The 57,671-nt window shown below is 41.9% G+C and carries 58 protein-coding genes, 3 tRNA genes, 3 rRNA genes, 1 other RNA gene and 1 other annotated feature (1 of these 66 running past the window's edge); of the genes, 58 read left to right on the plus strand and 7 right to left on the minus strand.

Annotation, left to right across the window (positions count from 1 at the left end; translation table 11 throughout):
- Positions 1–498: the 5' portion of a YaaC family protein gene (locus MHI41_RS00065; protein ID WP_342494432.1), read on the minus strand. It extends 471 nt beyond the left edge of the window; the window shows 498 of its 969 coding nt (coding positions 1–498); the start codon lies at positions 496–498; its stop codon lies beyond the left edge, outside the window.
- A 121-nt stretch (positions 499–619) separates the two neighbouring features.
- Here MHI41_RS00065 and guaB point away from each other — a divergent pair, with 121 nt between their 5' ends.
- Positions 620–2,086: an IMP dehydrogenase gene (gene guaB / locus MHI41_RS00070; RefSeq protein ID WP_008342039.1), complete on the plus strand. Its 1,467-nt coding sequence runs from the start codon at positions 620–622 to the stop codon at positions 2,084–2,086.
- A gap of 160 nt (positions 2,087–2,246) precedes the next feature.
- Positions 2,247–3,572 (plus strand): D-alanyl-D-alanine carboxypeptidase family protein, encoded by a 1,326-nt coding sequence (locus tag MHI41_RS00075; RefSeq protein WP_342494433.1) that lies wholly within the window; start codon positions 2,247–2,249, stop codon positions 3,570–3,572.
- Between the two features lie 42 nt (positions 3,573–3,614).
- Here the strand turns inward: MHI41_RS00075 and MHI41_RS00080 are convergent, their stop codons facing one another.
- On the minus strand, positions 3,615–5,093 hold the full coding sequence (locus MHI41_RS00080; protein ID WP_272512068.1) for a PLP-dependent aminotransferase family protein: 1,479 nt from the start codon (positions 5,091–5,093) through the stop codon (positions 3,615–3,617).
- A gap of 246 nt (positions 5,094–5,339) precedes the next feature.
- On the opposite strand from MHI41_RS00080, the gene pdxS reads away from it, so the two are divergent.
- From pdxS to MHI41_RS00105, 5 genes are all read left to right on the plus strand, one after another.
- Positions 5,340–6,224 (plus strand): pyridoxal 5'-phosphate synthase lyase subunit PdxS, encoded by an 885-nt coding sequence (gene pdxS / locus MHI41_RS00085; protein ID WP_025206589.1) that lies wholly within the window; start codon positions 5,340–5,342, stop codon positions 6,222–6,224.
- A 20-nt stretch (positions 6,225–6,244) separates the two neighbouring features.
- Complete coding sequence (gene pdxT, locus MHI41_RS00090) at positions 6,245–6,835, plus strand: pyridoxal 5'-phosphate synthase glutaminase subunit PdxT (protein ID WP_342494434.1); 591 nt, start codon at positions 6,245–6,247, stop codon at positions 6,833–6,835.
- A gap of 53 nt (positions 6,836–6,888) precedes the next feature.
- Positions 6,889–7,104, plus strand: a binding site (T-box leader).
- A gap of 48 nt (positions 7,105–7,152) precedes the next feature.
- Positions 7,153–8,427, plus strand: a complete 1,275-nt coding sequence (gene serS / locus MHI41_RS00095) for a serine--tRNA ligase (RefSeq protein ID WP_342494435.1) — start codon at positions 7,153–7,155, stop codon at positions 8,425–8,427.
- 101 nt (positions 8,428–8,528) lie between these two features.
- Positions 8,529–9,356, plus strand: a complete 828-nt coding sequence (locus tag MHI41_RS00100; protein WP_113747068.1) for a methyl-accepting chemotaxis protein — start codon at positions 8,529–8,531, stop codon at positions 9,354–9,356.
- 132 nt (positions 9,357–9,488) lie between these two features.
- Positions 9,489–9,581, plus strand: a tRNA-Ser gene (locus tag MHI41_RS00105).
- Between the two features lie 84 nt (positions 9,582–9,665).
- Here the strand turns inward: MHI41_RS00105 and MHI41_RS00110 are convergent.
- The 4 genes from MHI41_RS00110 to MHI41_RS00125 form a co-directional block, all read right to left on the minus strand.
- The gene (locus MHI41_RS00110; protein ID WP_024719578.1) at positions 9,666–10,325 is read right to left on the minus strand and encodes a deoxynucleoside kinase; all 660 of its coding nucleotides are present in this window, start codon (positions 10,323–10,325) and stop codon (positions 9,666–9,668) included.
- The gene (locus tag MHI41_RS00115) at positions 10,322–10,945 is read right to left on the minus strand and encodes a deoxynucleoside kinase (protein WP_017366700.1); all 624 of its coding nucleotides are present in this window, start codon (positions 10,943–10,945) and stop codon (positions 10,322–10,324) included. Before MHI41_RS00115 ends, MHI41_RS00110 begins: the two co-directional genes overlap by 4 nt.
- Positions 10,946–11,024: 79 nt before the next feature.
- Positions 11,025–12,326 (minus strand): glycoside hydrolase family 18 protein, encoded by a 1,302-nt coding sequence (locus MHI41_RS00120; protein WP_060780816.1) that lies wholly within the window; start codon positions 12,324–12,326, stop codon positions 11,025–11,027.
- Positions 12,327–12,371: 45 nt separating this feature from the next.
- Entirely contained in the window at positions 12,372–12,926 is a 555-nt protein-coding gene (locus MHI41_RS00125) for an isochorismatase family cysteine hydrolase (protein ID WP_113747071.1), read from the minus strand.
- A 79-nt stretch (positions 12,927–13,005) separates the two neighbouring features.
- Between MHI41_RS00125 and tadA the strand changes: the two genes are divergently transcribed.
- The 25 genes from tadA to rsmI all read left to right on the plus strand — a co-directional run bounded on the left by tadA (position 13,006) and on the right by rsmI (position 32,006).
- Positions 13,006–13,482 (plus strand): tRNA adenosine(34) deaminase TadA, encoded by a 477-nt coding sequence (gene tadA, locus MHI41_RS00130; RefSeq protein ID WP_008342015.1) that lies wholly within the window; start codon positions 13,006–13,008, stop codon positions 13,480–13,482.
- A gap of 76 nt (positions 13,483–13,558) precedes the next feature.
- Positions 13,559–13,823, plus strand: an RNA gene (gene ffs / locus MHI41_RS00135) — signal recognition particle sRNA large type.
- Positions 13,824–14,155: 332 nt separating this feature from the next.
- A complete protein-coding gene (gene dnaX / locus MHI41_RS00140; protein ID WP_342494436.1) occupies positions 14,156–15,868 on the plus strand; it encodes a DNA polymerase III subunit gamma/tau in 1,713 nt (570 codons plus the stop codon).
- Positions 15,869–15,893: 25 nt separating this feature from the next.
- Positions 15,894–16,217, plus strand: a complete 324-nt coding sequence (locus MHI41_RS00145; protein WP_008342011.1) for a YbaB/EbfC family nucleoid-associated protein — start codon at positions 15,894–15,896, stop codon at positions 16,215–16,217.
- A 15-nt stretch (positions 16,218–16,232) separates the two neighbouring features.
- Complete coding sequence (gene recR, locus MHI41_RS00150; RefSeq protein ID WP_003218094.1) at positions 16,233–16,829, plus strand: recombination protein RecR; 597 nt, start codon at positions 16,233–16,235, stop codon at positions 16,827–16,829.
- An 18-nt stretch (positions 16,830–16,847) separates the two neighbouring features.
- Positions 16,848–17,072 carry a YaaL family protein gene (locus tag MHI41_RS00155; RefSeq protein ID WP_008342008.1) on the plus strand — a complete coding sequence of 75 codons (225 nt, stop codon included), beginning with the start codon at positions 16,848–16,850 and terminating at the stop codon, positions 17,070–17,072.
- Between the two features lie 66 nt (positions 17,073–17,138).
- Positions 17,139–17,402: a pro-sigmaK processing inhibitor BofA family protein gene (locus MHI41_RS00160; RefSeq protein ID WP_008342006.1), complete on the plus strand. Its 264-nt coding sequence runs from the start codon at positions 17,139–17,141 to the stop codon at positions 17,400–17,402.
- A 274-nt stretch (positions 17,403–17,676) separates the two neighbouring features.
- Positions 17,677–19,225, plus strand: a 16S ribosomal RNA gene (locus tag MHI41_RS00165).
- Positions 19,226–19,321: 96 nt separating this feature from the next.
- Positions 19,322–19,398, plus strand: a tRNA-Ile gene (locus MHI41_RS00170).
- A 14-nt stretch (positions 19,399–19,412) separates the two neighbouring features.
- Positions 19,413–19,488: transfer RNA gene (locus MHI41_RS00175), tRNA-Ala, on the plus strand.
- Positions 19,489–19,586: 98 nt separating this feature from the next.
- Positions 19,587–22,517, plus strand: a 23S ribosomal RNA gene (locus MHI41_RS00180).
- A 61-nt stretch (positions 22,518–22,578) separates the two neighbouring features.
- Positions 22,579–22,694, plus strand: a 5S ribosomal RNA gene (gene rrf / locus MHI41_RS00185).
- Together the 16S, 23S and 5S rRNA genes with 2 tRNA genes alongside form the textbook arrangement of a ribosomal RNA operon.
- A 170-nt stretch (positions 22,695–22,864) precedes the next feature.
- Positions 22,865–23,056 carry a sigma factor G inhibitor Gin gene (locus tag MHI41_RS00190; protein WP_017359334.1) on the plus strand — a complete coding sequence of 64 codons (192 nt, stop codon included), beginning with the start codon at positions 22,865–22,867 and terminating at the stop codon, positions 23,054–23,056.
- 128 nt (positions 23,057–23,184) lie between these two features.
- Positions 23,185–23,799 (plus strand): 5-bromo-4-chloroindolyl phosphate hydrolysis family protein, encoded by a 615-nt coding sequence (locus tag MHI41_RS00195; RefSeq protein ID WP_046342403.1) that lies wholly within the window; start codon positions 23,185–23,187, stop codon positions 23,797–23,799.
- Positions 23,800–23,820: 21 nt separating this feature from the next.
- Positions 23,821–24,885 carry a toxic anion resistance protein gene (locus MHI41_RS00200; RefSeq protein ID WP_270110101.1) on the plus strand — a complete coding sequence of 355 codons (1,065 nt, stop codon included), beginning with the start codon at positions 23,821–23,823 and terminating at the stop codon, positions 24,883–24,885.
- Between the two features lie 77 nt (positions 24,886–24,962).
- The gene (locus MHI41_RS00205) at positions 24,963–26,369 is read left to right on the plus strand and encodes an aminotransferase class I/II-fold pyridoxal phosphate-dependent enzyme (protein WP_035704076.1); all 1,407 of its coding nucleotides are present in this window, start codon (positions 24,963–24,965) and stop codon (positions 26,367–26,369) included.
- Positions 26,366–27,004: a dTMP kinase gene (gene tmk / locus MHI41_RS00210; protein WP_041091583.1), complete on the plus strand. Its 639-nt coding sequence runs from the start codon at positions 26,366–26,368 to the stop codon at positions 27,002–27,004. Before MHI41_RS00205 ends, tmk begins: the two co-directional genes overlap by 4 nt.
- 79 nt (positions 27,005–27,083) lie before the next feature.
- A complete protein-coding gene (locus tag MHI41_RS00215) occupies positions 27,084–27,413 on the plus strand; it encodes a cyclic-di-AMP receptor (RefSeq protein WP_012008640.1) in 330 nt (109 codons plus the stop codon).
- Positions 27,414–27,425: 12 nt separating this feature from the next.
- A complete protein-coding gene (locus tag MHI41_RS00220) occupies positions 27,426–27,866 on the plus strand; it encodes a YaaR family protein (RefSeq protein WP_008341898.1) in 441 nt (146 codons plus the stop codon).
- Between the two features lie 11 nt (positions 27,867–27,877).
- The gene (gene holB / locus MHI41_RS00225) at positions 27,878–28,867 is read left to right on the plus strand and encodes a DNA polymerase III subunit delta' (RefSeq protein WP_017359329.1); all 990 of its coding nucleotides are present in this window, start codon (positions 27,878–27,880) and stop codon (positions 28,865–28,867) included.
- A 2-nt stretch (positions 28,868–28,869) separates the two neighbouring features.
- A complete protein-coding gene (locus MHI41_RS00230) occupies positions 28,870–29,697 on the plus strand; it encodes a stage 0 sporulation family protein (protein WP_007496230.1) in 828 nt (275 codons plus the stop codon).
- 14 nt (positions 29,698–29,711) lie between these two features.
- Positions 29,712–30,065 (plus strand): DNA replication initiation control protein YabA, encoded by a 354-nt coding sequence (gene yabA / locus MHI41_RS00235; protein ID WP_007496228.1) that lies wholly within the window; start codon positions 29,712–29,714, stop codon positions 30,063–30,065.
- 55 nt (positions 30,066–30,120) lie between these two features.
- Positions 30,121–30,864 carry a tRNA1(Val) (adenine(37)-N6)-methyltransferase gene (locus tag MHI41_RS00240; protein ID WP_017359328.1) on the plus strand — a complete coding sequence of 248 codons (744 nt, stop codon included), beginning with the start codon at positions 30,121–30,123 and terminating at the stop codon, positions 30,862–30,864.
- Positions 30,851–31,150: a GIY-YIG nuclease family protein gene (locus MHI41_RS00245; RefSeq protein ID WP_019744059.1), complete on the plus strand. Its 300-nt coding sequence runs from the start codon at positions 30,851–30,853 to the stop codon at positions 31,148–31,150. The genes MHI41_RS00240 and MHI41_RS00245 overlap by 14 nt, the downstream gene beginning before the upstream one ends.
- On the plus strand, positions 31,125–32,006 hold the full coding sequence (gene rsmI, locus MHI41_RS00250) for a 16S rRNA (cytidine(1402)-2'-O)-methyltransferase (protein WP_008341890.1): 882 nt from the start codon (positions 31,125–31,127) through the stop codon (positions 32,004–32,006). The genes MHI41_RS00245 and rsmI overlap by 26 nt, the downstream gene beginning before the upstream one ends.
- 44 nt (positions 32,007–32,050) lie before the next feature.
- Here the strand turns inward: rsmI and MHI41_RS00255 are convergent, their stop codons facing one another.
- Positions 32,051–32,341 (minus strand): AbrB/MazE/SpoVT family DNA-binding domain-containing protein, encoded by a 291-nt coding sequence (locus MHI41_RS00255; RefSeq protein WP_087975202.1) that lies wholly within the window; start codon positions 32,339–32,341, stop codon positions 32,051–32,053.
- Positions 32,342–32,860: 519 nt separating this feature from the next.
- Here MHI41_RS00255 and metG point away from each other — a divergent pair.
- The 26 genes from metG (at position 32,861) to MHI41_RS00385 (ending at position 57,596) form a co-directional block, all read left to right on the plus strand.
- On the plus strand, positions 32,861–34,861 hold the full coding sequence (gene metG, locus MHI41_RS00260) for a methionine--tRNA ligase (protein ID WP_272755666.1): 2,001 nt from the start codon (positions 32,861–32,863) through the stop codon (positions 34,859–34,861).
- A gap of 81 nt (positions 34,862–34,942) precedes the next feature.
- Entirely contained in the window at positions 34,943–35,710 is a 768-nt protein-coding gene (locus tag MHI41_RS00265; protein ID WP_008341882.1) for a TatD family hydrolase, read from the plus strand.
- 244 nt (positions 35,711–35,954) lie between these two features.
- A complete protein-coding gene (locus MHI41_RS00270; protein WP_136945076.1) occupies positions 35,955–37,157 on the plus strand; it encodes a G5 and 3D domain-containing protein in 1,203 nt (400 codons plus the stop codon).
- A gap of 160 nt (positions 37,158–37,317) precedes the next feature.
- Positions 37,318–37,878 carry a ribonuclease M5 gene (rnmV, locus tag MHI41_RS00275; protein ID WP_008341876.1) on the plus strand — a complete coding sequence of 187 codons (561 nt, stop codon included), beginning with the start codon at positions 37,318–37,320 and terminating at the stop codon, positions 37,876–37,878.
- Complete coding sequence (rsmA, locus tag MHI41_RS00280) at positions 37,871–38,749, plus strand: 16S rRNA (adenine(1518)-N(6)/adenine(1519)-N(6))-dimethyltransferase RsmA (protein ID WP_008341873.1); 879 nt, start codon at positions 37,871–37,873, stop codon at positions 38,747–38,749. The genes rnmV and rsmA overlap by 8 nt, the downstream gene beginning before the upstream one ends.
- A gap of 287 nt (positions 38,750–39,036) precedes the next feature.
- Positions 39,037–39,921, plus strand: a complete 885-nt coding sequence (yabG, locus tag MHI41_RS00285; RefSeq protein WP_007496216.1) for a sporulation peptidase YabG — start codon at positions 39,037–39,039, stop codon at positions 39,919–39,921.
- 213 nt (positions 39,922–40,134) lie between these two features.
- Positions 40,135–40,392: a Veg family protein gene (locus MHI41_RS00290; protein WP_003217979.1), complete on the plus strand. Its 258-nt coding sequence runs from the start codon at positions 40,135–40,137 to the stop codon at positions 40,390–40,392.
- Between the two features lie 161 nt (positions 40,393–40,553).
- Positions 40,554–40,739, plus strand: coding sequence for a small, acid-soluble spore protein, alpha/beta type (locus tag MHI41_RS00295; protein ID WP_017366434.1), 186 nt, complete (start codon positions 40,554–40,556; stop codon positions 40,737–40,739).
- A gap of 147 nt (positions 40,740–40,886) precedes the next feature.
- Complete coding sequence (ispE, locus tag MHI41_RS00300; protein WP_019743558.1) at positions 40,887–41,756, plus strand: 4-(cytidine 5'-diphospho)-2-C-methyl-D-erythritol kinase; 870 nt, start codon at positions 40,887–40,889, stop codon at positions 41,754–41,756.
- Positions 41,757–41,811: 55 nt separating this feature from the next.
- The gene (gene purR, locus MHI41_RS00305) at positions 41,812–42,645 is read left to right on the plus strand and encodes a pur operon repressor (protein ID WP_342494437.1); all 834 of its coding nucleotides are present in this window, start codon (positions 41,812–41,814) and stop codon (positions 42,643–42,645) included.
- Positions 42,646–42,683: 38 nt separating this feature from the next.
- The gene (gene ridA, locus MHI41_RS00310) at positions 42,684–43,061 is read left to right on the plus strand and encodes a 2-iminobutanoate/2-iminopropanoate deaminase (protein ID WP_008341860.1); all 378 of its coding nucleotides are present in this window, start codon (positions 42,684–42,686) and stop codon (positions 43,059–43,061) included.
- Between the two features lie 224 nt (positions 43,062–43,285).
- A complete protein-coding gene (gene spoVG / locus MHI41_RS00315; protein ID WP_008357439.1) occupies positions 43,286–43,582 on the plus strand; it encodes a septation regulator SpoVG in 297 nt (98 codons plus the stop codon).
- A gap of 199 nt (positions 43,583–43,781) precedes the next feature.
- Complete coding sequence (gene glmU, locus MHI41_RS00320) at positions 43,782–45,152, plus strand: bifunctional UDP-N-acetylglucosamine diphosphorylase/glucosamine-1-phosphate N-acetyltransferase GlmU (protein ID WP_017366436.1); 1,371 nt, start codon at positions 43,782–43,784, stop codon at positions 45,150–45,152.
- Between the two features lie 22 nt (positions 45,153–45,174).
- Positions 45,175–46,128 carry a ribose-phosphate diphosphokinase gene (locus MHI41_RS00325; RefSeq protein WP_003217907.1) on the plus strand — a complete coding sequence of 318 codons (954 nt, stop codon included), beginning with the start codon at positions 45,175–45,177 and terminating at the stop codon, positions 46,126–46,128.
- Positions 46,129–46,266: 138 nt separating this feature from the next.
- Positions 46,267–46,893: a 50S ribosomal protein L25/general stress protein Ctc gene (locus MHI41_RS00330; protein ID WP_008341853.1), complete on the plus strand. Its 627-nt coding sequence runs from the start codon at positions 46,267–46,269 to the stop codon at positions 46,891–46,893.
- 140 nt (positions 46,894–47,033) lie between these two features.
- A complete protein-coding gene (gene pth / locus MHI41_RS00335) occupies positions 47,034–47,600 on the plus strand; it encodes an aminoacyl-tRNA hydrolase (protein WP_008341851.1) in 567 nt (188 codons plus the stop codon).
- 55 nt (positions 47,601–47,655) lie between these two features.
- On the plus strand, positions 47,656–47,886 hold the full coding sequence (locus MHI41_RS00340) for an anti-sigma-F factor Fin family protein (RefSeq protein ID WP_003217967.1): 231 nt from the start codon (positions 47,656–47,658) through the stop codon (positions 47,884–47,886).
- Between the two features lie 68 nt (positions 47,887–47,954).
- Positions 47,955–51,488, plus strand: coding sequence for a transcription-repair coupling factor (gene mfd / locus MHI41_RS00345; RefSeq protein WP_019743557.1), 3,534 nt, complete (start codon positions 47,955–47,957; stop codon positions 51,486–51,488).
- A 139-nt stretch (positions 51,489–51,627) separates the two neighbouring features.
- A complete protein-coding gene (gene spoVT / locus MHI41_RS00350) occupies positions 51,628–52,164 on the plus strand; it encodes a stage V sporulation protein T (protein WP_007496196.1) in 537 nt (178 codons plus the stop codon).
- A 204-nt stretch (positions 52,165–52,368) separates the two neighbouring features.
- A complete protein-coding gene (locus MHI41_RS00355; RefSeq protein ID WP_243824777.1) occupies positions 52,369–53,973 on the plus strand; it encodes a polysaccharide biosynthesis protein in 1,605 nt (534 codons plus the stop codon).
- Positions 53,963–55,447, plus strand: coding sequence for a nucleoside triphosphate pyrophosphohydrolase (mazG, locus tag MHI41_RS00360; protein ID WP_342494438.1), 1,485 nt, complete (start codon positions 53,963–53,965; stop codon positions 55,445–55,447). Before MHI41_RS00355 ends, mazG begins: the two co-directional genes overlap by 11 nt.
- Entirely contained in the window at positions 55,444–55,704 is a 261-nt protein-coding gene (locus MHI41_RS00365) for an RNA-binding S4 domain-containing protein (RefSeq protein WP_008341839.1), read from the plus strand. The genes mazG and MHI41_RS00365 overlap by 4 nt, the downstream gene beginning before the upstream one ends.
- Positions 55,705–55,778: 74 nt before the next feature.
- The gene (gene yabP / locus MHI41_RS00370; protein ID WP_007496190.1) at positions 55,779–56,087 is read left to right on the plus strand and encodes a sporulation protein YabP; all 309 of its coding nucleotides are present in this window, start codon (positions 55,779–55,781) and stop codon (positions 56,085–56,087) included.
- The gene (gene yabQ, locus MHI41_RS00375) at positions 56,084–56,722 is read left to right on the plus strand and encodes a spore cortex biosynthesis protein YabQ (RefSeq protein WP_007496188.1); all 639 of its coding nucleotides are present in this window, start codon (positions 56,084–56,086) and stop codon (positions 56,720–56,722) included. The genes yabP and yabQ overlap by 4 nt, the downstream gene beginning before the upstream one ends.
- 18 nt (positions 56,723–56,740) lie before the next feature.
- Positions 56,741–57,115 carry a septum formation initiator family protein gene (locus MHI41_RS00380; protein WP_007496186.1) on the plus strand — a complete coding sequence of 125 codons (375 nt, stop codon included), beginning with the start codon at positions 56,741–56,743 and terminating at the stop codon, positions 57,113–57,115.
- 82 nt (positions 57,116–57,197) lie between these two features.
- A complete protein-coding gene (locus tag MHI41_RS00385) occupies positions 57,198–57,596 on the plus strand; it encodes a S1 domain-containing RNA-binding protein (RefSeq protein WP_003217901.1) in 399 nt (132 codons plus the stop codon).
- Positions 57,597–57,671 lie beyond the last annotated feature (75 nt).

A 57,671-nucleotide genomic window follows, 5' to 3' on the forward strand; every position in this document is an offset into this window, starting at 1 on the left:
GGGCTGTTTTTGAAACTCAAGAATATGACCCATTTCAGGTATTTTTGAAAGGAGATTGATCATCGTAAATCGTTCATCTTCAAGACCATTTAAATGAAATAAGTGCTTTAATACATGCATACATAATCCGTTTCGCTGAATCTTGACTTCATCCTCACTAAAACGATAATGTTGCTTCTTTCTTTTTCTTGAGGTGACGCCGTGAGCTAAGACAGAGGTTTGAGACGGATAGTCGGGATCTACTGTCAGTAAACATGCCTTTAACAGCTGTGCCATTCCATAAAATAATAAAATCGGTTTTAGTTCAAGTGGAGCTGATGCGGCTTGGTCATAAAATGTATGGCCATGCTTTAAAAAGTAAATAAATCGTTCACAGTTTTTATAGGCTTGTTGATTTGCATCCTGAATGTTCCGTTTCTCGTACTGTTGAAATAGAAACTTTTGGGAAGTTTCTAGTGAGTAAAAACGTTTTAAATCCTTCCATCCTGAACTTTTCATCTTCTTCCTCAACTCTCTTTATATTTTCTAAAAATTGCAACTGTTTGTTGCTTCCTTGACATGCTGTTTCCTAGTTGATAATCTACATATAATATTTTGCCGAAAAGAGGGGGATTTACTAATGTGGGAAAGTAAATTTTCAAAAGAAGGTTTGACGTTTGACGACGTGTTGCTTGTTCCAGCAAAGTCTGAGGTGCTTCCGCGTGATGTCAATTTATCAGTTGAGTTAACAAGCACTTTAAAGTTGAACATTCCAATTATTAGTGCAGGAATGGATACTGTGACGGAATCACAAATGGCGATTGCAATGGCACGTCAAGGTGGTCTTGGAATCATCCATAAGAACATGTCTATTGAGCAGCAAGCTGAACAAGTGGACAAAGTAAAACGTTCAGAGCGTGGTGTTATTACAAATCCATTTTTCTTAACACCGGATCATCAAGTATTCGATGCAGAACATTTAATGGGTAAATATCGTATTTCTGGTGTACCAATTGTCAATAACGAACAAGATCAAAAGCTTGTTGGGATTATTACGAACCGTGACCTTCGTTTTATTTCGGATTATTCAATGAAGATTAGCGACGTGATGACAAAAGAGGAACTTGTGACAGCTTCTGTTGGAACAACATTAGAAGAAGCTGAAAAAATCCTTCAGCAATATAAAATTGAAAAATTACCTCTTTTAGATGACGAAGGAACATTAAAAGGTCTCATCACCATCAAAGATATTGAAAAAGTGATTGAATTCCCTAACTCCTCTAAAGATGCACATGGCCGTTTAATTGTTGGTGCCGCTGTAGGTGTCACTGGCGATACAATGACTCGTGTGAAAAAATTAGTAGAAGCCAATGTTGATGTGATCGTCATTGATACAGCACACGGTCATTCTCAAGGTGTTCTAGACACTGTATCGAAAATCCGTGAAACGTATCCTTCTCTTAACATCATTGCTGGTAACGTTGCAACAGCTGAAGCAACAAAAGCATTGTTTGAAGCTGGAGCAGATATTGTAAAAGTGGGTATTGGACCAGGATCGATTTGTACAACACGTGTTGTTGCAGGGGTCGGTGTACCACAAATCACAGCGATTTATGACTGTGCAACAGAAGCAAGAAAACATGGTAAATCTATTATTGCAGATGGTGGAATTAAATATTCAGGTGATATCGTGAAAGCATTAGCTTCTGGTGGACATGCTGTTATGCTGGGAAGTCTTCTTGCTGGTACATCTGAAAGCCCAGGAGAAACAGAAATTTTCCAAGGTAGACGTTTCAAAGTATATCGTGGTATGGGTTCTGTTGCTGCAATGGAAAAAGGAAGTAAAGATCGTTACTTCCAAGAAGATAATAAAAAATTCGTTCCAGAAGGTATCGAAGGACGTACACCATATAAAGGACCAGTTGTTGATACTGTTTACCAACTCGTTGGCGGTATTCGCTCTGGTATGGGCTACTGTGGAACACAGGACTTACGTACTCTTAGAGAAGAAGCACAATTCATTCGCATGACAGGTGCAGGTCTTCGTGAGAGTCATCCACATGATGTACAAATTACAAAAGAATCACCAAACTACACAATTTCTTGATAAATTGTGACAATCAAATTACATTTGACAGGGTCTATGACTCTGTCTATTTTTTTTGTCTTTATTGTGATAAAATTTATACTGTTGTGTCGAAATAAGCCCTTGTGGATTAAATATATATGAAAAACGTCGAAAAAAGATGAATACGGAGGTATGACGATTGAACAGCAAGATGTTGAAACAGCTTATGGTCTCTATCCTTGCATTGGCATTGATTGTTACTGCATTTACCCCAATGTCCAAAGCAAAAGCGGCTGAAGATCCATTCAATGTGAATGCAAAAGCAGCCATCCTTATTGAAGCTTCTACAGGTAAAATTCTTTATAGTAAAAATGCAGAACAAAGACTGCCTATTGCAAGTATGGCAAAGATGATGACAGAGTATCTATTACTAGAGGCGATTGCTGAAGGCAAAGTGAAATGGGATCAAACATATACGCCAGATGATTATGTGTACGAAATTTCCCAAGACCGCAGTTTATCCAATGTTCCATTGAGAAAAGATGGTTCGTATACTGTCAAAGAACTTTATCAAGCAACGGCTATTTATTCAGCAAATGCAGCAGCAATTGGTCTAGCAGAGGTAATCGCTGGATCAGAATCGAAGTTTGTTGAAAAAATGAACGCAAAAGCAAAAGAACTTGGCTTAACCAATTACAAATTCGTGAATGCAACTGGATTAGAAAATAAAGACTTACATGGCAAACAGCCAAAAGGTACGGGTCCTGATGAAGAAAGTGAAGTTTCCGCAAAGGATATGGCTTTGCTTGCACAGCATCTCATCAAAGATCACCCAGAAATTCTTGAAACAGCAAGCATCGCGAAAACAAAGTTCAGAGAAGGCACAGATGATGAAATGGACATGCCAAACTGGAACTTTATGCTTAAAGGACTTGTGAAAGAATATGAAGGCGTAGACGGTCTGAAAACGGGCTCTACTGATTCAGCTGGTTCTAGCTTCACAGGTACAGCAAAACGTGGTGACATGCGTGTGATCGCAGTTGTCCTGAATGCTAAAGGGAATCTTCATACAGCTCGTTTCGATGTGGCGAAAAAATTGTTCGATTATGCCTTTAAAAACTTCACGATGAAAGAAATGTACAAAAAAGGCCAACAAATCAAGGGACATGAAAACATCGAAGTCGATAAAGGGAAAGATAAAGAAGTACCCGTCGTGACGAAAGAAGCTTTCTCTGTACCGGTTAAAAATGGTGATGAGAAGAGCTATAAAGGAAAAGTAAATATTGATAAAAAGAACCTAGAAGCTCCTATTAAAAAAGGAACAAAGGTTGGCATGTTGACGACTTCTTATTCTGGTGATGAGAAGGACTACGGCTATTTGAGTAAAGACCAATCAGGTGTTGAGCTTGTGACGAAAACAGGTGATGAAAAAGCAAACTGGTTCATCCTTACAATGCGTGGTGTAGGTGGATTCTTCGCTGGCATTTGGGGCGGAATCGTCGACACAGTAAAAGGTTGGTTCTAATAAAAAAACTGCTCTCTATATGTGAGAGCAGTTTTTTTATCGTTAAAAGAAAAGAGATTGTTTGTGGTTTTGAGGTGTAGACAAGGCCTGCTGAAAAATATCACATAACTTTTCCATCCCTTCTGTCAGTGCCTTTTCGTTCACATAAGAAAAACTGAGACGTATATAATTCTGCTTCGGCTCCCCAGGATAGCAGACAGAGCCAGGAAGGAAGGTGATTTGCTGCTTCCGTGCCTCATGTAATAGGGCACGTGTATCGACCCAGGAAGGAAAGCTAAGCCACAAATTGAGCCCGCCCTGTGGGATTTGCCACGTGACGTCCTTTGGCGCATGCTTTGTCAACACATCCATCATCAAATCGCGTCTCACCTTCAAGGCAGTTCTTAATTTTTTCGTATGATCGATCATTTTTTTGGATGTGAGAAACGGTAAAATAGCCTTTTGGGTGAGAAGTGGGCTCCCTAAATCATTATTGGCCTTTGCTGCTAATAAACGGTTAAATATAGAGCCTGACGCTGTAATAATTCCAATTCTGCATCCTGGAGCCAGTGTCTTGCTTAATCCTCGTAAATAAATGACGTGTCCATCGTGATCCAGGCTTTTAATAGGTGCCGGCGGTTTCTTTTCAAAATAAAGCTCACGATAAGGATCATCTTCTACAATGAGACAATCAATGCTTTGTGCCAGTAAAAGCAGCTGTTTTCTTCGTTTCAACGACATACTGGCGCCTGTAGGACTGTGAAAAGTAGGAATGGTATAGATGAGCTTTGGTTTATATTTATCACAAATGCTTTGAAGCTGTTTCATGTTCATTCCTTCATGATCGACAGGAACCGTAATAATTCGTGCCCCTCTCCCCATAAAGACATCAATTGCGCCTGGATAGGTGGGCGCCTCCATGACAACTACATCATCCGGCCCGATAAATGTACGTGCTACTAAATCAAGTCCTTGCTGAGAACCGCTAGTGACAAGGATATTTTCAGGAGTAGAAGGGACATCTAATTTTTCTAGAAATGATTGAATGACCTGACGAAGCTGAAGGTCACCTTGTATTTCTCCGTATTTTGACATGATTTGAGGATGCCGGGCCAGGACATGCTGCATTTCTTTTTCTAAATACCGGTTAGGTAAAAGACCAGGATCAATCATAGAGGAAGAAAGATTAATGGCTTCTTCGACATAGTGATACTGAGCGAATTGAGACCTTGGTAAATAATCAGGGATCGATAACTGCCAATCGAAAGAAGTAGATGACTGAACCGGGATGTCAGTTTGCTCATGCTGCTCATTCACAAACGTACCTTTCCCTTGTACAGTCGTTAAAAATCCGTCGTCCTTAAGCCGTGTATATGCTTTTGCTGCTGTGACAAGACTCACATTGAGCTGTTTCGCTAGATCACGTACAGTCGGCAGCTTATCGCCTTGCTGAAGCAGACCTGATTGAATGTGATCAACGATGGAAAAGTAAATCTGATTCGAAAGAGATGTATCTGAATGTCGATGGATATCAATATGCATGAGAATCCTCCAATGAGCGTGAAATTGTTATACATGGTTTCAGATTGTTATAGTTACATTATAACATGTCAATTACTCTTAAAAGAGGTAATGATGCTTTTTTAACTATAAAACCTTGATGTATAAGGGTTTATCCTTTTTTGTGAGCTGATTGAATTGTTATACTATTCTCTTTATTGTTATACTCTATCGCTTGTATGATAAAGGTGTTGAATCAATCGAATAGACAAATGGGAGGAAACAATTGTGAGCAATAAGGGAACTGAACGAGTAAAACGTGGAATGGCAGAAATGCAAAAAGGTGGCGTCATTATGGATGTCGTCAATGCTGAACAGGCAAAAATCGCAGAAGAAGCAGGCGCAGTGGCAGTGATGGCACTAGAACGAGTACCAGCTGATATCCGTGCAGCAGGCGGTGTTGCCCGTATGGCAGATCCAAGAATCGTAGAAGAAGTACAAAATGCAGTAACGATTCCAGTCATGGCAAAAGCACGTATCGGCCACATCGTGGAAGCTCGTGTTCTTGAAGCACTTGGTGTTGATTATATTGATGAGAGTGAAGTGCTGACGCCCGCAGATGAGGAATTCCATTTAAATAAAAATGAATACACGGTACCTTTCGTATGTGGCTGTCGTGACCTAGGTGAGGCGACTCGCCGTATTGCAGAAGGCGCTTCAATGCTACGGACAAAAGGTGAGCCTGGTACAGGAAACATTGTAGAAGCTGTCCGTCATATGAGAAAGGTCAATGCTCAAATTCGTAAAGTGGCGGCAATGAGTGAAGATGAATTGATGACAGAAGCCAAAAATTTAGGCGCACCTTATGAATTATTGGTTCAAATTAAAAAAGAAGGCAAATTGCCAGTTGTAAACTTTGCAGCTGGAGGTGTTGCGACACCAGCAGATGCAGCATTAATGATGCAGCTTGGAGCAGATGGTGTATTTGTCGGCTCTGGTATCTTCAAATCAGACAATCCAGCTAAGTTTGCAAAAGCGATTGTAGAAGCAACGACTCATTTCACAGATTACCGTCTAATTGCAGAGCTTTCTAAAGAGCTTGGAACAGCGATGAAAGGAATTGAAATTTCAAATCTATTGCCAGAAGAGCGTATGCAAGAGCGTGGCTGGTAATTAAGGGAGCGCAAACGAACATGCTAACAATTGGTGTACTAGGGCTTCAAGGAGCGGTGAGAGAGCATATTCAATCGATTGAAGCTTGTGGCGCAGCGGGAAAGATCATCAAACGGGTAGAGGAGTTAGAAATTGTTGACGGTCTCATTATCCCTGGTGGTGAAAGTACGACGATGAGAAGACTCATGGATACGTACCAATTCATTGAACCGATTAAAGCGTTCGCTGCTCAAGGTAAACCGATATTTGGGACTTGTGCCGGTTTGATTATGCTGGCAAAGCATATAGAAGATCGAGAAGATGCTCATCTTGGACTGTTAAATGTATCTGTTGCACGTAATTCGTTTGGCAGGCAGGTAGACAGCTTTGAAGCAGATGTAGAAGTGAAAGGACTGGATGCGCCGTTTACAGGAGTGTTCATCCGTGCGCCTCATATCATCAGCGCAGATGAGTGCGTAGAGGTCATGGCTGGGTATGACGGCAGGATTGTGATGGCGAAAGAAAACAATATCTTAGGTTGTTCTTTTCATCCAGAGCTGACAGATGACCACCGGTTAACACAGCTGTTTGTTGAGATGGTGGAGTCCTATAAAACGAAGCTTGCTGTATAAAACGGTTGAAAAGAGATAAAACTTATAGTACATTAAAATCACAATCAAAGATCGAAAAAGCGTTGACGGGAAATAGTAAGAAGCCCCTCTTTCTCAGAGAGCCGATGGTTGGTGAGAATCGGTGAAAGATGCATTCTGAATCCATCCTTGAGCGAAATGCTGAAACACGAAGTAAGCATTTACGGTGATGCCGTTACAGAGGAAAGAGGAAAGCATGCTTTTGGCGTGTTTTCAATCAGGGTGGCAACGCGAGAGCTCTCGTCCCTTTCATGGGATGAGGGCTCTTTTTATTTTTCGATAAAAAAGGAGTGTTACACATGCTGGATATTAAACAACTGCGCACGGATTTTGATCAAATCAAAGAAAAATTAGCCCATCGAGGTGAAGATTTAGCGGATTTTGATAAGTTTGGTGAACTAGATCAAAAAAGAAGAGAATTAATCGGCAAAACAGAAGTATTAAAGAGCCGAAGAAATGAAGTATCACAGCAAGTGGCTGTTCTAAAAAGAGAAAAGAAAGACGCCGATCACATTATTCAAGAAATGCGTGAGGTAGGAGATGAGATTAAGAAGTTAGATGATGAATTAAGAACAGTAGAGGAAAGCCTGCAAACCATCCTGTTCTCAATTCCGAACATCCCTCATGACTCTGTACCAGTCGGTGAAACAGAAGATGACAACATTGAAGTGAGAAAATGGGGCGAACAGCCAGCCTTCTCATTTGAGCCAAAGCCGCATTGGGATGTAGCGGATGAGCTGAAGATTTTAGATTTTGAACGTGCAGGAAAAGTGACAGGAAGCCGTTTCGTTTTTTATAAAGGGCTAGGCGCACGGTTAGAGCGTGCACTTTATAACTTTATGCTGGATTTACACGTAGATGAATTTGGTTTTACTGAAGTACTACCACCTTATATGGTCAACAGAGCAAGCATGACAGGAACTGGACAGCTTCCAAAGTTTGAAGAGGATGCTTTTAAAATTCGAGAAGAAGATTATTTCCTCATTCCAACGGCTGAAGTGCCAATTACGAACATGTACCGTGACGAAATTCTTGAAGGAGAGCAGCTGCCAATCAATTATGCAGCGTTTAGTGCTTGCTTTAGATCAGAAGCTGGTTCTGCTGGCAGAGATACGCGCGGACTCATCCGTCAGCACCAATTTAACAAAGTAGAGCTTGTGAAATTTGTCAGACCAGAAGATTCTTATGAAGAATTAGAAAAACTAACAAACCAAGCAGAAAAAGTTCTTCAATTATTGAACCTGCCATACCGTGTCATGAGCATGTGTACAGGAGATTTAGGCTTTACGGCTGCGAAGAAATACGATATCGAAGTATGGATTCCAAGCCAAAATACGTATCGTGAAATTTCTTCTTGCAGTAACTTTGAAGCGTTCCAAGCGAGACGAGCAAACATTCGTTTCCGCCCTGAGCCTAAAGCAAAGCCAGAACACGTCCACACATTAAATGGATCTGGTTTAGCAGTAGGAAGAACTGTTGCAGCCATTTTAGAAAACTATCAACAAGAGGATGGAACAGTGATCATTCCTGAGGTGTTACGTCCTTATATGGGAAATAAAGAAGTGATAAAATAAGATGCCGTCATGGCATCTTATTCTTTTTACCTAAACTTCTACAGTTTTTCTAAAATAAGCCGATAAAAGAACTAAAAGCATCTAGGAAAGAAGGAATAACCTTGAATAGGCTTGACTATTATGTTGAAATGGCTCAATTACTCAGAAAAGTTCTAGATGAAAGTGTCCTTTTCGGCATCACTGACACAGAGAAGGTACTTTGCTATTATCCATCGACCACAGTAGATTTTGGCATTAAAGTAGGGGACGCTTTAAACCCAGAGGACCAAAACGTGGCGACGACATTAAGAGGACAAGAATATGATGGGCATTTGCCAGAGTCTTTATATGGTTATGAAATTGCTGTAAAAGGTTATCCGATTTTTGATGAAGATAGAAATGTGATTGGTTCTTTTTTAGTGGCTTTTTCACATCATCGTGAGAAGAAATTAAGCGGCTATATGGAACATATCAATAAAGTAGCGAAAGAGTTACAAGGTGGAATTGAGCAAATTGCTGCTCATTCACAAGAACTGGCGGCTACAAGCTTAGAAATTAGTGAGCAGGCCGGAAGAGCAGAAGAGAAATCCGCAAACATTGAAGAAGTCGTCAAAACCATTGGCGGTATTGCGAGACAAACAAACCTGTTAGGACTCAATGCTGCAATTGAAGCGGCAAGAGCAGGTGAAAATGGAAAAGGCTTTGCTGTTGTTGCAGACGAGGTACGTAAGTTATCAGATGGATCAAAGGAAGCAGCTGAAACCATTAATGCATTTTTAAAAGAAATCCAAGACAGCATTGGCACTCTATCTGAAAATATCTCACAAATCAGCAGTTCAACAAACGAACAAGCTAAACAAGTGACAGACTTTACAAAGATTATCGAATCATTAAATGATTTTAAAGAAGAGATGAATCTTTTTATTGAAGACATTAGACAGGATACGTAATAGATGAAGAGCAGCCGATAATTGGCTGCTTTTTATAGGCTAAACTTCATACCAAAATCAAATGTTGAAATTTTTTTCGAAAAGATGTTGACTTAAAATAAGATGATATGATATATTAATTCTTGTCGATACGGAGGAATACCCAAGTCCGGCTGAAGGGATCGGTCTTGAAAACCGACAGGGGTGTCAAAGCCCGCGGGGGTTCGAATCCCTCTTCCTCCGCCATATTGATTTTACCTTAGTTGAATTGAAACGCATAAAAATTGGAAATTGTCAAACCGCTGCATTCGAGAAATGCAGCGGTTTTTTTTATTTTGTGTTAGAGCGATTTTTTTGAATAACAGAAGCAATTTCATGAAGAATTGGATCAAGTGAGCTTTCATCATGAAGTAAGTCGTAATCTTCAATATTAATTTTAATCACAGGGCACAGATCAAATTGTTCAATCCATTCCGTATATCGAGTGTACATTTCTTCCCAATATGCTCGATCGGTTTGAGTTTCCATCTCTCTCCCGCGCTCTTCAATACGATGTAATATATGATCTAAATCCCCATGTAAGTAAATGAGGACATCTGGGTGAGGGAAGTAAGGTGTCATCACCATCGCCTCAAATAGACTCGTATACGTTTCATAGTCTACCTCTGACATGGTACCTTTGTCTGCGTGCATTTTAGCGAAAATACCAGTGTCCTCATAAATGGACCGATCTTGTACATAACCTCCACCAGACTCGAAGATTCGTTTCTGCTCCTTAAAACGTTCAGCTAGGAAATAGACCTGTAAATGAAAGCTCCATCTTTGGAAATCTGAATAAAAAGGCTCTAAGTATGGATTATCATCTACTTTTTCGAGAGAAGTTTGAAACCCTAGCTTGTCCGCTATTGTTTTCGTCATGGTCGATTTTCCGACACCAACTGTCCCTGCAATTGTAATGACAGCATCCTTTGGTATTTCAATATTTTTCATAGTACTTGCTCCTTTATGTTCTGTACAATTTGCTGGTAATCTTGCTGTGAGGAAACGAAGTCTGTATGATCGCCTTCAATTGTAATGATAGGAAGCCCTGGGTCAGTTTGTTTTAAATGCTCGATGGCCAACTCATAATCTTCAATCAGGGTTTTTAAATAAGCTGGATCAATGTCTTCTTCAAAAGATCGGCCTCTCATCTTTATTCTATCAAGTAAGGTGGGAAGGCTGGCTTTTATATAGATCATGGCATTTGGTTTAGGAAGATCATCTGTCAGCAAGTGATAAATCTTTCTGTATTTATCCATGTGCTTTTTGGATAAGGTTCTTTCTGCAAATATCATATTTTTATAGACATGATAATCAGTGACAATCGGCTGCTGTTTTTTGACATAGTTCTCTTCAATAGATTCTAACTGTTTAAACCGATTACATAGAAAGAACATCTCAAGCTGAAAGCTCCATTGTTCCATATCTTCATAAAATTTATCTAAGAATGGATTTTCTTCTACAATTTCTTTTACTAAAGGAAATTGAAATTCCTTTGAAAGCATTGTAGCCAAGGTTGTTTTTCCGGCTCCAATTGGGCCTTCCACTGCAATAAAAGGGGCAGGATACATAGGCGTTCTCCTCTATCTATAAAGTTGTCAAACCAATGTATATTGTACCATACCCCTTCTGAGAGATAGAGCCAATGAATTACGATGTCGTTCTTTTTTCAATATTAAATTGATCTGATAACAACAACCAGTTTTGTGGGAAGGATAGACCTAATTTCCAGTAAGCAATTCCATTTAGGTTTAACTCTTTAATGAGATTAAATTTGGCTTGAATGGATCTTGCATCTTCAAACCAAACCTCGTGTTCTTTGTTGTTAGCATCTGTATAACGGAAATAAGGTGCTTGTGCTGTTTCGTCATATAAAATGGATACATTATTCTCTCTAGCAATGGCAATCGCTTGTTGAGGGCTGACGGCTTTGGCGATAGGGCCTCCTTGAACATAAGGAAGCGTCCAATCATAACCATATAAATTCTGCCCCATCACAATTTTATTGGCAGGTATGACAGTCAGTGCATATTCAATGACTTGGCGGACAGGGCCGATCGGAGAGACGGCTTGTGCAGGCCCGCCGCTGTAGCCCCACTCATAAGTCATCAGTACAACATGATCAACAATCTTACCAATTGCTTCATAGTCATGCGCCTCATACCACTTTCCTTTCTGTTCACTGCTTGTTTTAGGAGCGAGTGCCACAGAAATAGTCCAACCCTGTTGATGAAAACGAGTTGTTGCCTCTCTTAAAAATTGAAGGTAAGCTTCTTTATCAACAGGGCGTAAATATTCAAAGTCAAAATGGATTTCTTTTAATTGATACTTTTGAGCAACGCGGACGATTTCATTTAATAATGTCGTTTTGACAGATTGATTTGTTAAAAGGATTCGCCCGAGTTCATCACTAAATTTATCATTCTCTAGATTTGTGACTACCATGGTTAAAACCGTTCTGCTTTGAGCGGCAATCTGAGGTAATTGATCTAACGGTGGCTCGCGAAGTGTGCCGTCTCTTTGTGCTTGAAAACTAAAGGCACCGAGATGTGTTAAGTATGGAGATGCCTCTCTGGCTGCTTGCTTTAAATTTTCGCTGACTTGGTTTCCGCGAGGTTCTATATAAGCATTAGAATTAATATTTCTTTTCGGTCTTTGTGGAATATAAAGCAAAAAACGAATAGGCAATATGGCTTCAGGCCGAATCCGATTCACACGTGCCAATTCTTCTACCGAAATTTGAAATCTTCTTCCAATTTGATAAAGTGTATCATTTTGTTTGACCTCATAAAATTGACCTCTAATAGGGATGACAATTGTTTGTCCAACGACTAGTTGATTTGGTGTTTCGATGTCGTTGGTCCGAATGATTTCATTTGCCGTTGTTTTAAAACGCATGGCAATTTCATTTAATGTATCTCCTCTTTTGACAACATAAATTTGAATGGTCAACGCCCCCTTTGTTATTGCTAACAATTTATGAGGGTGATGGATAAATCATGTTTGATTTTCATCCGTGATCTCTTTAGTTGTTGTGATTTTGGCAAGAAGAACGTTCTCCATCATCGTTAAAGCGTACTCGTTGTCCCTATCATCATTTGAAGCAATACAATCTTTAGGTACAGTAAGGTTGTACTCTCGCATGTAAGCGTCATTTGCAGTGAACAGGACACAGATGTTTCCGGCAATTCCAGTTAAAATAAGATCTTGCACACCTAATTCATTTAGGAGTGTCTCTAGTGCTGTTCCGTAAAAGGCAGAGTGCTTAGGTTTAATTAAGAAGTAATCATCTTTAGATGGTGCCATTTGTTCTAAAATAGGGGTACTTCTTTCGTTTTTGCATGTTTCCATAACAGCTTTGATATCAGCCTTCCAGAGTCCATAGTGGTCGTTGATATAGATAATTGGCCAATTTTTCTTGAAAGCGTGTCGTTTAAGGGCTAAAATTTTATTGGTCATTTGCTCTGTTTTTTCAGCGAGCACATGTCCCATTTCGAAATCAAAATTATTGATCATGTCAATAATAAGTAGTGCCTTTTGTTGTTTTGGCAAATCAAGACCCCCTTTAAAAGATTGTGATAATATGTTAACCTCAATATCCTTTAAAAAAACATGAAAAGAGAGCCGTGCTATGACGAAAGATGAACAGTTTATGCAAGAAGCTATTTCTGAAGCTTTGAAAGCAAAACAAATAGGAGAAGTTCCAATCGGTGCCGTCATCGTTGTTGATGATCAAATTGTAAGCCGTGCTCACAATTTAAGGGAAAGTGAACAGCGATCAATTGCTCATGCGGAATTACTTGCTATTGATGAAGCGTGTAAAATGACTGGTAGCTGGCGTTTAGAAGATGCTGTACTTTATGTTACACTCGAACCGTGCCCAATGTGTGCAGGCGCTATTGTACTTTCAAGAGTGAAAAAGGTCGTTTTTGGTGCCTATGATCCTAAAGGTGGATGTGCTGGTACTTTAATGAATTTATTGGACGATGAGCGGTTCAATCATCAGTCTGAAGTCATTGGCGGTGTGCTTGAAAATGAGTGTGGTGAGCTGTTAAGTCAGTTCTTTCGAGACCTCCGTCAGCGTAAGAAGCAGGCGAAAAGTAAATGAATGGATGTCGTTTGCAATTTTATCACTTAGAAGGTATACTTATGTCTGCGTCACCAACAATTTAATATTTATTTTGCCGTGCTAAGCGGGGAGGTAGCGGTGCCCTGTACTCGCAATCCGCTCTAGCGAGGCCGAATCCCTTCTCAAGGTTCGTTTACTTCAAGGTCTGCCTTAAATAAGTGGTGTTGACGTCTGGGTCCTGCGCAATGGGAATTCATGAACCATGTCAGGTCCGGAAGGAAGCAGCATTAAGTGAAACCTCTCATGTGCCGCAGGGTTGCCTGGGCCGAGCTAACTGTTTAAGTAACGCTTGGGGTAGCGAATCGACAGAAGGTGCACGGTAAATCAATATTAAATGTAACTCATCTAGTTTATCTAGGTGAGTTTTTTGTTGCTATTGAAAGAATATATCAATTGTTTTGTTTATAACAAATAGCAAAAAAACCATTTTCGGGGTGAGGTATTTTTGAAGTAATTTATAAGTGGAACAAATGTTCTTGTTGATCTGGCAGACATTTTCAGAAAGTAGGAAAACACGTTTTTTAATCAAGAAAAGTAAAAAGTCTTTAAAGGAAATGCTCTTTTTCGTTTGTTAGAAAATAAAGGTGTACTTTTGAATTGATCGTTGCATCATGTATAATGAACATGATGATAAATGGAGGAGGGCGTATTTGTGAGTTATCAAGCTTTATACCGAGTGTTCAGACCTCAAGTTTTTGAGGATGTTGTTGGACAAGAACACATCACAAAAACGTTGCAAAATGCCCTTTTGCAGAAAAAGTTTTCTCATGCTTACTTATTTTCAGGTCCTAGAGGAACAGGTAAAACAAGTGCTGCCAAGATTTTTGCGAAAGCAGTGAACTGTGAAAAATCACCTGTTAGTGAACCGTGTAATGAGTGTGATGCCTGTAGAGGGATTACGACCGGTTCGATTTCAGACGTGATTGAAATAGATGCTGCCTCAAATAACGGGGTAGATGAAATTCGGGATATACGTGATAAAGTGAAATTTGCTCCTTCAGCGGTTACATATAAGGTTTATATTATAGATGAGGTACATATGCTCTCTATCGGGGCATTTAATGCACTTCTTAAAACGCTAGAGGAACCACCTGCTCATTGTATCTTTATTTTGGCTACCACAGAGCCTCATAAGATTCCTCTTACCATCATATCAAGATGTCAGAGATTTGATTTTAAACGGATCACGACAAAAGATATTGTTGGACGAATGGAGAAAATTGTAGATGCAGAAAGCCTAAATATACAAGAGGGTTCACTCGAGATTATTGCTAGCGCGGCAGATGGAGGCATGCGTGACGCACTCAGTCTCCTTGACCAAGCGATCTCATTTAGTGGTGAACAGCTCACAATTGATGACGCACTGCTCATTACAGGTGCTGTATCTCAGCATTTCATTAGTCAGCTTGCTGAAGCCATTTATGAGCAAAATATTGCGATAGCGCTGGATACATTAAATGAATTGCTTCAACAGGGGAAAGATGCCGCTAAATTAATAGAGGATATGATCTTCTACTTTAGAGATATGCTTCTATACAAAACAGCACCGGATCTTGAAGGTGTCCTTGAAAAAGTCAAAGTCGACGATAAGTTTGTGTCTCTTTCAGAACGTGTGGCACCTCAGTTTCTTTATGAAACGATTGAAATTCTGAATAAAAGCCATCAGGAAATGAAATGGACAAACCATCCTAGAATTTTCTTTGAAGTAGCTGTGGTTAAGCTCTGTCAGTCAACGGCTGGTGCTGTATCATCTGAGGCTGATTCCGACCTAACAGCGTTAACGAATAAAATAGACAGGCTGGAACAGGAGCTATCTAGGCTAAAAGCTGAGGGTGTTCCAATGACTCAGTCTCAGAGTCCTCAAGCAAAAACGGAAGCACCTCGACCTCAAACGAGTAATAAAAATGGCTATCGTGCACCTGTCGGTCGAATTCATGAGATTTTAAAAGATGCGAAGCGGCCGGAGTTAGAAAAAATAAAAGGCAAATGGGGAGAGCTTCTTGCCCAATTAAAACAGCAAAATAAGGTATCTCACGCTGCGCTATTAACAGATAGTGAACCAGTTGCTGCGGCAACTCATGCCTTTGTTTTAAAATTCAAATTTGAAATACATTGTAAGATGGTGGCCGAAGATAAAAGTGGTGTTCGAACCAATCTTGAGCAACTGCTAGAATCTATGCTAGGAAAAAGAGTGGAATTAGTTGGCGTTCCTGACGCTCAATGGGGTAAAATAAGAGAAGAATTTTTAAGAGATCATCAGCCTGAAGAACAAGCAGATGGTCAGGCAGCTTCTGCTGAAGAAGATCCATTAATTGCAGAAGCAAAGAAGTTAGTAGGAACCGATTTAATTGAAATTAAAGATTAACAATTTGAAAGAGAGTGGTGTTCATATGCGCGGTGGAATGGGAAATATGCAAAAAATGATGAAACAAATGCAAAAAATGCAGAAGGATATGGCTAAGGCTCAAGAAGAGCTTGCAGAAAAAGTCCTTGAAGGTACGGCAGGTGGCGGTATGGTCACTGTAAAAGTAAATGGACAAAAAGAAGTCGTTGATGTGGCAATTAATGAAGAAGTTGTTGATCCTGAAGACATCGATATGCTTCAAGACCTAGTACTTGCAGCAACAAATGATGCATTGAAAAAAGTGGATGAATTAACGAATGAAACAATGGGTCAATTCACAAAAGGAATGAACATGCCAGGTTTATTCTAGGAGGAATAACTGAAGATGCAATATCCTGAACCAATATCAAAGCTGATTGACAGCTTTATGAAATTGCCAGGAATCGGACCTAAAACTGCGGTCCGTCTGGCTTTTTTTGTTCTTAGTATGCAGGAAGACGTCGTGCTGGATTTTGCGAAGGCACTTGTTAATGCAAAGCGTAATTTAACTTATTGTTCTGTTTGCGGACATATCACTGATCAGGATCCTTGCTATATTTGTGAAGATACAAGAAGAGATCAATCTGTAATCTGTGTCGTGCAGGATCCAAAAGATGTGATTGCAATGGAAAAAATGAAAGAATACAACGGCTTATATCATGTGCTTCATGGAGCTATTTCTCCAATGGACGGAATAGGACCAGAGGATATTAAAATTCCTGACTTATTAAAAAGATTACAAGACGATCAAGTCACAGAGGTCATTCTTGCAACCAACCCAAACATTGAAGGAGAAGCGACAGCCATGTATATCTCTAGATTGTTGAAACCATCAGGAATTAAACTCTCTCGCATTGCTCACGGACTCCCAGTAGGTGGAGATTTAGAGTATGCGGATGAAGTCACACTTTCTAAGGCTCTAGAAGGCAGACGTGAGATGTAGGAAGGAGAAGTACGGTACATGGGTTTTCTTCGCAGAAAATCAATTCGAAAAGAATTCGATGAGATATTAATTCAACAGCTTTTTAAGCAAAAGGAAGAATGGAACAGACAAAAAAAGCTTGTCGCAAATAGCGTTGAGCCTTCACCGGACATTCTATTCGAATTAAAGCTTGCTCAAGCGAAGTACTTTTTCTATCTGAGAGAAGCGAAAAAGAGAAATTTACGTTTAAACAACTGGAGGTAGCAGGTCTATTTTACATAATCCTCTCATATGCTTGTACTATTCATATGAAGAGGAGATGAGAGGATTATGGAACCTGTTATTGTGATTGGTTCAATTTTGTTAGCTGTTTTATTGTTGTTTATGTCAGGTGTTCAAGCGAATCCATTCAAATGGTTAGGGCTTATTGGAGTTAAGTTTGTCGCAGGTGCTCTTTTTTTATTTTGTCTCAATTTATTCGGTGAGAGTTTAGGGCTTCATGTTTCCATTAACCCTGTAACGAGTGGAATTAGTGGTTTGTTGGGCATTCCAGGTGTAGCAGCTTTAGTCGTAATTGAAAAGTTTATTATTTAATGCAAGATATTGTTGACTTTGATTATATATGGTGGTAAATTAATATACGTCGCTGATGACGAAGAAACGAAAAAACATAATAACAAAAAAGTTGTTGACACTAACAACTTGGACGTGATAAGATGTTCTAGTCGCTTCTGAAGCGGTAAACAAGTTCTTTGAAAACTAAACAAGACAAAACGTACCTGTTAATTCGAGTTTTTATAAAAAAATCCTATGATACATCATAGGTAGTCAGTCAAACTGGCGAAAAACAAAACTTCGGTTTTGTACTTTTTCGGAGAGTTTGATCCTGGCTCAGGACGAACGCTGGCGGCGTGCCTAATACATGCAAGTCGAGCGGACAGAAGGGAGCTTGCTCCCGGATGTTAGCGGCGGACGGGTGAGTAACACGTGGGTAACCTGCCTGTAAGACTGGGATAACTCCGGGAAACCGGAGCTAATACCGGATAGTTCCTTGAACCGCATGGTTCAAGGATGAAAGACGGTTTCGGCTGTCACTTACAGATGGACCCGCGGCGCATTAGCTAGTTGGTGAGGTAACGGCTCACCAAGGCGACGATGCGTAGCCGACCTGAGAGGGTGATCGGCCACACTGGGACTGAGACACGGCCCAGACTCCTACGGGAGGCAGCAGTAGGGAATCTTCCGCAATGGACGAAAGTCTGACGGAGCAACGCCGCGTGAGTGATGAAGGTTTTCGGATCGTAAAGCTCTGTTGTTAGGGAAGAACAAGTGCAAGAGTAACTGCTTGCACCTTGACGGTACCTAACCAGAAAGCCACGGCTAACTACGTGCCAGCAGCCGCGGTAATACGTAGGTGGCAAGCGTTGTCCGGAATTATTGGGCGTAAAGGGCTCGCAGGCGGTTTCTTAAGTCTGATGTGAAAGCCCCCGGCTCAACCGGGGAGGGTCATTGGAAACTGGGAAACTTGAGTGCAGAAGAGGAGAGTGGAATTCCACGTGTAGCGGTGAAATGCGTAGAGATGTGGAGGAACACCAGTGGCGAAGGCGACTCTCTGGTCTGTAACTGACGCTGAGGAGCGAAAGCGTGGGGAGCGAACAGGATTAGATACCCTGGTAGTCCACGCCGTAAACGATGAGTGCTAAGTGTTAGGGGGTTTCCGCCCCTTAGTGCTGCAGCTAACGCATTAAGCACTCCGCCTGGGGAGTACGGTCGCAAGACTGAAACTCAAAGGAATTGACGGGGGCCCGCACAAGCGGTGGAGCATGTGGTTTAATTCGAAGCAACGCGAAGAACCTTACCAGGTCTTGACATCCTCTGACAACCCTAGAGATAGGGCTTTCCCTTCGGGGACAGAGTGACAGGTGGTGCATGGTTGTCGTCAGCTCGTGTCGTGAGATGTTGGGTTAAGTCCCGCAACGAGCGCAACCCTTGATCTTAGTTGCCAGCATTTAGTTGGGCACTCTAAGGTGACTGCCGGTGACAAACCGGAGGAAGGTGGGGATGACGTCAAATCATCATGCCCCTTATGACCTGGGCTACACACGTGCTACAATGGACAGAACAAAGGGCTGCGAGACCGCAAGGTTTAGCCAATCCCACAAATCTGTTCTCAGTTCGGATCGCAGTCTGCAACTCGACTGCGTGAAGCTGGAATCGCTAGTAATCGCGGATCAGCATGCCGCGGTGAATACGTTCCCGGGCCTTGTACACACCGCCCGTCACACCACGAGAGTTTGCAACACCCGAAGTCGGTGAGGTAACCTTTATGGAGCCAGCCGCCGAAGGTGGGGCAGATGATTGGGGTGAAGTCGTAACAAGGTAGCCGTATCGGAAGGTGCGGCTGGATCACCTCCTTTCTAAGGATATATGGAGCAGCGTACGTTTTTCGTCTTGTTTAGTTTTGAAGGAACTTGCAAAAGATCCTACAACATCATATCTTCGATATGAAAGATGGGCCTGTAGCTCAGCTGGTTAGAGCGCACGCCTGATAAGCGTGAGGTCGGTGGTTCGAGTCCACTCAGGCCCACCATCTTCTATTAAATCGGGGCCTTAGCTCAGCTGGGAGAGCGCCTGCCTTGCACGCAGGAGGTCAGCGGTTCGATCCCGCTAGGCTCCACCAACGTGTTCTTTGAAAACTAGATAACAATAAGTAATACATTCACATTGAATGCAATGCAAAGTTCATCACACATAGTGATTCTTTCTAAAGTAAGAAATGGTTAAGTTAGAAAGGGCGCACGGTGGATGCCTTGGCACTAGGAGCCGATGAAGGACGGGACGAACACCGATATGCTTCGGGGAGCTGTAAGCAAGCTTTGATCCGGAGATTTCCGAATGGGGAAACCCACTGCTCGTAATGGAGTAGTATCCATACTTGAATACATAGAGTATGAGAAGGCATACCCGGGGAACTGAAACATCTAAGTACCCGGAGGAAGAGAAAGCAAATGCGATTCCCTGAGTAGCGGCGAGCGAAACGGGAACAGCCCAAACCAAGAGGCTTGCCTCTTGGGGTTGTAGGACACTCTATACGGAGTTACAAAGGAACGATATAAGCGAAGAGGTCTGGAAAGGCCCGCCAAAGAAGGTAACAGCCCTGTAACTGAAATGTTGTTCTCTCCAGAGTGGATCCTGAGTACGGCGGAACACGTGAAATTCCGTCGGAATCCGGGAGGACCATCTCCCAAGGCTAAATACTCCCTAGTGACCGATAGTGAACCAGTACCGTGAGGGAAAGGTGAAAAGCACCCCGGAAGGGGAGTGAAATAGATCCTGAAACCGTGTGCCTACAAGTAGTCAGAGCCCGTTAACGGGTGATGGCGTGCCTTTTGTAGAATGAACCGGCGAGTTACGATCCCGTGCAAGGTTAAGCAGAAGATGCGGAGCCGCAGCGAAAGCGAGTCTGAATAGGGCGCATGAGTACGTGGTCGTAGACCCGAAACCAGGTGATCTACCCATGTCCAGGGTGAAGTTCAGGTAACACTGAATGGAGGCCCGAACCCACGCACGTTGAAAAGTGCGGGGATGAGGTGTGGGTAGGGGTGAAATGCCAATCGAACCTGGAGATAGCTGGTTCTCTCCGAAATAGCTTTAGGGCTAGCCTCAAGGTAAGAGTCTCGGAGGTAGAGCACTGATTGGACTAGGGGCCCCTACCGGGTTACCGAATTCAGTCAAACTCCGAATGCCGATGACTTATCCTTGGGAGTCAGACTGCGAGTGATAAGATCCGTAGTCGAAAGGGAAACAGCCCAGACCGCCAGCTAAGGTCCCAAAGTATACGTTAAGTGGAAAAGGATGTGGAGTTGCTTAGACAACCAGGATGTTGGCTTAGAAGCAGCCACCATTTAAAGAGTGCGTAATAGCTCACTGGTCGAGTGACTCTGCGCCGAAAATGTACCGGGGCTAAACGTATCACCGAAGCTGCGGACTGTTCTTACGAACAGTGGTAGGAGAGCGTTCTAAGTGCAGTGAAGTCAGACCGGAAGGACTGGTGGAGCGCTTAGAAGTGAGAATGCCGGTATGAGTAGCGAAAGACGGGTGAGAATCCCGTCCACCGAATGCCTAAGGTTTCCTGAGGAAGGCTCGTCCGCTCAGGGTTAGTCGGGACCTAAGCCGAGGCCGAAAGGCGTAGGCGATGGACAACAGGTTGATATTCCTGTACCACCTCCTCACCATTTGAGCAATGGGGGGACGCAGGAGGATAGGGTAAGCGCGGTATTGGATATCCGCGTCCAAGCAGTTAGGCTGGGAAATAGGCAAATCCGTTTCCCGTGAAGGCTGAGCTGTGATGGCGAGCGAAATTTAGTAGCGAAGTTCCTGATTCCACACTGCCAAGAAAAGCCTCTAGCGAGGTGAGAGGTGCCCGTACCGCAAACCGACACAGGTAGGCGAGGAGAGAATCCTAAGGTGATCGAGAGAACTCTCGTTAAGGAACTCGGCAAAATGACCCCGTAACTTCGGGAGAAGGGGTGCTTCTTAGGGTGTTAAAGCCCCGAGAAGCCGCAGTGAATAGGCCCAGGCGACTGTTTAGCAAAAACACAGGTCTCTGCGAAGCCGTAAGGCGAAGTATAGGGGCTGACGCCTGCCCGGTGCTGGAAGGTTAAGAGGAGCGCTTAGCGTAAGCGAAGGTGCGAATTGAAGCCCCAGTAAACGGCGGCCGTAACTATAACGGTCCTAAGGTAGCGAAATTCCTTGTCGGGTAAGTTCCGACCCGCACGAAAGGCGCAACGATCTGGGCACTGTCTCAACGAGAGACTCGGTGAAATTATAGTACCTGTGAAGATGCAGGTTACCCGCGACAGGACGGAAAGACCCCGTGGAGCTTTACTGCAGCCTGATATTGAATGTTGGTACAGCTTGTACAGGATAGGTAGGAGCCTTGGAAACCGGAGCGCTAGCTTCGGTGGAGGCATCGGTGGGATACTACCCTGGCTGTATTGACCTTCTAACCCGCTGCCCTTATCGGGCAGGGAGACAGTGTCAGGTGGGCAGTTTGACTGGGGCGGTCGCCTCCTAAAATGTAACGGAGGCGCCCAAAGGTTCCCTCAGAATGGTTGGAAATCATTCGCAGAGTGTAAAGGCACAAGGGAGCTTGACTGCGAGACCTACAAGTCGAGCAGGGACGAAAGTCGGGCTTAGTGATCCGGTGGTTCCGCATGGAAGGGCCATCGCTCAACGGATAAAAGCTACCCCGGGGATAACAGGCTTATCTCCCCCAAGAGTCCACATCGACGGGGAGGTTTGGCACCTCGATGTCGGCTCATCGCATCCTGGGGCTGTAGTCGGTCCCAAGGGTTGGGCTGTTCGCCCATTAAAGCGGTACGCGAGCTGGGTTCAGAACGTCGTGAGACAGTTCGGTCCCTATCCGTCGCGGGCGCAGGAAATTTGAGAGGAGCTGTCCTTAGTACGAGAGGACCGGGATGGACGCACCGCTGGTGTACCAGTTGTTCTGCCAAGGGCATCGCTGGGTAGCTATGTGCGGACGGGATAAGTGCTGAAAGCATCTAAGCATGAAGCCCCCCTCAAGATGAGATTTCCCATTCCGCAAGGAAGTAAGATCCCTGAAAGATGATCAGGTTGATAGGTCTGAGGTGGAAGCGTGGTGACACGTGGAGCTGACAGATACTAATAGATCGAGGACTTAACCTATATTCTAATGTGAAAAATGAACATTGTTATCTAGTTTTGAGAGAACATTCTCTCCATCAGGTTTGGTGGCGATAGCGAAGAGGTCACACCCGTTCCCATACCGAACACGGAAGTTAAGCTCTTCAGCGCCGATGGTAGTTGGGGGTTTCCCCCTGTGAGAGTAGGACGCCGCCAAGCTTTTCAAAGGATCAGTTCCAATCGGAACTGGTCTTTTTTGTATTTTAAAAAAGGAACAAACACTCGATCTGGCATGGATACATATACTAAACTATCATCTAAAACATTCTTAATTTTGTATACAATTGAAAGCGCTAGGGCATACTGAAGCTATAAGTGGAGGTGTCACAATGAGCAAAAAAGAGCGAGAAGCAATTTGTTTGATTTGTGAAGAGAAAAAAACAAAGGGAATTTATTTATATCATCAGTTTTTATGCCGAGATTGTGAACGAAAGTTAATTTCTACATCAACCTCGGATCCTAGTTATGCTGATTATGTAAGAAAGCTTAAAAATCTTCATACGCCGCCTTTGTATTCATAGACCATTAGATGGTCTTTTTTTATGGGCAATCGGGGATTGGGCCTGTTTTTTGGAACTTAGTTTGGACATCAACCGTAATAAATAATAAGATAAACAGAGAGCCTGATTATTCATAGGAGTCGATGAACATGAAATCAATTTTTTACACATTTGTATGGGCCGTTCTCTCTACTCTTTTTTCGCTGGTGATTTTAACTGTCAGTATTGGTGTTTTCCATCATCATGTTGGATTGTCGATACTGTATGCGATGATTGGGTGGGGTGTGATGTTTGCAGGAAGCCGATGGGCTGCCTTCCAGTTGTTTTTGAAGAAACACGGACTGTCTCGCAGTGATTATGTATATATTAAACAGCATTTAAAAGAAGCCGGGCAAAAGCTGGTTCGTTTGAAGAAAGCTTTATTTGCTGTGAAGAACGTACAGACGATCAAGCATAATTATGAAATTCTTCGGCTTGCACGACGCATCTATACGATAACAAAAAAGGAACCGAACCGGTTTTATGATGCACAGCGGTTTTATTTTGAGAGTTTGGATTCTGTTGTTGAATTAACTGAGAAATATGCACTGCTGTATAATCAGCCGAATCGTAGCCATGAGCTTGAAATGACATTAAGCCAAACTCGAGTCACGCTGACTGAACTGCAAAAGCAATTAACGATTGATTTACAGCAAGTTTTAGGAAGAGATATAGAAGCACTTCATATTGAACTTGAAGTGGCCGATAAAATGATTAAAAAATAGATATGAAAGGAGTCAAACTCGATGAAACCAGAAGATCCAGTCATACCAACAGCCCCATCTACTACAGATCTTCCGTTTCGGGTGTTTGATACCTTATCTGATGAGGAAAAGCAGGAGGCGCTACAGCGAGCTGAGAAGATCCCTGACCATCCACAAAAACTGCTTTTCTATGGCACACGTGTGCAGGAACGATTGTTAGAACAATCAAAACAAATGATGCAATATGTGGAGAAAAAAGATATTGACCAAATCGGAGACGTTCTAGAAGCTTTTTTGCAGCAACTGCATTTAGTGGAGCCAGAGGATTTATTGCCAAAGAAGCGAGGCTTTTTTTTAAGGTTGTTTCAGCGAGAAAAGCGTTCTACTCAGGAGATCATATCTCGTTTTAAACAAGCAGAAGCACAGATAGAGAGATTGTCAGCAAGGCTTCGTTACGCCAGAGGCGTGTTAATTTCGGACCATAAGTTATTGGAGCGTTTATTTGAAGAAAATCAATCATACTTTCAAGAGATGACGTTACAGGTTGCAGCAGTTGAAGCAAAATTGACGCTGTTAGAGCGACATGCCCTAACAGAATCAACACAGTCACATGATCGGACATTAGAGGAGCAATTGATGAGTCGGGAAGTCGATGAAGAAGAATATATGGAGAGATTAAAAGAACGGAAGTATGATTTGCTGTTGAGCCGTCAAATTGCACTGCAATGTAATGCCCAAATTCGAATGATTCAGCATACAAACCATACATTAGCCAACCATATTCAATCAACTGTTTCCGCATCAATTCCTTTATGGATCAACCAAATGTCGATTGCGTTCAATCATATTCAGCAGCGAGCCAATTCAGCGCTTGAGCAGCGTATCCAGCAAACATATGAACAGGTATCGAAGCAGCAAGGACAGCTTCTTGAAGATGCATCCTTAACGCCTATAGATACGTTGAAAAAGGTTCAGCGCCAATTGGCCGAAACATTGCAGGAAACGTTGGAGGTAAAAGAACATGGGAGCCAAGAACGAGCTCAATTAAAAAGCAGCATGTATGAGGCAGAGCAGAAGCTGGTGAATCATAAACCAATAAAGGAATGAGAATCCATCTTTCAGTTCACTTGTTTGAACGTTATAATAGATATAAGATATCGTTTAAGTGAAAAGGGTCGATTTGTTTGAAAACACCTTTATATACAGCATTATCACAACATGCGGAAAAGAAGCCCTATTCTTTTCACGTTCCGGGACATCACAATGGAGATGTCTTTTTTGATGAGGCACGGTCCTATTATGCATCTATTCTTCAGCTGGATGTGACAGAACTTGAAGGTCTAGATGATCTTCACCATCCGACTGGGGTGATTCAAGAGGCAGAGGATTTATTGGCAAAGCTATATGGAGCTAAACAAAGTTTTTTCCTTGTGAATGGCACAACCGTTGGCAATTTGGCAATGGTGATGTCTGCTTGTCAGGCTGGGGAGGGCATTTTCGTTCAGCGAAATTGTCATAAGTCTGTGTTCCATGCGATTGAGCTTGCGGGAGCGACGCCTATTATGTTAGAAACTGAGAGTGATCCGTACTTGCACGTCCCAACTCATGTGACGGAGGAAACAGTCAAACAAGCTATGGCGACACATCCTAACTGCCGGGCAATCGTTTTGACATATCCGAACTACTACGGACATGCAGCTGATTTATCAGGGCTCATTCAAATGTGTCATGAAGCTGGCATCATTGTATTAGTTGATGAGGCACATGGTGCTCATTTTGTATTAGGCGGTGCCTTTCCTCCATCTGCCCTTTCCTATGGAGCAGACGTGGTGGTACAATCAGCACATAAAACCCTTCCGGCAATGACGATGGGGTCTTATCTTCATCTTCAAGGAGACCGAATTGATGTGAAGCGGATAAAGACGTTATTAACGATGCTTCAAAGCAGTTCACCTTCCTATCCAATTATGGCTTCGTTAGATGTGGCGAGAGCTTATGTGGAGGAGTTGAAGGGAAAAGGGTTAATGGACGAAATCATGAGAGACTTGGCAAATCTGAAAGCACAGTTCAATATGATCTCCAATCTCGAAGTGGTTGAGTCTGACTCTTTACCTATGGATCCATTAAAATGTGTCATTCGTTCAACAAAAGGGCTGACAGGCTATGAACTAAAAAAGGTGCTTGAGTCGGTGGAGGTTCACCCAGAACTTGCGGATGAACATCAAGTCTTACTTGTTTTTGGTCTAGGACAGACAAAGGACGTTCCTTTTACAGCTATAGAGCAGGCTCTTCAGCAAAGTGATTCATTGCTTATAAAAAAAGAGCCTCAAACGGGATCGCTCTTCTTAGAGCACGATCAGCAAAAGCGAGATGTAGAAGCTGTTCCATTCGAAAAAGCAGCTGGCCGGATTAGTGCAGAATCGGTCATTCCCTATCCGCCTGGCATTCCTTTGATGATCAAAGGAGAACCTATTGAATCAGATCAAGTTGAGACGTTAAGCCGTTTGCTTGGGCATCAAGTTCATGTGCAAGCAAGTCAGGTGATTCACCAGAGAAAATTATATGTTTATATAGAAGAGGAGACACTATGAGCGGTATGTTTATTACGTTTGAAGGGCCAGAGGGTGCTGGAAAAACGACAGTGATTCGAAAAGTGTACGAAGAAATGGAACGTCAAGGCTATGCAGTGATGGCGACACGTGAGCCCGGAGGCATTGATATTGCAGAGCAAATTCGTGAAGTCATTTTAAATGAAAAAAATACAAAAATGGACGCAAAAACAGAGGCATTGCTTTATGCAGCAGCTAGAAGGCAGCATTTGGCTGAGAAAGTAGAACCGGCATTGAAGCGGGGGGAAACTGTTTTATGTGATCGTTTTGTAGACAGCTCCCTTGCTTATCAGGGCTATGCGAGAGGGCTTGGGATTGAAGAAGTCAAATCCATTAATGATTTTGCCATTAATGGCACGATGCCGCAAATGACCATTTACTTTTCCATTACACCAGAGGAAGGTCTAAAGCGAATTGATGCCAATCAAGGAAGAGAAAAAAATCGATTAGACATGGAAACACTGAATTTTCATCAAATGGTCAGAGAAGGATATGAGCAGCTGATTGCGCAATCACCAGAACGATTCCGTGTAGTAGATGCGTCTCAGCCTGTTCAGGATGTCTTTAATGAAGTGTTTCAGCTGATTCAGGACACATTAAAGAAAAATCAAATATGACCTCATTCCCAATCGTTGTTATAATATAGAGGAAGACATCGGCATGTCACCTGTGCCTAAAATGAAGGAGGCCAATCAAATGAAATTAATTGTTGCCGTTGTACAGGATCAAGATAGCAGCAAGTTATTGAAAATATTGACCGAACATCAATTCGGCGTGACAAAATTAGCTTCGACTGGTGGATTTTTAAAGTCTGGGAATACGACTTTTATCATTGGTTGTGATGATGTCCGAGTGGATAAAGCGTTACAGCTAATCAAGGAAAATTGCCGTAAACGTGATCAAATGATCGCGCCTGTATCACCAATGGGTGGAAATGCAGATTCATATGTACCATACCCTGTTGAGGTTGAAGTTGGTGGAGCTACCGTCTTTATTCTGCCAGTTGAACAATTTCATCAATTTTAAGGATGGGTTGCTGTGAAAATTAATCAAGATATGCGGCTGCTTTTAGAAAAGCGTGAACTTCAAGCGATGAAAGGAAGCCAAACTTCAGCATCGTTTAAATCATCGATGGAGACACAAAGTGGTAAAATGCGTTTAGAGCAGCTGACAGTCATGCTGAGCGATATCGAAGTCTTCGGCAAGAAACTGACAAAGTCACGAAACCTTAAAGATTTGGCTAGGTTTAAAGGACTTGTGAAACGCTTTGTAAAAGAAACAGTCGATAATGGATTAAATATAGAGACATCAAGGAGCTTTGACATTTATGGCAACACACGAACACTCGCTTTAGTCAAAGCATTAGATGAAAAGCTGATTGAGTTAACAGAAGATATGATGAATCAGGAGAAACCCTCGATTGATTTGCTTGAACGTATTGGAGAAATAAAAGGTTTATTGATTAACCTTTACACATAGAGAGTGATAACATGGCAATTAGCTGGGATGACATGAATGATTTACAGCCGCGCGTCATGCGGCTGATTTTTAATAGTATTGATAAAGACCGACTGGCTCATGCTTACTTATTTGAAGGAAAAAAAGGGACCGGAAAGCTAGATGCTGCGATGCTTTTAGCGAAGAGCTTTTTTTGTTTGGAAGCAGGAGTGAAACCATGTGAGTCCTGTCAAAACTGCAAAAGAATTCAGTCTGGCAACCATCCAGATTTACATCTAGTGCAGCCTGACGGTCAATCAATTAAGAAGGCGCAAGTGCAGGCTTTGCAGGAGGAATTTACAAAAGCAGGCGTAGAATCGCATCGGAAAATGTATATCATTCTCCATGCGGACAAAATGACGGTCAATGCTGCGAACAGTTTATTAAAGTTCCTAGAGGAGCCCAACCGGGAAACGATGGCAGTTTTAATCACTGAACAATCGCATAAAATGCTGGATACGATTATTTCAAGATGTCAGATGCTTAGCTTTAAGCCGCTGCAGCCGCAATCTTTGGAGCAGCAGCTTTTACAAGAAGGCGTGTCTCAGGATCTTGCAAGGCTTTTGTCGAATTTAACCAATAATTTAGCAGAAGCACTCGAATTAAGTCGAAATGATCAGTTTGCAGAGTCTAGAGCGAAAGTGATAAAATTGTATGAAGTCTTACACCAGCGAAAAGAACATGCATTTTTTTATATACAAGATCAATGGATGCCTTTTTTCAAAGAGAAAGACCTTCAAGAAACTGGTCTTGATATGCTTTTATTTATATATCGTGATGTATTGTCGATTCAAATAGGAAATGAAGATAAAGTCATTTATCAAGACTTATTCCAGACAATGAAGCAGCACGCGCTGCATTCCACACAGCAGATGGTGACGAATCAGATCCTTGCTGTATTAGAAGCGAAAAAGAGACTTCAATCCAACGTGAATGCCCAAGGGCTAATGGAGCAATTGGTGTTGATGTTGCAGGAGGGATAAGCTTGTACAACGTAATTGGTGTTCGCTTTAAAAAAGCGGGCAAAATCTATTATTTCGATCCTAATGGATTTCATATAGAAAATGATAGTTGTGTCATTGTAGAAACAGTCAGAGGTGTTGAGTACGGGCAAGTGGTCATCGCCAATAAAAAAGTAGATGAACACGATGTGGTTCTCCCTTTGCGTAAGGTGATTCGCGTCGCAGACGAACGAGACCGGCTCATCGTTGAGGAGAACAAAGAAGCAGCGATGGCAGCCTTTGACACATGTCTTCAGAAAGTAAGTGAACACGGCCTGGAAATGAAGCTGGTCGATGTCGAATTTACATTCGACCGCAACAAGGTCATCTTCTATTTTACAGCGGATGGCAGAGTAGATTTCCGTGAGCTGGTCAAGGATCTTGCATCTATTTTTAAGACGAGAATTGAACTTCGTCAAATCGGTGTAAGAGACGAGGCAAAAATGCTAGGCGGCATTGGTCCGTGTGGACGTATGCTTTGCTGTTCAACTTTCTTAGGAGATTTTGAACCTGTGTCCATTAAAATGGCAAAAGATCAAAACCTCTCGTTAAACCCTACCAAAATTTCAGGGCTTTGCGGCCGTTTAATGTGCTGCTTGAAATATGAGAATGATGAGTACGAAACAGCAAAAGAACAATTACCGGACATCGGTGAAACGATTCAGACGTCTAATGGCTCTGCAAAGGTAGTAGGGCTTAATATTTTAGAACGAATTTTGCAAGTTGAATTAACCGGGCAAGAAAAAGTGATAGAATATACTTGGGAAGAATTATTACAAGAAGGCGTTGTATCTGCACAAACAACTGAGTAACGAGGTGTGCCACCTTGGATAAAAAGGAACTATTTGATACGGTGATTAATTTAGAAGAACAAATCGGTTCTCTTTATCGCCAGCTAGGTGATTTGAAAAATCATATCGGTGAAGTGATTGAAGAAAATCATCAGCTACAGATGGAGAATCAGCACTTGCGTGAACGTCTGGATCAATCCGATCGAGATAAATCGTCTGAGGCAGAGCATGATTCTGCCCAGAAGCCAAGTCATTCTGATATAGGAGAAGGTCATGATAACCTAGCTCGTTTATATCAGGAGGGCTTCCATATTTGTAATGTACATTATGGGAGCATTCGGAAAGAGGGAGACTGTTTGTTCTGTCTGTCATTTTTAAATAAAAAATGAGAAAAGGCTTCCGCTGAATCGGGAGCCTTTTTCACAGGAAAAGAAAGGATACATCATGGTTTCGTTAAGAGAAGATGAACGTTTAGACTACTTGCTTGCAGAAGATATGAAAATTATTCAAAGTAAAACGGTGTTCGCCTTTTCATTGGATGCAGTGTTATTAGCAAAATTTGCGTATGTGCCGATTCAAAAAGGGGAGATTATTGATCTTTGTACGGGAAATGGCATCGTTCCATTGCTGCTTTCGACGAGATCTAAAGCCTCTATTACAGGGGTTGAAATTCAAGAACGCCTGTTTGATATGGCAAAGAGAAGTGTGGCGCATAATCAACTGGAGCAGCAGATTGAGTTGATCCATGGTGATTTAAATGATATGCCTAAACGGTACGGAAACCACAAAGTAGACGTGATTACTTGTAATCCGCCATATTTTAAGACTCCTTCTAAGGATGAAATCAATGAAAATGAGTATTTGGCGATCGCACGTCATGAGATTCATTGTACATTAGAAGATGTCATTCGTGTTTCTTCCACTTTGCTAAAGCAAGGAGGCAAACTGGCAATGGTTCACCGTCCTGGACGGCTGCTTGAGATTGTTGAAATGATGAAGAAATACCGAATTGAGCCAAAACGAATTCAATTTGTATATCCGAAACAAGGAAAAGAAGCGAATACCATTTTAGTGGAAGGCATGAAAGATGGAAAGCCGGATTTGAAAATTCTCCCGCCGCTTTTTGTTTATGGAGAAGACCAAGAGTATACAAAAGAAATCAGGACGATACTGTATGGAGAAGCATAGTCATTATTTCTATGTATTGAAATGTGCAGATGGCAGTTTGTACGCTGGGTATACAAATGATTTACAAAAAAGGCTGACTGCCCATAATAGTGGGAAGGGTGCAAAGTATACGAGAGCTAGACGGCCGGTGGAACTCTATTACCACGAATGCTTTTTAACCAAAAGAGAAGCCATGCAACAGGAATATCGTTTCAAAACGTGGACACGTCGAAAAAAGGACATGTATATAGAAGAAAAGCGAATCAAAAAGGAGGCGGCACATGAAAAAGACACAGAAAAGCTTTGATGGTCAATCAGAAATGGGTATTCTTTATCTCGTACCAACCCCGATTGGAAACTTAGAAGATATGACGTTTCGAGCGATACAAACGTTAAAGGATGTAGACTATATTGCCGCAGAAGATACGAGACAAACGAAAAAGCTTTGTCATGTCTATGAAATTGATACCCCATTAACGAGTTATCATGAACATAACAAAGATAGCAGTGGTCACAAGTTAATCGAATGGTTAAAAGAAGGAAAGAATATTGCACTCGTGAGCGATGCCGGTTTACCGACGATCTCTGATCCAGGAGCCGAAGTGGTTCGAGACTTTACGAACATCGGAGGCTATGTCATTCCGTTACCTGGTGCAAACGCAGCACTTACGGCGCTTATTGCGTCAGGAATCGCACCACAGCCATTTTTCTTTTACGGTTTTCTTGATCGTCAAAAAAAGGAAAAGAAAAAACAGCTGGAAGCATTGAAGAAACGCCAAGAAACAATTATTTTCTATGAAGCGCCCCATCGGTTAAAAGAAACGCTGACTGTGATGAAAGAAGTGTGGGGGAACCGGAATATTGCCATTACGAGAGAACTGACAAAGAAATTTGAAGAGTTTATTCGTGGAGATTTAGAATACGCGCTGACTTGGGTGACAGAACAACAAATCCGTGGTGAGTTCTGTCTCGTCGTACAAGGAAATGATCAGGATGAAGAAGAACTGAATGAAGAAGCTTGGTGGAATTCTTTATCTGAAAAAGAGCACGTGATCCATTACATAGAGGAAGGGTTAACGTCAAAAGAGGCTATTAAACGTACTGCGGTCGAACGTGGTGTGCCAAAGCGGACGATCTATGATGCGTATCATATTGAACAATAAAGAAAGGTTCTTGCAAACGGTGCAAGAACCTTTTTATATAAAACTTATTTTTGTGATTGAAGTTGGTTTTGGATTTCGTTAATGATTTGCTCTGCACCTTCACGACTAAGAACTAATTTACCATTAGCAAGTTTAAGGTTATCGTCTGATACTTCACCTGTTACTTGGCAAGTCATGTTTGGTTTATATTTTTTTAGGATAATTTTTTCATCATCAACATAAATTTCCAAAGCGTCTTTTTCTGCGATTCCTAACGTACGGCGAAGCTCGATTGGAATCACCACGCGTCCTAATTCGTCAACTTTACGTACAATACCTGTAGATTTCATCTTCATTCTCCTCCCAAAAAGTTCTTATTCTTAATATAATATTATCTTCGTCATTATTCGACAAATTCCTTACATTCCTAGCATAACAAGGTTTCCATAAATCGTCAATCATTTTGTTTACTATTGTTTGTAAAATATGACTCTTAAAGTCAAAGGACCTTGAAACTACCGGTGTATAAGGATTTTTCAGAATTTATCTATAAAAATATGAAAAATGACGATAACAGATTAACAAGACTTTTGCCCTAATTTAGCCAATTGTAAATCTGGAAATAGATTTCATACGACAATATTCGACAAAATGTCGAGCGGTTTGTCGTTTTTTCCGAAAAACTCATCTTTTTCGTTCATTTCATTCTGTTCTATGTATATATGCTTGATCTTAAAGGCTAAGATGGTATCATAGAGAAAGCACAAGTGCAAAACATAATGAAATGATCTGACACATTTTAATGAAGTATGATGACCGCTCTCGTCCATTGGGCGGGAGTTTTTGACATTTACACACAAGCAGGAGGTTCCGACATGCCGGAAAAGAAAAAAACGTTTTATCTGACTACACCAATTTACTATCCGAGCGGAAAATTACATATTGGACATGCTTATACGACAGTGGCAGGGGATGCCATGGCTCGTTATAAACGTCTGCAAGGCTATGATGTGATGTATTTAACGGGTACAGATGAGCACGGACAAAAAATTCAGCAAAAAGCTGAAGAACAAAATATTACACCGATTGAGTATTTAGATCCGGTCGTTGCTGACATTAAATCATTATGGAAGAAACTCGACATTTCAAACGATGATTTCATTCGTACAACGGAAAAAAGACATACGAAAATCATTGAGCAAGTCTTTCAAAAGCTGCTTGATCAAGGAGATATTTATTTAGATCAATATGAGGGCTGGTACAGTATTCCTGATGAAACATTCTATACGGAAACACAGCTTGTTGATGTTGAGCGAAATGAGAAAGGGGAAGTCGTTGGAGGGAAAAGCCCAGACAGTGGACACCCTGTTGAATTGATTAAAGAGGAATCATATTTCTTCCGTATGAGTAAGTATGCTGATCGCTTACTAGACTATTACGAAAAGAACCCGTCGTTCATTCAGCCTGAATCAAGAAAGAATGAAATGATTAATAACTTCATTAAACCGGGGTTAGAGGATTTAGCTGTATCAAGAACAACCTTTGATTGGGGCATTAAAGTACCTAATAATCCGAAGCACGTCATCTATGTATGGATTGATGCGTTATTCAACTACTTAACAGCGATTGGCTACGGAACCGATCAAGATGAAAAATATAAAAAATATTGGCCTGCCAACGTACACCTAGTCGGGAAAGAAATTGTACGATTCCATACAATTTACTGGCCAATTATGTTGATGGCACTTGATCTGCCGTTGCCAAAACAAATTTTTGCACATGGCTGGCTGCTCATGAAAGATGGAAAAATGTCTAAATCAAAAGGGAACGTAGTAGATCCTGTTACGTTAATTGATCGCTATGGTCTTGATGCTCTTCGTTATTATCTGCTACGCGAAGTACCATTTGGTGCAGACGGTGTGTTTACACCAGAAGGATTCGTGGAACGTGTAAACTATGACCTTGCCAATGATTTAGGAAACTTGCTTAATCGTACAGTGGCGATGGTGCAAAAATACTTCGACGGTACATTAAGCAGCTATAAGGGACCAGTCAATGAGTTTGATGAGGAACTAAAAGCTGTAGCTGAACAAACGGTGAAAGCCTATGAAGAAGCGATGGAAAACCTCGAATTCTCAGTGGCTCTTTCAAATGTTTGGACATTAATCAGCAGAACAAATAAATATATTGATCAAACAGCTCCATGGGTGTTAGCAAAGGATGAAACAAAACGAAAAGAACTGCATTCGGTGATGTACCATTTAGCAGAATCACTCCGAATCACAGCTGTGTTGTTAACGCCATTCTTAACAAAAACACCTGAGAAAATCTTCTTCCAGCTTGGAATTGAAGAAGAGAAACTCAAAAGCTGGGAAAGCATTCTTTCTTTCGGTGCGATCCAAAAAGCGACGGTACAAAAAGGTGAGCCATTGTTCCCTCGTTTAGAGGTTGAAGAAGAAGTGGCATACATTAAAGAGAAGATGCAGGGAAGTGCGCCTAAGGTAGAAGAAGAGACAGTTGAAATAGAAGAAACTGAATTACCTGAGCTGGGTGCCGAAATCGCCTTCGATGATTTTTCGAAAGTTGACCTTCGTGTAGCACAAGTATTGGAAGCAGCACCAGTGAAAAAAGCTGATCGTCTCTTAAAGCTTCAGCTTGATTTTGGATTTGAAAAGAGACAAATTGTCTCAGGGATTGCCAAGCATTATCAACCAGAAGAATTGGTAGGGAAGAAGCTCGTCTGCGTAGCGAATCTCACACCAGTTAAACTAAGAGGGGAAATTTCCCAGGGAATGATTTTAACTGGAGAAACTGGTGGTAAATTGCAGGTTCTTGAAGTAGATCAATCTCTAGCAAATGGAACAAAAATTTTATAATTCAACAAAGGTGTTCCACGTGTAACATTTCGTCGAACACCTTTTGTTTTTCAGAAGAATTGTCGAAAGGAGCAATCAACCATGTTATTTGATACACATGCCCACTTAAATGCTGAACAATATAATGAAGACTTAGAGCAGGTGATTGAAAGAGCCAAAAGTGAAAAGGTAGAGAATATTGTGGTGGTCGGGTTTGATCGTCCAACCATTACGAGAGCGATGGAGCTAATTGAAGCATATGATTTTATTTATGCAGCCATCGGCTGGCATCCTGTTGATGCCATTGATATGACAGATGAAGATTTGGCTTGGATCAAAGAATTATCTCAACATAAAAAGGTTGTTGCCATTGGAGAAATGGGTCTAGATTACTATTGGGACAAGTCGCCAAAAGATGTGCAAAAAGAAGTCTTTAGACGTCAAATTGCTCTTGCGAAAGAAGTGAATCTGCCAATTATCATTCATAACCGTGACGCTACGGAAGATGTAGTGACGATCTTAAAAGAAGAAGGAGCGGCAGAAGTTGGAGGAATTATGCACTGCTTTACTGGCAGCCTCGAAATTGCAAAAGCGTGTATGGAAATGAACTTTTATATCTCATTTGGTGGACCTGTCACATTTAAAAATGCAAAAAAACCAAAGGAAGTTGTAAAGGATATTCCAAGTGATCGTCTGTTGATTGAAACAGACTGTCCATATTTAACTCCAGCTCCATTTAGAGGGAAACGGAATGAGCCGAGCTATGTGAAATATATCGCAGAACAAATTGCTGAATTGCGAGAAATGAGCTTTGAAGAGCTTGCTGCATTGACAACAGAAAATGCGAAAAAAGTTTTCCGTATAAACTGACAGTATATGATGTCAATCCTTGTTTAAGCTTGTCCAATTGTGAAACATAACGAAAAAGTTCTACACGTTTGCGCCTCCTCATAGGATAAGTTGTCGATAAGTCTTTCTTCCCTTCCTTCCAAAAATCTCCCATAATAGGTTTACAATCGAGCATTTTTGTACAGTGGGTGGAAGGGTTGACAGGTTTTGAGATACTCTATATAATCTCTCCGAGGAGAAGGAGGCGTTTTTCATCGTACAAAAAATGAAAAATCTGTTTTCTGTCAAGCTAGGAAAAGGCAAGGTTTTATTTCTAGTCACTTGCTTGCTTTTAGCTGGAACTGGGACGGCTTACGGTGCGCATGAGCTCACTAAGCAGTCTATTACCATTTCAATCAATGGCAAAGAGAAGACAATTCGTACACATGAAGAGACAGTAGCACAGCTGCTTTCAGACCTTGGAATAAGGACCAAGGCGGAGGATCATATCTCTCCAAGTCTAAATACAAAGATTCAAGACAACATGAACATTGTGTATGATGCGGCTATACCGGTTCATCTCACCCTAGATGGGAAAGAGAAAACGATATGGACAACAGATCAGACGGTTGGAGCATTATTGAAGAATGAGAAGATAGATATTGGGAAGCACGATCAAGTAACTCCAGGAAAGAATGACAAGATTAAAAAGAATATGGATCTTGTGGTTCAGCAGGCCTTCCAGGTCAGCTTAAACGATGGAGGAAAGGATAAGAAAGTGTGGACCACTTCGACTACGGTCGCTGACTTTTTAAAGCAACAAGAGCTGAAGCTCAAGAAGCACGATAAGATCAAACCTGCGTTACATAGTCACCTTTCTAAAAAAAGCGCAGATGTGAAGATCACTCGGGTGGAAAAAGTCACCGATGTAGTGGAAGAGAAAATTGCTTTTGATACCAAACATAAAAAGGATCGATCTCTTGAAAAAGGAAAAGAGAAGGTGCTTGAAAAAGGTGAAGAAGGTAAATTAAAGAAGCACTATGCCATTGTGAAAGAAAACGGCAAAGTGGTGTCTAAAGAATTAATTAAAGAGGTTACTGCAAAAGACAGTAAGGATCGTTTAGTGGCCGTTGGTACACAAGTGTCCAAGAAGGAACCTAAAGCGTCACCTGCGGTTTCAAGAAGTAATGAATCTTCAGGAAAAGAGTTCTATGTGACGTCTACAGCCTATACAGCGAGCTGTGCTGGATGTACGGGCAGAACGTCTACAGGCTTTAATTTAAAAGCAAATCCAGGTGCAAAGGTCATAGCAGTTGACCCGAGTGTCATTCCGCTGGGCTCTAAAGTGTATGTGGAAGGCTATGGGTATGCCGTTGCATCAGACACTGGATCTGCTATAAAAGGGAATAAAATTGATGTGTTCGTCCCAAGTAAGTCGGCAGCTTATCAATGGGGAAATAAACGAGTGAAAATTAGAGTGCTCAAATAAACACATCAAATCATTTATATGAACAGAGGGCTTTGCGCACCCTCTGTTTTTTTGGTTATAATAGAAGCACTGTTTTCTAATTAATTAGACGCAAAAACAGCATGGAAGGTTTCATTTTTTGACAAAAAAATGTAGATTGTTTTTGCAAGCGGAGGAATACATGAAAATCAAAGAAATCATTGTGGTGGAGGGTCGTGACGACACTGCTAGAGTAAAGATGGCCGTTGATGCAGATACGATTGAAACGAATGGATCTGCCATTGGCGATACAGTCATTCAACAAGTGCGTCTTGCTCAGGAGACGAGGGGGGTTATCATTTTAACTGATCCTGACTTCCCTGGGGAAAAGATCCGTAAAACCATCGCAGAGGCTGTCCCTGGCTGTAAGCACGCCTTTTTACCAAAACACCTTGCGAAAGCGAAGCGGGACAAAGGAATTGGTGTCGAGCATGCTTCCTTGGACAGTATTCGAGAATGCCTTGCACATGTCCATGAGGAAATGGAAGAATCAGAAAGCGAGATTACGTTAGACGATTTATTTGACGCAGGCCTTATCGGAGGCGAAGCATCAAAACGCCGCCGCGAACGATTAGGTGTGCTTTTAAATATAGGATATACAAATGCGAAGCAGCTGCAAAAGCGTCTTCACATGTTCCAAATAACGAAAGAGGATTTTATTGCGGCCTTAAAGACCGTCATGCAGGAGGAAGCCGATGAATAAAGATATTGCGACGCCCATCAGAACGAAGGAAATACTGAAGAAGTACGGTTTCTCTTTTAAAAAGAGCTTAGGGCAAAACTTTTTAATTGATACGAATATTTTAGATCGCATTGTCGATCATGCAGAGATTACGGATGAGACAGGTGTGATTGAAATTGGCCCTGGTATCGGTGCGTTGACTGAACAGCTCGCTAAACGGGCAAAGAAAGTCACGGCTTTTGAAATCGACCAGCGCCTATTGCCGATTTTAAACGATACGCTTTCTCCATACGATAATGTCACCATTATACATCAAGACGTATTGAAGGCAGATGTAAGAAAGGTGATTGAAGAACAGTTTGCTGACTGTAAAGAAGTAATGGTCGTAGCAAACCTTCCTTACTATGTGACGACACCAATTATTATGAAATTGCTTGAAGAAAACCTTCCATTGAAAGGAATCGTTGTCATGCTGCAAAAAGAAGTAGCAGATCGCATGGCTGCTGTTCCTTCATCAAAAGAATACAACTCTTTGTCGATTGCGGTGCAATTTTATACAGAAGCGAAGACGGTAATGGTTGTGCCGAAAACGGTTTTCGTCCCACAGCCAAATGTGGATTCAGCCGTGATCAAACTAACTGTTCGTGAAACACCTGCGGTCTCAGTAGACAATGATACGTTTTTCTTTCAACTGATTCGTGCGAGTTTTGGCCAGCGCCGGAAGACATTGATGAATAACTTGATGAACAATCTGCCAGATGGCAAGAAACATAAAGCCATCATTGAAGAAGCCCTTGTAACAGCTGAGGTTGATGGGAAACGCCGCGGTGAATCATTGTCAATCGATGAATTTGCCCGTTTGTCCAATGTTTTACACAAAGCCCTTTCATAAGGGCTTTTCAGCGTGTAGACAAACCCTCGCATTCGGTGTCAGTCCTGCGCGCTGGTACTCACGAATGTCAAATACGCTCCGTGCCAGTGCTCGTTCTTCCTAGACTGCAAAGGTTTTCTATCACGCTGAAAAGAAGACAAAGCCCTTTCATAAGGGCTTTTTTCTTTTGGTTTTCACCACTTCACCTGTTCAGGCATAGGCTAGAAAGAACAACACACCTGAAAGAAGAACAAGTGTAGCGTAAGACGATACCAACAGGATAAGAGCCTGATTGTGGAGTGAAAAGCATGCAATTTCAAATAGGAGATATGGTGACGAGGGCATCCTATCAGATGGATATTATGTTTCGTATCATTCGAATTGATGAGACAGACCAGCACGAAGCCACCGCCATTTTGCATGGGAATGAAGTGAGGCTGATTGCCGATGCGAAGATGTCAGATTTGGTCTTGATTCAAAAAGAGGAGCAGCTGACAAGAGAGAAGGACGATGAACGGAAAATTAACGAATCGCTCGACTTACTTAGGCAAGATTATCAGCTGCTTCGTGAAAAACAAGAGTATTATACGTCTGGACAATATCAGCATCAGGAGCAGTATTTTCATATGCCCGGAAAGGTTCTGCATTTAGATGGAGATGCTTCATACTTAAAGAAATGCTTAGATGTATATGAAAGAATCGGTGTACCTGTGTATGGTGTGCATTGCCACGAGAAGAAAATGCCAAGCATGATTGATTCATTAATTGATCAATATCGGCCTGATATTTTGGTCATCACAGGACATGATGCGTATTCTAAACAAAAGGGCGGTGTACACGATATCGGTGCATATCGTCATTCTCGTCATTTCGTTGAAACGGTTCAAAAGGCAAGAAGAAAGGTTCCGCATTTAGATCAGCTCGTGATCTTTGCAGGTGCCTGCCAATCTCATTTTGAATCATTAATTCAAGCAGGTGCTAATTTTGCAAGCTCACCCTCACGTGTCAACATTCATGCACTTGACCCCGTCTATATTGTTGCCAAGATCAGCTTCACTCCATTTGTAGATCGAATCAACGTGTGGGATGTGCTCCGAAATACACTGACGAGAGAAAAAGGTCTCGGAGGAATTGAAACAAGGGGTGTTTTAAGGGTAGGTATGCCATATAAAAGAGACCATGAATCGACATAACCCGACTGATTTCAGTCTGGTTTTTTTTATGCTCAAAAAGAAATTTCATATGAATACATAATTCACCGGAATTTGAGAAAAATAGGGAGGAGAAAAGGTAGAAGTTTGTCAAAATTATTTTGTTGACAATGGCTCGTGTTGGTTGATATAATTTAATTTTTATTTGACAAAAATGGGCCGTTGTTGTATAATTATCTCAGTGAGGTGGATGCAATGGCGAAGACTTTGTCCGACATCAAAAGATCGCTTGATGGTAACTTAGGTAAACGTTTGACGTTAAAGGCTAACGGAGGCCGCCGAAAAACAATTGAGCGTTCGGGCATTTTAGCTGAAACGTACCCTTCTGTTTTTGTGATTCAATTAGATCAAGATGAGAATTCGTTTGAAAGAGTTTCTTACAGTTATGCAGATATACTGACTGAGACGGTCGAATTAACGTTCGATGATACCGCTAGCTCAGTCGCCTATTAATGGGCAGTGAACTTTTTGTTTACTGCTTTTTGTTTTGCCTTTTTTCTGTATGGGAGGCTGTCCATTATTTGAAAGGGGTAAAAGGCGGGAATCGATGCAAAATAAGAAAGCCACAAACGAGTGGCAATGATTCGAATTCTCGACCAAAGGGGCTGTTTCGTTTGGGTAGACGCCGAGGCATTATGTCAGATGAGTTCAAATACGAGCTGGCGAAGGATCTTGGATTTTATGATACCGTCAAAAATGGAGGCTGGGGAGAGATTCGTGCGCGTGACGCAGGAAATATGGTCAAACGTGCCATTGAATTAGCTCAACAGCACATGGCTCAAGAAGAGAATCAACGATAAAGAAATGATCAGGGATACCTCGGGTGTCTCTGGTCTTTTTTGCTTGAAAAAGTGAGTGTGCTGGGGGCAAAAGCCAATATTCATCAGATCCATCAAATGTGATACAATATTGATACTTATGTTTAGATGGAGAAGTAGGTGAAATGTTTGCGTATTTTAGAAAAAGCACCGGCAAAAATTAATCTCTCACTTGATGTTCATGGAAAAAGACCGGATGGATATCACGAAGTGGAGATGGTGATGACAACAATAGATCTTGCAGATCGACTAGAGCTGACGGAGCTGGACAAAGACGAAATCCGTGTATCATCTCATAATCGTTTTGTGCCAGATGATCAACGGAATTTGGCTTATCAGGCAGCTAAATTATTAAAAACAAGATTCGGTATTCAAAAAGGCGTATCGATTGTCATCACAAAAGCAATTCCCGTCGCAGCAGGTTTAGCTGGAGGCAGCAGTGATGCCGCAGCAGCGCTTCGCGGCTTAAACCGTTTGTGGAAGTTAAATCTCACGTTAGATGAACTAGCTGAGCTTGGAGCGGAGATCGGCTCAGATGTCTCTTTTTGTGTACACGGAGGGACAGCGCTAGCGACAGGACGTGGAGAGAAACTAAAGCACATTGCGACACCGCCGCATTGCTGGGTGATTTTAGCGAAGCCGGTGATTGGGGTATCTACAGCTGAGGTCTACAGACAATATGACGCAAGCAAAGTAGAACACCCAAATGTACAGCGTATGATTGAAGCAATTGAAGCGAAAGATTATAAAGAGATGTGCGGCTCACTCGGTAACGTGTTGGAATCTGTGACATTAAAGATGTATCCAGAAGTCGATATGATTAAGAGACAGATGAAGCGTTTCGGAGCAGATGCTGTATTAATGAGCGGCAGCGGGCCAACTGTATTTGGCTTGATTCAATATGAATCGAAGGTACAAAGAATATATAACGGACTGAGAGGATTTTGTGATCAGGTTTACGCTGTCCGCATGATCGGCGAACAAAATGCCCTTGATTAAATCCGTATATTAAGTTATATTATTCATAAATTATTCGGGTTCTGGGGGTAAGTTCATGAAGTTTCGTCGAAGCGGCAGATTGGTGGACTTAACAAATTATTTGTTAACCCACCCGCACGTACTAGTACCTTTAACTTTTTTTGCAGAGCGATATCAATCTGCGAAGTCCTCTATTAGTGAAGACTTAACGATTATCAAACAGACCTTCGAACAGCAGGGAATAGGGACTTTACTTACTGTACCTGGCGCTGCTGGCGGAGTGAAATATATTCCAAAGATTCATCTAAAAGAAGCAGACGAAGTCGTAAACGATATCGGAGAGGCATTATCAACTCCTGAACGTGTGCTTCCTGGCGGCTATTTATATTTAACTGATGTTTTAGGCAATCCATCGATTCTTGCGAAAATCGGTAAGCTTTTTGCGACCATTTTTGCGGATCGACCGATTGATGTTGTCATGACTGTTGCGACGAAAGGTATTCCGATTGCCTATTCTGTTGCAGGTTATTTAAATGTGCCTGTTGTAATCGTTAGAAAAGATAATAAGGTAACAGAAGGATCAACTGTGAGTATTAATTATGCATCAGGTTCTTCTAACCGAATTCAAACCATGTCACTTGCAAAGCGGAGCTTAGATAAAGGATCCAATGTGTTGATTATTGATGACTTTATGAAAGCAGGCGGAACCATTAATGGCATGATGAATCTTCTAGAGGAATTTAATGCACATGTTGCAGGGATCGGTGTTTTATTAGAAGATGAAGGCGTAGATGAACGCCTTGTCGATGAATATGTATCGCTTTTAAAGCTTTCAACCATTGATATGAAGCAGAAAATCATTGAGATTAATGAAGGCAATTTCCACGAGTTTTTTCATTCGAAAGCTTAAGCTTTGATCAAACATGTATTTGAATGGGAGAGATTGATATGACAAAAGTTGTTCAAACCAAAAACGCACCAGCAGCCATTGGACCTTACTCTCAAGGGATTATCGTCAATAACATGTTTTACAGCTCAGGGCAGATTCCATTAACACCAGCTGGAGATTTTGTGAATGGAGATATTAAAGAACAAACACATCAAGTGTTTCATAATCTTAAAGCCGTCCTTGAAGCAGCGGGAGCTTCCTTTGAAACAGTCGTGAAAGCAACGGTTTTCATTAAAGATATGGAACAATTCGCCGAAGTGAATGAAGTGTACGGTGAATACTTCCATACACATAAGCCAGCTCGTTCATGTGTAGAAGTAGCCAGACTTCCAAAAGATGCACTTGTAGAAATTGAAGTTGTGGCATTAGTGAAATAAACAGGCCATCTCTTTGGAGGCCGTTTGGTTTCATTATATGTATGAAAAGGCATCGTCATGATGTCTTTTTTCACGCAACCGATGTAAGCGTCGTCATTAAAATGACAAAAAATGTATAAATATCCCGATATTTCAAAAAAAGTTTAAAAAAAGAGCAGGAGAATCACCACAATCGTTGAATACCTAATTAATGCTTTTATATTGGGAAAAGGTGGTGAACTACTGTGGAAGTTACTGACGTAAGATTACGCCGCGTGAATACCGATGGTCGCATGAGGGCGATTGCATCCATCACGCTGGACCACGAATTTGTTGTTCATGATATTCGTGTGATTGATGGAAATAATGGGTTGTTTGTTGCAATGCCTAGCAAACGCACGCCTGATGGAGAGTTTCGTGATATTGCACATCCGATTAACTCAAGCACTCGGGGTAAAATCCAAGATGCTGTTTTAAATGAATATCATCGCTTAGGCGAAGAAGAAGAAACAATTGAATATGAAGAAGCTGGAGCTTCTTAATCATATGTGAATCCAAAAAGACAGCTTTAAGGGAAAATGGAATGTTTTCTTTTAAATGCTGTCTTTTTTGCGTTTTTCCTCATGATTCTTCTAGGTTTCAACCATTAGAAAATTAATGTACTTCCTCTTGTATCCTTGAAATCAGTCCTTATTTAGGATATATTTTTCTATGGATAATAGGGATATTGGAGGCCAATCAATGGATAAGCGGTTCGCAGTGATTCTAGCAGCGGGAAAAGGAACAAGAATGAAGTCAAAGTTATACAAAGTACTTCATCCAGTTTGCGGAAAGCCAATGGTCGAGCATGTGGCAGATCAAGCGTTAAAGCTATCTTTAGCCAAGCTTGTGACGATTGTCGGCCATGGAGCAGAGGACGTCAAGAAGCAGCTTGGGGACAGAAGTGAATATGCACTTCAAGAAGAACAGCTGGGAACAGCACATGCCGTCAAACAAGCTAAATCGTTCCTCGCGCAGGAAAAGGGAACAACCATTGTCATTTGTGGAGATACACCATTATTGACAGCGGAAACAATGGAAGCCATGTTAAGCGAGCATCAAAAACAACAAGCGAAAGTGACGATTTTGACAGCACATGCGGATGATCCAACAGGTTATGGACGTATTCTTCGTGATGAAACAGGTGCTGTAGTAAAAATCGTCGAGCATAAAGATGCAAATGATGCTGAACGTCAAGTGAATGAAATTAATACTGGAACCTATTGCTTTTCAAATGAAGATCTCTTCCGTGTGATTGAGCAAGTGTCAAATGAAAATGCACAAGGTGAATACTATTTGCCGGATGTCATTGAAATTCTAAAGAATGAAGGACAGACGGTTGCAGCGTATCAAACACCGCATTTTGAAGAAACACTTGGAGTCAATGATCGTATCGCTCTATCACAAGCAGAGCAATTCATGAAGCGACGTATTAATCATCAGCATATGAAGAATGGTGTAACCTTGATTGATCCTGAGAACACGTATATCTCGCCAGATGCAGTCATCGGTGAAGATACAATGATTTATCCTGGGACGGTCATCAAAGGGAATGTAAAGATTGGTGCAGATGCCACAATCGGTCCGAACACTGAAATTGTTGATAGCGTAATTGGAGATCGGACAGTCATTAAGCAGTCTGTTGTCTGCGATAGTGAAGTTGGGGTAGATGTGACAATTGGACCGTTTGCTCATATTCGCCCGTTGTCGAAAATTGGCGATGAAGTGAAGATCGGGAATTTTGTCGAAATCAAGAAAACAGTTTTCGGTGACCGAAGCAAAGCGTCTCATCTAAGCTATATTGGAGATGCAGAGGTCGGAACGGATGTAAACCTTGGTTGTGGATCTATTACAGTTAATTATGATGGGAAGAACAAATTCTTAACGAAGATTGAAGATGGCGCATTTATTGGCTGCAATTCAAATCTCGTTGCACCAGTCACTGTCGGAAAAGGGGCATATGTTGCAGCCGGTTCAACGGTTACAGAAGATGTACCGCAGGATGCATTGTCTATTGCTAGAGCAAGACAAGTCAATAAAGAAGATTATGTGAAAAATATTCATAAAAAATAATCCAAATACCCGGAGGTTTACCATGTCTAATCGTTATGCTGATGCGAATTTAAAGATATTCTCTTTGAATTCAAACCCTGAACTTGCCAAAGAAATTGCCGATCGTATCGGAGTTGATGTAGGAAAGAGCTCTGTTAAACGTTTTAGTGACGGTGAAGTCCAAATCAATATTGAAGAAAGTATCCGCGGCTGTGATTGTTATGTTATTCAATCTACTAGTGCGCCAGTCAATGAGCACATTATGGAGCTACTCATTATGGTAGATGCACTAAAACGCGCTTCTGCGAAAACGGTCAATATTGTCATCCCTTATTACGGATATGCACGTCAAGATCGTAAGGCAAAACCTCGTGAGCCAATCACGGCGAAGCTGTTTGCGAACTTACTTGAAACAGCAGGTGCTACACGTGTCATTGCACTTGATCTTCATGCGCCGCAAATCCAAGGTTTCTTTGATATTCCAATCGATAACTTAATGGCTGTGCCAATCTTAACAAACTATTTCGAACAGAAAAACTTGAATGATATCGTTGTTGTGTCTCCTGACCACGGTGGTGTTACGCGTGCGCGCAAAATGGCGGACCGCCTGAAAGCACCAATCGCAATTATCGACAAACGTCGTCCGAAGCCGAACGTGGCTGAAGTGATGAACATCATTGGGAACATTGAAGGCAAAACGGCGATTCTCATCGATGATATCATTGATACAGCTGGTACGATTACACTTGCTGCAAATGCACTTGTGGAAAATGGAGCGGCTGAAGTCTATGCTTGTTGTACTCACCCAGTATTGTCTGGACCAGCAGTAGAACGTATTACAAACTCTAAAATTAAAGAATTAGTTGTGACAAACAGTATTCACTTAACAGATGACAAGAAAGTTGGAAAATTCATTCCGCTTTCAGTTGGGCCTTTGCTTGCAGAAGCCATCATCCGTGTACATGAAGAAGAATCTGTGAGCTACCTTTTCAGCTAATTTTCTGATTGAAAAAGGCCCTAGGCATCAGCTTGGGGTCTTTTTGCTGTGATAAATGAAAGCCAAACATGTTTAAAATGATTCAGTTATGGGTATTTATGAAAGTAGTGACAAAAAAGAAATAGGATGGTGCTGAATATGGCAACTTTAAAAGCAAATAAAAGAACTGATTTCAAACGTTCCACACTGCAAAAAATCCGTCATTCAGGACACGTTCCTGGTGTCATATACGGAAAAAATACAGACAACCTGGCTGTTTCATTAGACAGCATTGATTTATTAAAGACATTACGTGATGAAGGAAAAAACACAATCATCACATTAGACGTTGGCGGTGAAACAAAATCTGTGATGGTGACAGAACTGCAAACAGATCCGTTGAAAAATGAGCTTGTCCACGCTGATTTCCAAGTGGTCGACTTGCAGCGAGAAATTGACGCAGATGTACCTGTACAACTCATTGGAGAATCCAAAGGGGTAAAGGATGGCGGTGTCCTTCAGCAGCCACTATTTGAGCTATCCATTACAGCGAAACCAAAGGATATCCCGCAAAATATTGAAGCTGATATTACAAACTTAGAAGTAAATGACGTACTAACAGTTGGTGATCTGTCTGTTCAGTCTACGTATCAAATTAATAATGATCCAGAAGAAGTTGTTGCTTCGATCTTACCGCCTCAGCAATCAGAGGTTCCAGAGCCAGATAGTGAAGAGGAAACGCAAGAGCCTGAGGCCATTAAAGAAAAAGATGATAGCGAAGAATAACTGGTCAATTAGAGACGTAACCCTCCCGCGGTTACGTCTTTTGTGCTAGAATGAAAAGAATTCATACGTTTTGCATGAGGCAATCACATTGGCTCATTTTTTAGGCGTGTGCATGTGCGACAAAGGAGGTTATTGGTTTCATGATTGCGTTCGTTGGATTGGGTAATCCAGGAAAAGAATATGAAAAAACAAGACATAACGTCGGGTTTATGACAATAGATGAACTATCAAAAAAATGGGACATCCCATTAAATCAATCAAAATTCCATGGACAATATGGAACTGGGTTTGTTTCGGGGCAAAAGGTTCTACTTGTGAAGCCTCTTACATATATGAACTTATCAGGGGAATGTGTGCGTCCGCTGATGGATTACTATGAAATTCCCCTTGAACATTTGAAGGTCATCTATGATGATCTTGATTTGCCAACGGGCCGGATTCGTTTGCGTACAAAAGGAAGTGCAGGCGGACATAACGGAATCAAATCGTTGATTCAGCATTTAGGTTCACCTGAGTTTGACCGATTCCGTATCGGCATTGGCCGTCCACAAAACGGCATGAAGGTCGTCGATTATGTACTAGGACGCTTCTCAGAGGAAGAACAGCCTGATATCTCATCTGCTATTCAAGCATCTGTTGAAGCTTGTGAAGCGGCTTTAACAAAGCCATTTTTAGAAGTGATGAATGATTTTAACAAGAAGGTATAAGAATGATAAGCAAAGCACATACTGATCATAAAATCTCAGCATGGGAGGATCACGTATGGCTTTGCACTATTACTGCCGGCACTGTGGTGTAAAGGTTGGCAGTCTAGATGAATCCGCTGTCCAAAGTGAAGCACTTGGATTTCATCACTTAACAAATGAGGAAAGAAACGATATGATTTCTTATAGGGAAAATGGTGATTTACATGTACAAACCATTTGTGAGGATTGCCAAGAGGCGCTCGAAAGAAATCCTGATTACCATCAGTATCATACTTTTATTCAATAAAAAAGCTTTGGTGTAGATATTAGACCAAAGCGTTTTTCTGTTTTAAACAAGCAGGGAGGAGGAGCCAAATGAAAAACATACAATCATTTATCAAACAAAGTGATGATTTTCAGTCCATTTTTAACGGACTAAAAGAAGGGTTAAAAGAACAGCTGCTCGCCGGACTATCAGGCTCCGTCAGATCTTTATTTACAGCCGCCATATCAGACGAATTAAAGCGTCCGATGTTTATTGTGACACACAACTTATATCAAGCGCAGAAGGTCACAGATGATCTAGCCAGTGTGATGCCAGATCGCTCGGTCCTTCTTTATCCTGTCAATGAACTCATTGCATCTGAAATTGCTGTGGCAAGCCCTGAGCTTAGAGCGCAGCGTCTTGATGTATTGAATCGTCTCGCGAATGGAGAAAATCCGATTGTCGTGACTCCAGCAGCTGCAGTGCGTAGAATGCTTCCGCCTGTTGAGCTCTGGAAGGAGAGTCAGATCCATTTAAAGGTTGGTGAAGAAATTGATTTGGAGGCGTTTTCAAAACAACTCGTGCAAATCGGTTATGACCGGACGTCCATGGTCGCTGCGCCCGGAGACTTTAGTGTGCGCGGAGGAATCATCGACATTTATGCGTTAACGGAAGACCACCCGATCCGTATTGAGCTGTTTGATACAGAAGTGGACTCTATTCGGTCCTTCCACTCTGACACGCAACGTTCATTGGAAACACTTCAAGAAATCAAGATTGGCCCGGCGAAAGAGCTGATTGTAAGAGGGCCTGAACGAGTGAGAGCGATTGAACAGCTTGACGAAGGTCTTGCCAGCAGCTTAAAGAAATTCAACTCGGATAAACAAAAAGAACTGCTCCATCAGAATATTTCTGCTGATCGTGAGAAGCTGCTAGAAGGTATTGTGACACAAGAAATGACGAAGTATCTGTCCTATTTCTATGAAAAGCCTGCTAGTTTGCTAGATTATACATCGCAGGATACGATTATCATTCTAGATGAAATCAGCAGAATTCAGGAGATGGAAGAACAGCTTGAACAGGAAGAAGCAGATTGGACAATTAGTCTGCTGGAAGAAGGGAATATCCTGCATGATCTAGCCCTTTCCTTCCCATTTCAAGAGCTGTTCAATCAGCAATCGAGATCGATTCTGTACTATTCCTTATTTTTGAGACATGTTCAGCAGACCAATCCGCAAAATATCGTCAATGTATCTAGTAAGCAAATGCAGAATTTCCACGGGCAGATGAATGTGCTTGCAAGTGAAATTGAACGCTACAAAAAGCAGAATTATACGGTTGTCTTTTTAGGTGCGGATGAAGAGCGGACAGAGAAGCTGTCATCTGTCTTGCATGATTATGACATTGAAGCAGCTCTTGCTAAACCTGATGCTGAGCTTGTCAGCGGGCAAGTATATATTTTACAAGGTGAGCTTCAAACCGGTTTTGAACTACCTTTATCCAAGATTGCTGTCATTACAGAGGGTGAACTTTTCAAGAAACGTGTGAAGAAGCAGGCACGTAAGCAAAAGCTGACAAACGCAGAGCGAATCAAAAGCTATTCAGAACTGCAAGTGGGCGATTATGTGGTGCACATTAACCACGGGATCGGTAAGTATTTAGGAATTGAAACGCTTGAAATTGGCGGCATTCATAAAGATTATTTAAATATTCATTATCAAGGAAGCGACAAGCTTTATGTCCCTGTTGAACAAATTGATCAGGTGCAGAAGTATGTAGGGTCAGAAGGAAAAGAACCAAAGCTGTACAAACTAGGTGGCAGCGACTGGAAACGTGTGAAGAAAAAAGTAGAATCATCTGTGCAGGACATTGCAGATGATCTGATTAAGCTGTACGCAGAACGTGAAGCAAGCAAAGGGTATGCCTTCTCGCCTGACCATGAAATGCAGCGCCAGTTTGAATCTGCATTCCCTTACCAAGAAACAGACGATCAAATTCGCTCGATTCATGAAATCAAACAAGACATGGAGCGGGAGCGCCCGATGGATCGTCTGCTTTGTGGAGATGTGGGCTATGGAAAAACAGAGGTGGCGATTCGAGCGGCCTTCAAAGCCATTGCTGACGGGAAGCAGGTGGCACTGCTTGTACCAACAACGATCTTAGCGCAGCAGCATTTTGACACGATTATGGACAGATTCCAAGACTATCCTGTTAAAATCGCTCAGCTTAGCCGCTTCCGTACACGAAAAGAAACAACAGAAACCTTAAAAGGGCTGAAAAATGGAACGATTGATATGGTCATTGGAACGCATCGTCTTCTTTCAAAAGACATTGTGTACAAGGATTTAGGACTGTTAATTATCGATGAAGAGCAGCGCTTCGGTGTGACGCATAAAGAGAAAATTAAGCAAATGAAAGCCAATATTGATGTGCTGACGTTAACGGCAACACCAATTCCCCGCACGCTTCATATGTCGATGCTTGGCGTACGTGACTTATCTGTTATTGAAACACCACCTGAGAACCGTTTCCCAGTTCAAACCTATGTTGTCGAGTACAATGGTGCGTTAGTTAGAGAAGCCATTGAGCGAGAACTGGCAAGAGGCGGTCAAGTGTACTTCCTTTATAACCGAGTGGAGGATATTGAACGAAAAGCAGATGAAATCTCGATGCTTGTTCCAGACGCAAAAGTAAGCTACGCACACGGGAAAATGAGTGAGAACGAGCTGGAATCCGTGATGATTAATTTCCTAGAAGGTGAATCGGATGTACTCGTTAGTACAACCATTATCGAAACGGGCGTAGACATTCCAAATGTGAACACGCTCATTGTTCATGATGCTGATAAAATGGGGCTTTCGCAGCTGTACCAGTTAAGAGGACGAGTTGGGCGCTCGAATCGTGTGGCCTATGCTTATTTCACTTATCGAAAAGATAAAGTGCTTTCTGAAGTAGCTGAGAAAAGACTTCAAGCCATTAAAGAATTCACTGAGCTTGGGTCAGGCTTTAAAATTGCGATGCGTGACTTAACGATTCGAGGAGCAGGGAATTTACTTGGTGCACAGCAGCATGGATTTATTGATTCTGTTGGCTTCGACCTTTACTCTCAAATGCTGAAAGAAGCCATTGAAGAAAGAAGAGGCGATACGACTGCTCAAGAAAAATTTGAGCCGGAAATTGACCTCCAAATTGATGCCTACATTCCAGATAGCTATATTTCTGACGGCAAACAAAAGATCGAGATGTATAAACAGTTTAGAGCGATTGGATCTATAGAAGAGCGGAAAGAGCTTCAAGATGAAATGATTGACCGATTCGGAGAATATCCGCAAGAAGTGGCTGATTTGTTCACGATTGCGACGATGAAGGTGTACGCTGTGCAGGAACGTGTCGAGTTGATCAAGATGGAGAAAGGCATTGTCAGACTCACTCTTGATGAAAAAGCAAGCAGCGACATCGATGGTCAAAAATTATTTGAGCTTGGCAGTCAATATGGACGTGATATCGGTCTTGGCATGGAAGGCAGCAAGCTGATTATTTCTGTCCAAACAAAAGGTAAGAAAACGGAGGAGTGGCTTGAAGTCGTTCTTCGTATGCTTCGAGGTCTTCAAGATGTGAAAAAAGAAACCATTCCATCTTCATAAAATTTTGTTGGTCTCTCGTGTATATTACGTTTGATGTGACAGATACTAAACTCAGGGTCAAGTGGTGAATGTTGCATAAAGTGGACGCTTTTGTTCCATTCACCCAACACATCATCAAACGAAAGAGAGGCAGCAGTGAATGAAAGCAACTGGAATTGTACGCCGCATCGATGATCTAGGTAGAGTGGTTATACCGAAGGAGATTCGCAGAACATTGCGCATCCGGGAAGGAGATCCGCTTGAGATTTTCGTCGACCGCGATGGAGAAGTGATTTTGAAGAAGTATTCACCGATTAGTGAGCTAGGAGACTTTGCGAAGGAATATGCTGATGCATTATTCGACAGTTTGGGTCATTCTATCCTCATCTGTGATCGTGATACGTATATTGCTGTATCCGGTAGTTCAAAAAAAGAGTACTTAAACAAATCCATTAGTGATTTACTTGAACGAACAATGGATCAGCGTAATTCTGTATTAGAGGACAGCAAGAAAGAAATTCAGCTTGTGGATGGTATTGATGATGATGTATCAGCTTATACCATTGCACCTATTGTTGCAAACGGAGATCCAATTGGCGCCGTCGTCTTATTTTCTAAAGAGCGTTCAATGGGAGAAGTGGAGCATAAAGCGGCAGAAACGGCAGCTGGCTTCTTAGCCCGTCAAATGGAACATTAGGTCTAATAAATCTATATCATTTTGATAAAACGAAAGAATGCCGATGAAATCATCTGATTTTGTCGGCGTTTTTTATATGGGATGAAACAAAACAATGAATGTATCGTCTACTCCTTAGAAAGAAACGGCTTGCCAGTCACGTATGATATAATGAGTGCGTTTAAATGTAGGTATATTTTTTGATTGAACATAAAGGAGTCATCCATGAAAAATGCTGTGAATCAGCCGCATTGGCTTTTCCAAGGTGCGGTGATTTTAACCATCGCAGGCTTGTTATCAAAGGTACTGAGTGCCGTATATCGTGTCCCTTTTCAAAATATCGTAGGAGACACAGGTTTTTATATTTATCAGCAGGTCTATCCCTTTCTTGGCATTGCGATCATGCTCGGCACCACTGGTTTTCCTGTAATGGTGTCCAAGCTTCTGAGCGAGCATGGTGAGGAGAATCGCCGAATCATTACAAAGGTATCTTTGGTGTATATCACTTTGCTGAGCTTGGCCTTATTTCTTTGTTTATACATAGGAGCAGGCACAATTGCGAATCTCATGGCGGACAGTCAATTAATGTTGCTCATCCAGATGAGTTCGTTTGTGTTTTTATTTCTGCCGCTTACCGTGATGCTGAGGGGTGTTTTTCAGAGTGATGGGCTGATGCTCCCTACTGCGGTCTCTCAATTGGCTGAGCAACTCATCAGAGTAGGCGTCCTGCTTGTTTTATCTTTCTATTTTGTGAGACATGGCTATTCGCTTTATGAAACAGGAGCGGGTGCGGTGTTCTCTTCTATAGCTGGAAGTGCGGCTTCACTCATTTTGCTTCTTTTCCTTTGGCTGACCTATCGGAAGCGGTCGTCAGCGAGCAAGACATTAAAACAGGCTACACTGCGGAAAAAAGATGTGCTGAAGAGTTTGGTGCTGTATACATTGACGATTTGTGTGAGTGGATTGCTGATCCTATGGATGCAAATGATCGATGCTTTTCACCTGTATGCGCTGCTGCGCAGTGAGGGACTGAGTGAAGCAGCTGCAAAGGCGGCAAAAGGCGTGTATGATCGAGGTCAGCCGTTCTTGCAGCTCGGGACGGTGTTTGCAATTAGTATCGGGACGTCTCTTGTTCCGTTTTTGTCGTCGGCCTTAAGAAAAGGGCAGCATAAAGCAATTCGTGAAAAAGTACGTACATCGTTTAAGGCAACATCGGTGCTGGGGATTGGTTCAGCTGTCGGTCTTATATGTATTTTATCGTCTGTGAACATCATGCTTTTTCGTAATGACTTAGGGACAGATGCGCTGCAAATATTTTGCATATCCATTGCCTTTACATCAATGGCGATTACGCAAACCGCTTTACTTCAGGGTCTGGGACATACCGTGTACCCGGCTGTTGTGGTCCTGATCAGTGTACTGGTGAAATGGGGGCTGACGCTGGCTCTTGTCCCGTTATTCGGCATTTATGGAGCCGCATGGTCGACTGTTTGTGGGTTTCTCGCCGCCGCTGCGCTCAATGCGGTGTATTTGAAGCATAAAGGGTGGATTTCAATAAGAGAGCTATTCCCAGTGAAAATTCTTTTATCAGCAGCATTCATGGCCGTCGTTTTAATTGGATATCAGGCATTGTTTTCTTGGGTCATTCCCTTTGAGAAACGTCCGTTTTCTGTTTTAGAGAGCCTGACTTCAGTTTTTATTGGTGGTTTCGCCTTTTTATATAGTATTCTTAAGCTAGACGTATTTACGGAAGAGGAATGGAGACTCATTCCATTAGGAGAAAAGATTTTATATTTTAAACAGATGAGAGGGAATCGAAATGGCAGGTAAGATTACAGTCGTTGGTCTTGGGGCAGGCGACATAGATCAGCTGACGCTCGGTGTATATAAGCAGCTGAAGCAGGCGAAAGAAGTATACATGAGAACGCAGGATCATCCACTCACCGCAGAATTGATGCAGGAGGTCCCGTCTCTGACCTTTTTTGATGAGATTTATGAAAAGCATGATCAGTTTGATGCAGTGTATGAGGAAATCACAGACATTCTCTTCCGAGAGGCTGAGGAGAAAGATATTGTGTATGCAGTACCAGGTCACCCGTTTGTGGCGGAAAAGACAGTGCAGCTTCTTGTTTCACAACAGAAGAAGCGCGGGGTTGAGGTGTACGTGGCTGGTGGACAAAGCTTTTTGGATGCGACGTTTAATTCCTTACAGATTGACCCGATTGAAGGGCTGCAATTCGTTGACGCTGGGGATATGAGAGCGGATGATCTGAAGTTGACCCAGCATGTGCTGATCTGTCAGGTATATGATCAGATGACAGCCTCGAATGTGAAGCTGACCCTCATGGAAAAGCTACCTGACGATTATGAAGTCTTTATCGTAACGGCAGCTGGAAGCAGTCAGGAGCAGATTACAGGTGTTCCTTTATTTGAACTTGATCGAGATGTGTCGATAAATAACTTAACGAGTGTTTATGTACCTCCCATTCAAGATGAAAAGCTGCTCTATCAGCAATTTGACACTTTCCGCGAAGTCATTCGTACATTAAGAGGTCCTGGCGGCTGTCCTTGGGATCAAAAACAAACGAATGAGTCGCTCAAACCATATTTAATTGAAGAATGTTATGAGCTGCTGGAAGCCATAGACGAAGACGATCCAGATCATATGGTTGAAGAACTCGGAGATGTACTGCTGCAAGTTTTACTCCATGCCCAAATTGGTGAAGATGATGGTTATTTCTCAATGAATGACGTCATCCAGCATGTCACAGAAAAAATGATTCGACGACATCCGCATGTGTTTGGTGATACGGATGTGTCTGAAGCATCAGATGTAGTCGCCAACTGGGAAAAAATCAAGCAGCAGGAAAAACCGGAGCGTGCAGCTTCTATTTTGCAATCCATTCCAACGACTCTTCCAGCTTTAACAAAAGCCTATAAGCTCCAAAAGAAAGCAGCAAAAGTGGGCTTCGACTGGACAGAAGTAGAGGATATTTGGAACAAATACGAAGAAGAAAAGCAGGAATTCCTTGTGGAAGTGGCAGATAAGACGGATGAAGGTGCAACAAAGCAGATGAAGGATGAATTTGGGGATCTTTTGTTTGTTCTCGTCAACATCGGTAGATTTTATCAGCTGGAGCCTGAAACCGCCCTCTCTTCTGCAAACACAAAATTCATGCGGCGCTTTCAGCATATTGAACAAAAAGCAAAGGACATAGGGCGTTCACTAGAGGACTTGACCCTAGAAGAAATGGACGATCTGTGGAACGATGCCAAACGCATAGAAAGAGGTGAACTTACATGAGACTAGATAAATTCTTAAAAGTGTCTCGTTTAATCAAAAGAAGAACATTGGCAAAAGAAGTAGCCGATCAAGGGAGAATTTCCATTAATGGCACGCAGGCGAAAGCCAGCTCTGACGTGAAAGAAGGGGACGAGCTTCAAATCCGCTTTGGCCAAAAGCTTGTGACTGTTCAAGTCAACGAGTTAAAAGACACAACGAAAAAAGAAGAAGCTGCTGGCATGTATACCGTGCTAAAAGAAGAAAAAACAGCAGAATAGGGCTTGTTCTAAATGTCCCGCCTGTCACATACAATGCAGTAACAATGCAAGTATGAGATATGGGGGATGTATAAATGAATCAATATTATAATCAACCTCAAGGCACGAAGTTGTCATCAGAAGCCGAGCATCATGTCACAATGCGCAACAGAAAGCATTTAGATATTACCGGGGTCAAACAAGTCGAGAGCTTTGATAATGAAGAATTTCTGCTTGAGACTGTCATGGGAGTCCTCGCCATTCGCGGAGAAAATCTGCAAATGAAAAACTTAGATGTAGAAAAGGGCGTTGTGTCCATTAAAGGGCGTGTCTTTGACTTAATCTATGTAGATGAGCAGCACGGGGAGAAAGCTAAAGGATTTTTTAGCAAGCTGTTTAAATGACACTGACGGTCCAGTTTTATACGATGCTTTCGATGGCGGCGATGGGCATCTGGCTGGGCGCATCGCTGGATACGTACAAGCTGTTTGTGAACAGGGAAAAAACAGCAAAATGGCTGCTGGTCATTCACGACCTCCTTTTTTGGGTGGTGCAGGGTCTGTTATTCTTTTATGTCCTGCTGCTAACCAATGAGGGAGAATTCAGACTTTATATTTTTCTAGCTGTTGCTTTAGGCTTCTCGATGTACCAGGCATTGATGAAACAGCTGTATATGAACATCCTCAAGTTTGTGATGAGGTGTATTTATCAGACTGTTCTCTTCCTGAAAAGGCTGATCATGTCGATGGTTTTCCAGCCCATTCGCTGGATCGTCGGTTTGATCATAAGTGCTCTTCTGTTCTTGTTCCACTCGCTCTTACGCCTTGTTCGTTTTGCGTTTCGACTCGTGTGGAAGGTGCTGTATATTGTTTGTTATCCGCTTATTTGGTTACTCAATGTGACCATTATTCATCGAATTCCCGAAAAATGGCGAACATCAATGAGGTTGTTTTTCTCAAAAGGAGCAGGAATTTTACAAGGGATCAAGAAATTATCTCGTACCATGAAAACGAAATGGAAACAATTCTGGACAAAGTAAGAGAGGAGGCCTTCATCCTTGAACGAGAGAAAAAGAAATATCGCACAAATTCAAAATGATTATCAAAAACAAATGGAACAGCAAGCGCAGCGCCTAAAACGCAAACGCCGGGGACTCCTTAGAAGGCTTACCGTGTTTGGAGTCATTGTGCTCATGTTTGCTGTTTTGGTAACAAGTGCCCTCTGGTCGCAATCGTCTGCTTTGAAAGAAAAAGAAGAGAAGAAGGTTGCGCTTGAAAAAGAATTGAAGCAATTACAAACAAAGCAGGAAGATATTTCTGATGAAATCAAAAAGCTGAAAAGCAAAGAATACGTACTCGAACTGGCACGACGGGACTATTATATGTCTAAAAAAGGCGAAAAAATCTTTGATGTGGGCAATAAGAGCGATTAGCCTTGTTGACACTTAAAATTCAGTTTATGTATAATTGAACAAATGAGATTTTTTTATAAGTCTAAGGAGGAGCACTTTTTTTATGTCGATTGAAGTTGGCAGCAAGTTACAAGGGAAAGTTACGGGCATTACAAATTTTGGAGCTTTTGTGGAGTTGCCAGGCGGTTCAACTGGTCTCGTTCATATCAGTGAGGTAGCCGATAACTATGTAAAAGATATTAATGAGCATTTAAAAGTCGGTGAACAAGTTGAAGTGAAAGTGATTAACGTTGAAAAAGACGGTAAAATCGGCTTGTCCATTAAAAAAGCAAAAGATCGTCCTCAACAACAACAATCAAGACCGAGCAGAAATGATTTCCGTCCGAAGGAATCGTTTGAGCAAAAAATGAACAAATTCTTAAAAGATAGCGAAGATCGCTTAACATCTTTAAAACGTAACACGGAATCAAAACGTGGGGGGCGCGGAGCAAGAAGAGGTTAACTTGTTGCTGCTTTCTATATATTTTTCACAACAAAGCATCTGCTGTTTAGCGGGTGCTTTTTTTAATACAAATTC

It is taken from the genome of Bacillus sp. FSL M7-0307 (genome assembly GCF_038627835.1).
Classification (GTDB): Bacteria; Bacillota; Bacilli; order Bacillales; family Bacillaceae; genus Bacillus; species Bacillus altitudinis.

Coding starts and splice junctions, on each gene's coding strand:
- guaB (WP_008342039.1), top strand. CDS start 620: ATGTGGGAAAGTAAATTTTCAAAAGAAGGTTTGACGTTTGACGACGTG.
- MHI41_RS00080 (WP_272512068.1), bottom strand. CDS start 5,093: ATGCATATTGATATCCATCGACATTCAGATACATCTCTTTCGAATCAG.
- pdxT (WP_342494434.1), top strand. CDS start 6,245: ATGCTAACAATTGGTGTACTAGGGCTTCAAGGAGCGGTGAGAGAGCAT.
- serS (WP_342494435.1), top strand. CDS start 7,153: ATGCTGGATATTAAACAACTGCGCACGGATTTTGATCAAATCAAAGAA.
- MHI41_RS00110 (WP_024719578.1), bottom strand. CDS start 10,325: ATGAAAAATATTGAAATACCAAAGGATGCTGTCATTACAATTGCAGGG.
- MHI41_RS00115 (WP_017366700.1), bottom strand. CDS start 10,945: ATGTATCCTGCCCCTTTTATTGCAGTGGAAGGCCCAATTGGAGCCGGA.
- tadA (WP_008342015.1), top strand. CDS start 13,006: ATGACGAAAGATGAACAGTTTATGCAAGAAGCTATTTCTGAAGCTTTG.
- MHI41_RS00145 (WP_008342011.1), top strand. CDS start 15,894: ATGCGCGGTGGAATGGGAAATATGCAAAAAATGATGAAACAAATGCAA.
- recR (WP_003218094.1), top strand. CDS start 16,233: ATGCAATATCCTGAACCAATATCAAAGCTGATTGACAGCTTTATGAAA.
- MHI41_RS00155 (WP_008342008.1), top strand. CDS start 16,848: ATGGGTTTTCTTCGCAGAAAATCAATTCGAAAAGAATTCGATGAGATA.
- MHI41_RS00160 (WP_008342006.1), top strand. CDS start 17,139: ATGGAACCTGTTATTGTGATTGGTTCAATTTTGTTAGCTGTTTTATTG.
- MHI41_RS00190 (WP_017359334.1), top strand. CDS start 22,865: ATGAGCAAAAAAGAGCGAGAAGCAATTTGTTTGATTTGTGAAGAGAAA.
- MHI41_RS00195 (WP_046342403.1), top strand. CDS start 23,185: ATGAAATCAATTTTTTACACATTTGTATGGGCCGTTCTCTCTACTCTT.
- MHI41_RS00200 (WP_270110101.1), top strand. CDS start 23,821: ATGAAACCAGAAGATCCAGTCATACCAACAGCCCCATCTACTACAGAT.
- tmk (WP_041091583.1), top strand. CDS start 26,366: ATGAGCGGTATGTTTATTACGTTTGAAGGGCCAGAGGGTGCTGGAAAA.
- MHI41_RS00215 (WP_012008640.1), top strand. CDS start 27,084: ATGAAATTAATTGTTGCCGTTGTACAGGATCAAGATAGCAGCAAGTTA.
- holB (WP_017359329.1), top strand. CDS start 27,878: ATGGCAATTAGCTGGGATGACATGAATGATTTACAGCCGCGCGTCATG.
- MHI41_RS00240 (WP_017359328.1), top strand. CDS start 30,121: ATGGTTTCGTTAAGAGAAGATGAACGTTTAGACTACTTGCTTGCAGAA.
- MHI41_RS00245 (WP_019744059.1), top strand. CDS start 30,851: ATGGAGAAGCATAGTCATTATTTCTATGTATTGAAATGTGCAGATGGC.
- rsmI (WP_008341890.1), top strand. CDS start 31,125: ATGAAAAAGACACAGAAAAGCTTTGATGGTCAATCAGAAATGGGTATT.
- MHI41_RS00255 (WP_087975202.1), bottom strand. CDS start 32,341: ATGAAGATGAAATCTACAGGTATTGTACGTAAAGTTGACGAATTAGGA.
- metG (WP_272755666.1), top strand. CDS start 32,861: ATGCCGGAAAAGAAAAAAACGTTTTATCTGACTACACCAATTTACTAT.
- MHI41_RS00265 (WP_008341882.1), top strand. CDS start 34,943: ATGTTATTTGATACACATGCCCACTTAAATGCTGAACAATATAATGAA.
- MHI41_RS00270 (WP_136945076.1), top strand. CDS start 35,955: ATGAAAAATCTGTTTTCTGTCAAGCTAGGAAAAGGCAAGGTTTTATTT.
- rnmV (WP_008341876.1), top strand. CDS start 37,318: ATGAAAATCAAAGAAATCATTGTGGTGGAGGGTCGTGACGACACTGCT.
- rsmA (WP_008341873.1), top strand. CDS start 37,871: ATGAATAAAGATATTGCGACGCCCATCAGAACGAAGGAAATACTGAAG.
- yabG (WP_007496216.1), top strand. CDS start 39,037: ATGCAATTTCAAATAGGAGATATGGTGACGAGGGCATCCTATCAGATG.
- MHI41_RS00290 (WP_003217979.1), top strand. CDS start 40,135: ATGGCGAAGACTTTGTCCGACATCAAAAGATCGCTTGATGGTAACTTA.
- purR (WP_342494437.1), top strand. CDS start 41,812: ATGAAGTTTCGTCGAAGCGGCAGATTGGTGGACTTAACAAATTATTTG.
- ridA (WP_008341860.1), top strand. CDS start 42,684: ATGACAAAAGTTGTTCAAACCAAAAACGCACCAGCAGCCATTGGACCT.
- glmU (WP_017366436.1), top strand. CDS start 43,782: ATGGATAAGCGGTTCGCAGTGATTCTAGCAGCGGGAAAAGGAACAAGA.
- MHI41_RS00325 (WP_003217907.1), top strand. CDS start 45,175: ATGTCTAATCGTTATGCTGATGCGAATTTAAAGATATTCTCTTTGAAT.
- MHI41_RS00330 (WP_008341853.1), top strand. CDS start 46,267: ATGGCAACTTTAAAAGCAAATAAAAGAACTGATTTCAAACGTTCCACA.
- pth (WP_008341851.1), top strand. CDS start 47,034: ATGATTGCGTTCGTTGGATTGGGTAATCCAGGAAAAGAATATGAAAAA.
- MHI41_RS00340 (WP_003217967.1), top strand. CDS start 47,656: ATGGCTTTGCACTATTACTGCCGGCACTGTGGTGTAAAGGTTGGCAGT.
- mfd (WP_019743557.1), top strand. CDS start 47,955: ATGAAAAACATACAATCATTTATCAAACAAAGTGATGATTTTCAGTCC.
- spoVT (WP_007496196.1), top strand. CDS start 51,628: ATGAAAGCAACTGGAATTGTACGCCGCATCGATGATCTAGGTAGAGTG.
- MHI41_RS00355 (WP_243824777.1), top strand. CDS start 52,369: ATGAAAAATGCTGTGAATCAGCCGCATTGGCTTTTCCAAGGTGCGGTG.
- mazG (WP_342494438.1), top strand. CDS start 53,963: ATGGCAGGTAAGATTACAGTCGTTGGTCTTGGGGCAGGCGACATAGAT.
- MHI41_RS00365 (WP_008341839.1), top strand. CDS start 55,444: ATGAGACTAGATAAATTCTTAAAAGTGTCTCGTTTAATCAAAAGAAGA.
- yabP (WP_007496190.1), top strand. CDS start 55,779: ATGAATCAATATTATAATCAACCTCAAGGCACGAAGTTGTCATCAGAA.
- yabQ (WP_007496188.1), top strand. CDS start 56,084: ATGACACTGACGGTCCAGTTTTATACGATGCTTTCGATGGCGGCGATG.
- MHI41_RS00385 (WP_003217901.1), top strand. CDS start 57,198: ATGTCGATTGAAGTTGGCAGCAAGTTACAAGGGAAAGTTACGGGCATT.